This window comes from Duganella sp. GW822-FHT06D06 (genome assembly GCF_058799615.1).
In genome coordinates, this window is sequence record NZ_JBXALQ010000007.1 from 224,069 (window position 1) to 280,992 (window position 56,924).

Below are 56,924 nucleotides of genomic sequence, written 5' to 3' on the forward strand. Positions count from 1 at the left end.
TTGCTGTACCTCGCCAACGGCGGTGAGGTCCACCAGACAACGACGTCTACACTCATGAATCCGTTCATGTTGGGTAGACTTTTTTTTTGCCGTTTTGTCTTGCTGACTACATGAGGGATTTGCGATGGAATACGAAGAGCCAAAAGCGGGCAACGACCTGCCGTCCGAAACTGTGAACACCAAGCGTCGGCAAATCATTCATGGCGCAGGCCTGGTAGCGGGGGGAAGCATGTTGGGATTGGCAACGGGTGGGGTGTGGGCGGCGGGATCGGACAAGCCGGAGAAGGAAGAAGTCAAGATCGGCTTCATTCCGCTGACCGACTGCGCGTCGGTGGTGATGGCCTCGGTGCTGGGCTTCGACAAGAAATACGGCGTCAAATTCGTGTTGAGCAAAGAGGCCTCCTGGGCCGGCGTGCGCGACAAGCTGGCCAACGGCGATCTCGACGCGGCCCATGTGCTGTATGGCCTGCTTTACGGCGTGCAGATGGGCATAGGCGGCCAGAAGAAGGACATGGCGGTGCTCATGGGTCTCAACAACAACGGCCAGGCCATCACGCTGTCGAAGAAGCTGGCCGACAAGGGCGCCGTCGACGGCCCGTCGCTGGCCAAGCTGATGCAGACGGATCGGCGCGAATACACCTTCGCCCAGACCTTCCCGACCGGCACCCACGCGATGTGGCTGTACTACTGGCTGGCCGCCAACGGCATCAACCCGATGAAGGACGCCAAGGTCATCACCGTGCCGCCGCCGCAGATGGTGGCCAATATGCGGGTCGGGAATATGGACGGCTTCTGCGTGGGCGAACCGTGGGGCCACCGCGCCATCATGGACGGCGTCGGCATCACCGCCACCACCACCCAGGACATCTGGAGGGACCACCCGGAAAAGGTGCTCGGCTCGACGCTGGAATTCGCCAAGAAGTATCCGAACACCTGCCGCGCGATGATGGCCGCCATCCTCGACGCCGGCAAATGGATCGACGCCTCGCTGGCCAACAAGAACAAGATGGCCGAGGTCATCGCCGACAAATCCTACGTCAACACCAGCAAGGACGCGATCGACCAGCGCATCATGGGCCGCTACCAGAATGGCCTGGGCAAGACCTGGGACGACCAGAACTACATGAAGTTCTACAACGACGGCGCGGTCAACTTCCCTTACCTGTCGGACGGCATGTGGTTCATGACGCAGCACCGCCGCTGGGGCCTGCTGAAGGAAGACCCGGATTATCTGGCCGTGGCCACCTCGGTCAACCAGATCGACTTGTACAAGGACGCCGCGGCGATGACCAAGACGCCGGTGCCGAAAAGCCCGCTGCGTACCTCGAAGATGATGGATGGTTCCGTATGGGACGGCAAGAACCCGAAAGCGTTCGCCGCCTCGTTCAAAATCAAAGCCTGATAGGGGAATGCCATGAACGCCATGCTTAAACCCGAAAGCGCCGCGCCGGTAGCGGCAGCGGCACCGGTCTCGGTTCGCCGCCCACGTCGTCCGCTGGCAGCCAATTCGACCACGCGCGCGCGCCAGCAGGTGTCGGCCACCGCGATGAAGATCGTCGCGCCGTTGCTGGGCGCCGCGCTGCTGGTGCTGGTCTGGCAGATCATCACCATCAAGAACGCCAGCTTCCCGACGCCGCTGGCGACCTTGCAGGAGGCGATCAAGCTGTTTTCCGATCCGTTCTACAGCAACAGCCCGAACGACCAGGGCATAGGCTGGAATATCCTGGCGTCCTTGCAGCGGGTGGCGGTGGGCTTCGGCCTGGCGGCGCTGGTGGGGATTCCGCTGGGCTTCCTGATCGGCCGCGTGCAGTTCATCGGCAGCATGTTCGGGCCGATTATCAGCCTGCTCAAGCCGGTGTCGCCGCTGGCCTGGCTGCCCATCGGGCTGCTGGTGTTCAAGTCCGCCAACCCCGCCGCCATCTGGTCGATCTTCATCTGCTCGATCTGGCCGATGATCATCAACACCGCCGTCGGCGTGCAGCGTGTGCCGCAGGATTACATGAACGTGGCCAAGGTGCTGAACCTGTCGGAGTGGAAGGTGCTGACCAAGATCCTGCTGCCGTCCGCGCTGCCCTACATTCTGACCGGTGTGCGGCTGTCGATCGGCACCGCGTGGCTGGTGATCGTCGCGGCGGAGATGCTGACCGGCGGCGTGGGCATCGGCTTCTGGGTGTGGGATGAGTGGAACAACCTGAATGTCCCGCACATCATCATCGCCATCGTCGCCATCGGCGTGGTCGGCCTGATGCTGGAGCAGGCGCTGATGGCGCTGGCCCGCGCCTTCACCTACGAACAAGTATCCAACTAAAGGACCACGATCATGGACGAGCCAAAATTCATCGATATCGAAGGCGTGGAGATGGTGTTCCATACCCGGAAGGGCGTGTTCCACGCGCTGCGCGAAATCGACCTGACGGTGCGCAAGGGAGAGTTCATCACGCTGATCGGCCACTCGGGTTGCGGCAAATCGACGCTGCTCAATCTGATCGCCGGCCTGCTGAAGCCCACCGACGGCGTGCTGTTGTGCGCCAACCGCGAGATCGCCGGGCCGTCGCCGGAGCGCTCGGTGGTGTTCCAGAACCATTCGCTGCTACCCTGGCTGACCTGCTACGAAAACATCCACCTCGGCGTGGAGCGGGTGTTCGGCAAGACCGAAGCGCGCAACCAGCTGCGCGAGCGCACCATGCAGGCGCTGGCGCTGGTCGGCCTGACGGCGGCGGAATCCAAGCGTCCGCATGAAATCTCGGGCGGCATGAAGCAGCGCGTCGGCATCGCCCGCGCGTTGGCGATGGAGCCGAAGGTTCTGCTGATGGATGAACCCTTCGGCGCGCTCGATGCGCTGACCCGCGCCCACTTGCAGGACGAGCTGCTGAAGATCGTCGCCGCCACCAAGTCGACGGTGGTGATGGTCACGCACGATGTGGACGAGGCGGTGCTGCTGTCGGACCGCATCGTCATGATGACCAACGGCCCGGCCGCCACCATCGGCGAGATCGTCGACGTGAAGCTGGATCGTCCGCGCGACCGTGTGGCGCTGGCGCAGGATGCGCGCTACACCGGGTACCGCACCGCAGTGCTGGAGTTCTTGTATCGCAAACAAGCCCACCCCGCGAAGGAAGCCGCCTGATGGACATGACCACACCCCCCATGGCGCTGGAAGGCGCCGCCAAGAAAGCGCTGACCGGTGAAATGTTCGGCGCCTTGATCAACCTGTCGGGCCGGCGCCGCTTCACGTCACAGCGCATCGTGCTGTATGCGCTGCTGGCGTCGCAAGGGCAGGCGGAGGGTGTGGCCGTCGCGCGGGAGGCGCTGGCGCTGTTCCGTGGCGCCCACAAGTCCCTGCTGGCCGAAAAGGATGGCTTGCCGGGCGTGTTCTGTCCCGAGCTGCAAGAGGCCTACTTCGGCAAGCCGGAAGGCGACCGCCAGATCGTCGCCTTCGCCGACCTGGGCGAGCGCGCCCTGCAGGCGATCGAACAGGGTTCGTCGCGTGGCGCGGAGCTGCTGGCGGAGCTGGTGCGCATCACCACGCCGACGCTGGCGATCCTCAACACGATCACCAGCATCTACGAAGAGCAGGCCAAGCTGAACGCGCGCCTGGTGCGCAAGCAGCTGCGCGACGTGATCACCGACATCGACACGATCAACCGCCAGGCGCGCATGGTGGCCTTCAATGCGCGCATCGTCGCGGCGCGGGCGGGGCACGCAGGCAAGGAATTCTCGGTGGTGGCGGGCGTGCTGTCCAACATCACCGGCGAGATTGATGAAATGGTCAGCGCAGCGCTGGCCGCCGCAGGTTAAGGAGAACATGATGAGCAACGTAACCCTGGTAGGCGCCGGCCCCGGCGATCCGGAACTGTTGACGTTAAAGGCCGTGCGCGCCATCGAGCGCGCCGATGTGGTGTTGATCGATGACCTGGTCAACCCGGAGATACTCAGCTTCGCGCCGTCCATCGCGCGGGTGATCCAGGTCGGCAAGCGCGGCGGCTGCGCATCCACGCCGCAGGAATTCATCGAGCGGCTGATGATCGCCGAAGCGCGCGCGGGGCATCGCGTGGTGCGGCTCAAGGGCGGCGATCCGTATATGTTCGGCCGTGGCGGCGAAGAGCGCGCATCGTTGCGCGCGCACGGCATCGAAGTGGATGTGGTGCCGGGCATCAGCAGCGGCCTGGCCGCGCCGAGCAGCATCGGCATCCCGCTGACGCACCGCTCATGGAGCCAGGGCGTGACCTTCGTCACCGGCCATGGCAAGGATGCGGAGTCGGAGCCTGAATGGAAAGCGCTGGCGCAGAGCGGCCTGACGCTGGTGATCTACATGGGCGTGGCCCGCGTGGACGCGATCCAGGCCGGCCTGCTGGCCGGCGGCGCGGCGGCCGATACGCCGGTGGCGGTGGTGCAATCGGCCACGCGCGACAACCAGCGCCAGTTGCTGACCACACTGGGCCAACTGCCGCAAGCACTGCGCGACAGCGGCCTTGGCAGCCCAAGCATCATCGTCGTCGGCGACGTGGTGCGCTGCGCGGATGACTGGTGCTCACTTGTAGAACCTGTGCGCGCTAGCGCTTGACGCCTGACCGGAACCACGCCGCCAGTCCGGCGACGAAGTCCTGCAGGTTGGCCTTGTCCGGTGCTTGCAGCGAGTGGCTGGCGTTCGGGTACTCGATGAAGGTGAACTGCTTCTCCGGGTGAGCCGCGAAGTAGTCCCGCAGTGCTCGTCCGGATTCGATGGCTTCGCTGTCGTCCTTTTCTCCCATCGCGGCGATCATCGGGATATCCAGCTGCGCATAGGTGGCCAGCGGATCCTGGAAAAGGTGCGAACTCCAGTAGCGATAAGGATGGCCGAAGAATGTCTTGTCCAGGCTTTGCGGGTCCGCGTTGATCGCGGCAAAGGTCTTCAGGAAGATCTCGCGTGAGAACGGCGATGCGTAGGGCTGCACGCCACGGTCGGCGAAAATCAGGAAACTCTGGCTTTGCGGCAGGCCGCCGCTGCCTCCCGTGGCGAGCCAGCCTATCTTCGGGCTGCGCAACGCCACGATGGGCGCCACCGCCCCGCCTTCGGAGAAGCCCAGCAGCGCCAGGCTGCGCGTGCCCATGGCCTTCAACTTCGGCTCCTGTTCAATGAACGCCAAGGTGTCGCTTACCCTGCGCTCCAGTGTATCGGCCTGGTTGTAGGTTTCGGAGCATGCCCTTCCGTCCGCCCCTTTCTGGATGCCGATCTTTTCAAGGAAGTAGACATCCGCTGGCGCTGGATAGTACTCGAAGAAAAACGGCACCCGGCTGCCGAAGTCTCTGCAGCCCGATCCGCTGAGCAGCACGACTGGCGTCGCGGGCCCATTGTTTGCCGGATCGTGCAAATGGTAGTAGCGGCGCGGCTGTCCATCGATCTGGATCGTCGCCTCATCCAGCACGCGCGCGGCGAAAGCCGATGTGGTCAAAAGGGCGGAGGTGGTCGCCAGCATGGCGACGTGGAGAATTTGGCGTATGGTCATGGCCGCCAGCATAAGTCAGCCTTGTAATATCGTCAACAAACCGACGGCGCTACGGGGCGCAGTGCGCGTACGAGGTGTCGAACCAACCTGCGGGCTTGCACCTCCCGTCCACCAGCGCCTGTATGCGCGCCGCGCGTTGCGCATGCGCGGCTGGATTGCCGACGGGGTGAAACTGGTTCGGCGCCTTGATCATCGCCACCAATCCGATGAACTCCGGTTCCGTGGCCTGCTCCAGCGGTTTGCCGAGATAGCTCTGCGCCGCCGACGCCAGCCCCTTCACTTGGCCCCCACGATTGCTGCCCATGTAGACCTCGGACACGTACAGGGCCAGCTGCTTGTCCTTGGACAGCCAGGCGTTCAAGACCAGGGCCATGACGTCGCGCCCGAAGTCTACGTGTTTGCAGCAATTGAATACGCCACGGTACAGCGTCTGAAACGCGCCTTTGACGCCGCCAAGGTTGCGCCCCGAGAGGAATACCTGGTTCGCCACGGCCGAAGAAATCGTGGCGTAGCCCTGGCCGTCGGCGAGACTCAGGCCGGGATGCTGGTAGAACGTCGGGTCTTCGACTTTGAGCAGGATATCTACCTGCCGCGCCGACAAACCGATCGGGGCGGCCGGCACGTCCGGCATGGTGTCACTGAGCGAAACCGCCGCCCAGCTGGCGGCGATGATGAGATATGCGAGCATTCCCTTGCCGATCATCTTGAGAGGCATGGCTTTCCTTTTCCGTGTGGGGATGCCGATTCTGGACCTGCCGCACCAGCACTTAGGAGCCGGTGTGACGAAATCCCGCTACGGCGTGACAGCTTCCGCCGGCATCGCCGTTGGCCGCATATCCGCCTGCTATACTCGCTGCCGATGAACATCGCGCCCTCCCTAGTTGTCCCGCATGCGCCCTGGCCGGCTGCCGCGAAAACCGTCTTGCTTAATGTGCTGGCCTGGGCGGCGATCAGTGGCTTTGGCGCGTTCGGGAGCTACAACGACCAAGCCACGCAAGGGTTCCTGAGTCTTTGGATAAAATGGTGCTGCGAGTACGCGCCCATGGCGGTGCTGAGTTCCGGCCTGTGCCTGGCGCTGGAGCGCTGGCCCGCATTGTTTGAGCGCCGCCGAAACGTGGTGGGGCTGTTCATCGCGATGGTGCTGGTGTTCCAGCCGCTCCAATGGTTCTACATCGACTGGGTGCGCGGCGGCAGCCTGGAGGACGCGCGCCAGGTGCTGTTGAAGATGCGCCGCTACGGCTGGTTCATGAGCAGCGCCACTTTCGCCATCATCGTCGCCATCGGCAACTGGCGCCTGGCCAAGGCACGCGAGCGCGCCTGGCGGCAGGCGCACACCGAGAATCTGCAATTGTCCCTGGCGTTGGAGCAGCAACGCATGCTGGCCCTGCGCGCGCAGCTCGAACCGCATTTCATTTTCAACGCGCTCAACGCGATCAGCGCCCTGGTCCGCAGCGGCGACAAGGCTGTCTCGCTGAACGGTATCAACCGTCTCAGCGACCTGCTGCGCTACGCCTTGTCGGCCAGCCTGCGCGACCACGTCAGCCTCGGGGAAGAACTACAGTTCGTCCAGGACTACACCGACTTGCAGCGCCTGCGTTACGGCGACCGCCTGCATGTCAGCATCGATTGCGACGATGAGCTGCTGCATGCCGCCGAATGCCCGCCGCTGTTGTTGCAGCCATTGATAGAAAACGCCCTGCGCCATGACCTGGATTGCCACGATGGCGCTGGCGATATCCGCGTCCGCTTCGAACGGCAAGCAGCGGATCTGCTGATTACGGTCTCGAATCCGGTCAACGTCCACGCGCCGCCCAATCCCGGCACCGGACTGGGGCTGGCCAACACGCGGGCGCGGCTGGTGATGTCAAATCCGCTTGCCTCGCTGCGTGCCGAGCGGCGCGGCGACCGCTTCTTTGCGGAGATCCGCTTGCCGCTGGCGGTGCAGGACTAGATGCCAGTCACTTATATCATCGTCGACGACGAACCGCCGGGACGCGCGAATCTGCGTTTGGCCATGGAGTCCCACCCGGACTGGCAGCTGGCGGCCGAATGCGACAGCGCCGTCGCCGCACGCAACGTGCTGGCGACAAGCAGCATCGACGCGATATTCCTGGATATCCAGATGCCGCGCGAATCCGGGCTGGCGATGGCGCGCGAATTGAGCAGCCTCCCCGAGCCGCCGCTGATCATCTTCGTGACGGCCTTTAACACCTATGCCGTGGATGCGTTCGAAGTCCATGCGCTTGACTATCTGCTTAAACCGATCGACGACAGGCGGCTGGCGCAAACCGTTGAACGGGCCACGCACATGCTGCGATACCGCCAGGCCGAAGGTTATGGCAACGCCTTGCGCGGCTACGTCGACTTCACGCCAGAGCGGTATCTCGACGCGTTCAGCGTGCGTTCGATCGGCTACATCGAGCAAGTCCGGGTGGACGACGTGCTGTGGCTCCAGTCGGCCGGCAATTACGTCGAGCTGCACCTGGCGTCCCGCAAAGTGCTGCACCGCATACCGCTCAGCCGCCTCGAACCGCTGTTGAAGCCCGATGACTTCCTGCGAGTGCATCGGGCGGCGATCGTCCGCCGCGACCAGATCAAGCGATTATCAAGAGTCGGCGACGGGCGCTACCTGCTCACATTACGCTGCGATGCGCAGGTTCAGGTGAGCGAGCGTTATGTCGACGCCCTGAAAGCTTGCATGTAATGCACCGCCGGCGCGCACCGCCAGTGCGCACCGATAGCGTGCATCGTGCACCGCAACATAGCACGGCGCCCGTGCAAACCAGGCCCGCTGCGGCCTTCTCCCCCGGTAAACAGGCCTTTCGCGGTCTGGCACGGCTCTTGCAATACAGAGGATAAGGGATCAACGGCGATCCCCCCGAATACAACCGCCGACCCAAAGACGGGGCGGCAGGACAACGGCGTCCGCCCAACCTGGTCTTAGGTGATCTTGGTTGCGCGGGCGCCTTTTTGTTTTCTGAACGGGATAATAAATGGCCACCAAAGCTACCAGCATCAAGCTCTTTTCGATTTCAACGCCTCAGATGCGGGCGTTCCACTTGACCTGGATGGCGTTCTTCGTCTGCTTCTTCGCCTGGTTTGCCTGCGCACCGCTGATGCCGGTGATCAAAGGTGAATTCGGCCTGAGCGTCGCGCAGATCGCCAACATCAACATCGCCGCCGTGGCCATCACCATCCTCGTGCGGCTGGTGGTCGGTCCTCTGTGCGACCATTTCGGTCCACGCAAAACCTATACGGGCTTGCTGCTGCTGGGTTCCATCCCGGTGATCGGCGTCGCCTTCGCGCAGAGCTACGAGAGCTTCCTGCTGTTCCGCCTTGGTATCGGCGCGGCCGGCGCCAGCTTCGTCATCACGCAGTACCATACCTCGGTGATGTTCGGACCCAAGGTGGTGGGCACCGCCAACGCCGCAGCCGCAGGTTGGGGCAATGCCGGCGGCGGCGTGGCGCAAGCCGTGATGCCGCTGCTGATGACCGCCATGGTCATGCTGGGCGTGAGCGAAACCTACGGCTGGCGCGCCGCGCTGCTGGTGCCGGGCGTGCTGATGATCGTCATGGCCGGCGTCTACTACCGCTTTACCCAGGACTGCCCGCAAGGGAACTTCAGCGAACTGCGCGCAGCCGGCGTCGCCATCGACGGCGGCGCCAAGAAGGGCGGCTGGGAGAGCTTCAAGCTGGCCTCCACCAACTACCGCGTATGGATGCTGTTCATCACCTACGGCGCCTGCTTCGGCATCGAGATCTTCATCCACAACATCGCCGCGGTCTACTACGTCGATCACTTCAAACTGACGCTGGCCCAAGCCGGCATGGCGGCGGGCAGCTTCGGCCTGCTGGCATTGTTCGCCCGTGCCCTGGGCGGCTGGGTGTCGGACAAGTTCGCCGCCGCCGGCAACCTGAATAACCGCGTCACGCTGCTGTTCGTGCTGATGCTGGGCGAAGGCGCCGGCCTGCTGTTGTTCGCCAACGCCGGCACCGCCGCGCTGGCAGTCGGCGCCATGCTGGTATTCGGCCTGTTCACCCACATGGCCTGCGGCGCGACCTACGCCATCGTGCCCTTCGTCGACAAGCGCGCCCTGGGCGGCGTGGCCGGCATCATCGGCGCGGGCGGCAACGTCGGCGCCGTGGCTGCGGGCTTCCTGATGAAAGGCCTGGGCAACGTGCAGCAGACCTTGAGCATACTCGGCATCGTCGTCGCCGCATCCGCGCTGTGCGCATTGGCGGCCCGCTTCAACAGCAGCGCCGTTGAAGAAACCGCAACCGCCACCAAGCTGGCAGCCTAAGAGGACATCATGAAGATTATCGTTATCGGCCACGGCATGGTTGGCCACAAATTCCTGGAGAGCCTGGCCAACAGCGGCGCCACGCATCTGCAAGTGACGGTGCTGTGCGAAGAGCCGCGTCCCGCGTACGATCGCGTGCACCTGTCCGAGTTCTTCTCCGGTAAAGCGGCGGAAGACCTGTCGCTAGTGAAGCCAGGTTTCTTCGATCGCGGCGACATGGTGCTGCGCCTGAACACCCGCGCCACCCAGATCGACACCGCCGGCAAGACCGTTACCACCGCCGACGGCGACGTGCTGGACTACGACAAGCTGGTGATCGCCACCGGCTCGTTCCCGTTTGTGCCGCCGCTTCCTGGCAAGGAGCGCAAGGACTGCTTCGTCTACCGCACCATCGAAGACCTGGAAGCGATGCTTGAATGCGGCAAGCGCTCCAAGACCGGCGTCGTCATTGGCGGCGGCCTGCTGGGCCTCGAATGCGCCAAGGCGTTGCGCGACATGAAGCTCGATACCCACGTGGTCGAATTCTCGCCGCGCCTGATGGCGGTGCAGGTGGACGACGGCGGCGCGCGCGTGCTGCGCCGGAAAATCGAAGAGCTGGGCGTGACCGTCCACACCGGCAAGAACACCACCGCCATCGTCGACGGCGTCGATGGCACGCACCGCATGGAGTTCGCCGACGGCGGCCACCTGGACGCCGACATGATCGTGTTCTCGGCCGGTATCCGTCCGCGCGACATGCTGGCGCGCGAGAGCGGCCTGACCATCGGCCCGCGCGGCGGCATCGAGATCAACAACAACTGCGTCACCTCCGACCCGGACGTCTACGCCATCGGCGAATGCGCGCTGTGGGGCGGGTTGATCTTCGGCCTGGTGGCGCCGGGCTATGAGATGGCGCGCGTCGCCGCCAAGCACATGCTGGGCGAAGCGGCGGAATTCGCCGGCGCCGACATGAGCACCAAGCTGAAACTGATGGGCGTGGACGTGGCCAGCATCGGCGACCCGCACGGCAAGGTCGAAGGCAGCCGCTCCTACCAGTTCACCGACGAGCGCAAACAGATCTACAAGAAGATCGTCGTCTCCGACTGCGGCAAGTACCTGCTGGGCGGCGTGATGGTGGGCGACGCCAGCGAATACGGCACGCTGCTGCAAATGATGTTGAACAAAATCGAACTGCCGGAATCGCCGGAGTTCCTGATCCTGCCGCAATCGGACGGCGCAGCCAAGCCTGGCCTGGGCGTGGACGCGCTGCCGGAAGGCGCGCAGATCTGCTCCTGCAACGACGTCTCGAAAGGCGCGCTGTGCGCGGCGGTGGCCGGCGGCGCCACCACCGTCGGCGAATTGAAGAGCTGCACCAACGCCGGCACCTCCTGCGGCGGTTGCGTGCCGCTGGTCACGCAGGTAATGAAGGCCGAGATGAAAAAGCTCGGCATGGCGGTCAACAACCACGTGTGCGAACACTTCGCGTATTCGCGCCAGGAGCTGTTCCACCTGATCAAAGTCGGCCAGATCAAGAGCTTCGGCGACCTGCTGGCCAAGCACGGCAAGGGCCTCGGTTGCGACGTCTGCAAACCGCTGGCGGCCAGCATCCTGGCGTCGGTGTGGAACGACTTCGTGCTGAAAAAGGAGCACGCCAGCCTGCAGGACACCAACGACTACTTCCTCGGCAATATCCAGAAGGACGGCACCTACTCGGTGGTGCCGCGCATGCCGGGCGGCGAAGTCACTGCCGATGGCCTGATCGCGGTCGGCATGGTGGCCAAGAAGTACCAGCTGTACACCAAGATCACCGGCGGCGCCCGCGTCGACCTGTTCGGCGCGCGCGTCGAACAGCTGCCGCTGATCTGGGAAGAGCTGATCGCCGCCGGCTTCGAATCCGGCCACGCCTACGGCAAGTCGCTGCGCACGGTGAAATCCTGCGTCGGTTCGACCTGGTGCCGCTACGGCGTCGACGACTCGATCGGCCTGGCGATCGAACTGGAAAACCGCTACAAAGGCCTGCGCACGCCGCACAAGATCAAGTTCGGCGTATCCGGCTGCACCCGCGAGTGCGCCGAAGCACAGGGCAAGGACGTCGGCGTGATCGCCACCGAGAAAGGCTGGAACATGTACGTGTGCGGCAACGGCGGCATGAAGCCGCGCCACGCCGAACTGCTGGCGACGGACCTGGACAAGGCCACGCTGATCAAGTACATCGACCGCTTCCTGATGTTCTACACCCGCACCGGCGACCGCCTGCAGCGCACCAGCGTATGGCGCGAGAACCTGGAGGGCGGCCTGGATTACCTGAAGCAGGTCGTCGTCAACGACAAGCTGGGCATCGGCGCCGAACTGGAAGCCGACATGCAGCACGTGGTCGACACCTACGCGTGCGAGTGGAAGGAAGCCGTCGAGAATCCGGAAACCCGCAAGCGTTTCCGCCACTTCGTCAACAGCGAAAAGGGCGACGAGAACGTGTTGTTCATGGAAGAACGCGGACAGATTCGTCCGGCCACCGTGGAAGAGCGCAAGCGCGTGATTCCGATCGCAGTCAAGGCAGCTTGAGGAGAACACTATGCATCGCGATATTCAAACCGACAACTGGATCGCCGTCTGCAACCTGGACGAGATCGTGCCCAACACCGGCGTGTGCGCTTTGTTGAACCAGCAGCAGGTCGCAGTGTTCCATGTGGACGACGGCAGCGCGCGCGTGTTCGCCATCGATAACTACGATCCGAATTCCGAAGCCTCCGTGCTGTCGCGCGGCCTGGTGGGTAACCTGGGCGAACGCATCGTGGTCGCCTCGCCGATCTACAAGCAGCACTTCGACCTGCAAACGGGCGAGTGCCTGGAAGCGCCTGAGCATTCGGTCGGTATCTATCCCGCCCGTATCGACGGCGGCAAAGTATGGGTAGGCCTGTGAAACCCTCGCTGGTCGTGATCGGCAACGGCATGGCCGGCATGCGTACGGTCGAGGAGCTGTACAAGCTGGCGCCGGACATGTACGACATCACCGTGTTCGGCGCTGAGCCGCACGGTAACTACAACCGCATCCTGCTGTCGCCTGTACTGGCGGGCGAAAAGAGCATGGAAGACATCATGCTCAACACGCGCGAATGGTACGTCCAGCATGGCATCACGCTGCACGCCGGCGATCCGGTCGAGCATATCGACCGCCGCAAGCGCGTCGTGCGCGCGCGCTCCGGGCTGGAAGTGCACTACGACCGCCTGTTGATCGCCACCGGCTCCAAGCCCTTCATCATTCCCGTACCCGGACACCAGCTGCCCGGCGTGCTGGCCTTCCGCGATATCCAGGACGTGGAGACCATGCTGGCGATGGCGCGCAATCACCGTCATGCGGTGGTGATCGGCGGCGGCCTGCTGGGTCTTGAAGCGGCCAACGGCCTGCAACGCCAGGGCATGTCCGTCACCGTGGTCCATGTGACCGACGCTTTGATGAACCAGCAGCTCGACAAGCCCGCTGCGCAGCTGCTGCAAAAGGCGCTGGAAGCCAAGGGCCTGAAGTTCATGATGAATGCGCAGACCGCCGAAATCGTCGGCCCGGACCGCGTGCGCGCGGTGCGCTTCAAGGACGACAGCGAGATCCCGGCCGACCTGGTGGTGATGACCGCCGGCGTGCGTCCGAATATCGACCTGGCCAAGTCGGCCGGCCTGCACTGCGAACGCGCCATCGTGGTTGACGACACGCTGCAAACCTACGATCCGCGCGTGTACGCGGTGGGCGAGTGCGTGCAGCACCGCAGCGCGACCTTCGGCCTGGTGGCGCCGATCTGGGACCAGGCGCGCGTCTGCGGCGCCCACCTGGCCGGCGCCGGCGTGCGTCGCTACGTGCAGCAGACCTCGCCGACCCGTCTGAAAGTGACCGGCGTGGACCTGTATTCGGTCGGCGACTTCGTCGGCGGCGAAGGCAGCGAGGACCTGGTGCTGCGCGACGCGCGGCGCGGCGTCTACAAACGGCTGGTGTTGAAGGACGGGCGCGTGACCGGCGCCGTGCTGTATGGCGATGTCAAGGATGGCCCGTGGTACTTCAACCTGATTCAAAACCGCACCGACATTACGCCGATCCGGCAAAACCTGTTGTTTGGCGAAGCGCTTTCCGCGCGCGCCGCATGATTTGAGCGAGAAGCATCTTGAACCTGTCCACTGACCATCTTGCAGTACGCACCACCTGCGCCTATTGCGGCGTCGGTTGCGGCGTGCAGGCCACGCCCAAGGCCGACGGCACGATCGCCATCGCCGGCGACAAGCTGCATCCTGCAAACAAGGGCCGCCTGTGCGTCAAGGGCTCGGCATTGGGCGAGACTATCGGCCTGGAAGGCCGCCTGCTGTATCCGCAACTGCGCGACGCGGACGGCTTGCGCCGCGTGACCTGGGACGCGGCGCTGGATAAAGTCGCCGACGGCTGGCGCGCCATCATCGCCGAGCATGGCCCGGATGCGGTGGCGCTGTACGTCTCCGGCCAGCTGCTGACCGAGGACTACTATGTCGCCAACAAGCTGATGAAAGGTTACATCGGCAGCGCCAATATCGACACCAACTCGCGCCTGTGCATGTCGTCGGCGGTGGCCGGCTACAAGCGCGCCTTCGGCGAAGACCTGGTGCCGCTGTGCTACGACGACCTGGAACTGGCCGACATGGTGGTGCTGGTCGGCTCCAACACCGCGTGGTGCCATCCGATCCTATTCCAGCGCATCCTCAAGGCCAAGGAAAGCCGGCCGGAGATGAAGATCGTGGTCATCGATCCGCGCCGCACCGCCACCTGCGAGCTGGCCGACCTGCACCTGCCGGTCAAGGCGGGCACCGACGTGTGGCTGTTCAACGGCTTGCTGAGCTACCTGGCGCGCATCGGCGCGGTCGACCCGGCGTTTGTCGGTCACCACACCAACGGACTGGATGCGGCGCTGGAAACGGCCAACGTCGATTGCAGCGATCCCGCCGCCGTGGCGAAGATCTGCCGCATCGAACTGCCGGTGCTGATGGAGTTCTACGAATCGTTCGCCTCCACGCGCAAGACCATCACCGCCTTCTCGATGGGCGTCAATCAGTCGTCGGCCGGTACCGACAAGGTCAACGCGATCATCAACTGCCATCTGATCGGCGGCCGTATCGGCAAGCCGGGCATGGGCCCGTTCTCGATCACCGGCCAACCGAACGCGATGGGCGGCCGCGAAGTGGGCGGCCTGGCCAACATGCTGGCCGCGCACATGGACCTGGACCGTGCCGATCACCGCGAAGTGGTGCAAACCTTCTGGGACTCGCCTGCCATGGCCGCCAAGCCGGGCCTGAAAGCGGTCGACCTGTTCCAGGCGATTGAAGCGGGCAAGGTCAAGGCGGTGTGGGTGATCGCCACCAATCCGATGGTCAGCATGCCGGACGCGGACCAGGTGAGGCGCGCGCTGGAGAAGTGCGAGCTGGTGGTAGCCACCGACATCATGCAGAACACCGACACCAACGCCTATGCCGACGTGCTGCTGCCGGCGCTGGGCTGGGGTGAAAAGGACGGCACCGTCACCAATTCCGAGCGCCGTGTTTCGCGCCAGCGCGCCTTCCTGCCGGCGCCGGGCGAAGCGCTGCCGGACTGGAAGATCCTGTCGCTGTTCGCGCAGCGCATGGGTTTTGGCGGCTTCGATTTCCGCGGCGCCCAGGACGTGTTCGACGAGCATGCGCGCCTGAGCGGCTTCCGCAACGCCGTCGGCGGCGTGCCGCGTGCCTTCGACATGTCCGGCCTGTCCGGCCTCAATCAGCGCGAATACGACGACCTGGAGCCGACCCAGTGGCCGGTGCGTCGCACCGCATCGGGCGAGCTGCAAGTCGAGGCGCGTCTGTTCAAGGACAATGTCTTTGCCCACGCCGACGGCAAGGCGCGCTTCATCGCCACCGCCACGCGCGCGCCGGCCAACGCCATTTGCGAAGATTTCCCGCTGACGCTCAACACCGGCCGCGTGCGCGACCAGTGGCACACCATGACGCGCACCGGCAAATCCGCCACGCTGGCCGACCACATCGCCGAATCCTTCGTCGACATCCACCCGCAGGACGCGCTGCTGCACGGCGTGCGCGAGGGCGAACTGGCGCGCGTCAGCTCCGCATGGGGCGCGATGGTGGCGCGCGTGCAGCACGGCGGCGGCATCCCGCGCGGCAGCGTGTTCATTCCCATCCACTGGTCGGGCCAGACCTCGTCCGATGCGCGCGTTGGCGCCCTGGTCAATCCGGTGGTCGATCCGGTGTCCGGCGAGCCGGAATTCAAGCACACGCCGGTGCGCATCGAGCAGTTCCGCGTGAACTGGCATGGCTTCATCCTGAGCCGCACCGAAATGAGCCTCGACAGCGTGGCCCACTGGACGCGCATCCAGGGCCGCGAATTCGCCCGCTACGAACTGGCCGGCCGCAATACGATCAAAGACTTCGGCGGCTGGGCGCGCGAGCTGCTGGGCGTGGCCGACCTGGATGCCGACTGGCTCGAATACGAAGACCGCACCGCCGGCGTGTATCGCGCCGTGCACGTGGTGAACGACCGCATCGAACAATGCATCTTCCTGTCGCCGCGCCAGGACATGCCGTCGCGCGCCTGGCTGGCCAGCCTGTTCGTCAAGGACGAACTTAGTGAGATCGACCGTGTCGGCCTGCTGGTCGGCATGCCGGTCGAAAAGGGCGCCGATACCGGTCCTACCGTGTGTTCCTGCTTCGGCGTGGGCCGCAACACGATCTGCAGCGCCATCGTCGAAAAGGACCTGAAAACGGTGCCGGAAGTGACGGCCTGCCTGAAAGCGGGCGGCAATTGCGGCTCCTGCGTGCCGGAGATCAAAAAGATTCTTGTGCAAACCCGCGTGGAGGCGGAGGAAGAAAGGTTGTAAACATGGTAAATTAGACCATCGATCGCTTGATCATGACTATCGAGAGCGAACATGTCTATCCGTGAAAATTTCTCCGATGCCGATATGGACCAGTGGCTCAACGAGAACCGAGTCACTGAAATCGAATGCCTGGTGCCCGACTTGACGGGCGTGGCGCGCGGGAAGATCCTGCCGCGCGCCAAATTCACCCAGGAGCGCGGCATGCGCATCCCCGAGGCGGTGCTGGGCATGACCGTCACCGGCAACTACCCGACCGAGAACGCGGCCTACGACCGCGCCATCTCATCCACCGACCGCGACATGATCCTGCGCGCGGACCCCGGCAGCATCACCACCGTCCCCTGGGCCATCGACCCCACCGCGCAGGTGATCCATGACTGCTACTTCGCCGATGGCACGCTGGTCGACTTTGCCCCACGTTCGGTGCTGCGGCGGGTGCTCAAACTGTATGCGGACAAAGGCTGGACCCCGGTGGTGGGGCCGGAGCTGGAGTTCTACCTGACCGAGAAGAACATCGATCCCGACCTGCCGCTGAAGGCGCCGGTGGGCCGTAGCGGCCGCGCCGAAACCAGCCGCCAGGTCTACAGCATCGACGCCGTCAACGAATTCGATCCGCTGTTCGAGGACATCTACGATTACTGCGCGCTGATGAACCTCGACGTCGACACGCTGATCCACGAAACCGGCGCCGGCCAGATGGGCCTCAACTTCCAGCACGGCGACGCGCTGGCGCTGGCCGACAACGTCTTCTACTTCAAACGCACCTTGCGCGAAGCGGCGCTCAAACACGATATGTACGCCACCTTCATGGCCAAGCCGATGGCGGGCGAGCCCGGATCGGCGATGCATGTGCACCAGAGCGTGAGCGACGCCGCCACCGGTCGCAATATCTTCAGCGCGGCGGACGGTTCGCCGTCGGCCCAGTTCCGTCACTACATTGGCGGCTTGCAGCGCTACACGCCATCGGTGATGGCGATCATGGCGCCGTATGTGAACTCCTATCGCCGCATCGTGCGCCACACGGCCGCGCCGATCAACATCCAATGGGGTATCGACAACCGCACCGTGGGCTTCCGCATTCCGATCTCCGGTGTCGAGGAGCGCCGGGTGGAGAACCGCATCATCGGCGCGGACGCCAATCCCTACCTGGCGATGGCGGTGACGCTGGCCTGCGGCTACCTCGGTATGGTGGACCAGCTGGAGCCGACGCCGATGACCACCACCAGCGCGTATGACCGTTTGTTCGAGCTGCCGCAAGGGCTGCCGCAGGCGCTGGAGCTGCTGCGGCGCGAGGACCGGTTGCGAGATGTGCTGGGCGAGCGCTTCATCGACGTCTACACGGCGATCAAGGAACTGGAACACCAGGAGTTCATGACCGTCATCAGCCCGTGGGAGCGGGAGCACCTGCTGTTGCATGTGTGATTTCGTCATTTATAATCACGGGTTCGACAAAGCGCGCGGCCTGCGGTCGGCCTGCTATTCACGGGTTTCCCCGTATATTATTAATATCATTTATATTTTAATAACATGACCCAAGAGCGAGAACCCTTCCTGCTGATCCGCAACCTGGTTAAGGAATTCGACGGCGTCCGCGCCGTCAACGATGTGTCGGTGGCGATCAACAAGGGCGAGATCTTTGCGCTGTTGGGGAGTTCCGGCTGCGGCAAGTCCACGCTGCTGCGCATGCTGGCCGGTTTCGAGACGCCGACCCAGGGCCAGATCACGCTGGCCGGCAAGGACATCGTCAGCGTGCCGCCGTACGACCGCCCGATCAACATGATGTTCCAGTCCTACGCGCTGTTCCCGCACCTGACGGTATGGGACAACATCGCCTTCGGCCTGCGCCGCGACGGCCTGCCGAAGGACGAAATCGCCGCCCGCGTGGAGCAGATGCTGGCGCTGGTGCAGCTGGGCGCCTACGGCAAACGCAAGCCGCACCAGCTGTCCGGCGGCCAGCAGCAGCGCGTGGCGCTGGCGCGCAGCCTGGCCAAGCGTCCGCAGTTGCTGCTGCTGGACGAGCCGCTGGGCGCCCTGGACAAGAAGCTGCGCGAACGCACGCAGATGGAACTGGTCGGCATCATCGAGGAGGTCGGCGTGACCTGCGTGATGGTCACCCACGACCAGGACGAGGCCATGAGCATGGCGACCCGCATCGCCGTGATGAGCGAAGGCCGCATCCTGCAAGTGGGCGCGCCGGGCGAAATCTACGAAACGCCTAACTGCCGCTTCGTCGCGGACTTCATCGGCAGCGTCAATATGTTCAACGGCAGCGTGACGGTCGATGAGCCGGACCACGTCATCGTCGACACGACGGAATGCCGCCACTACATCACCCACGGTATTACCGGCACGGTGGGCATGCCGGTGTCGGTGGCGGTGCGTCCCGAGAAAATCGCCGTGCAGGCCGAGGCGCCGACCGCGGCGCAGCGCGCCAACGCCAGCGAGGATGGCTACAACTGCGTGCAGGGCGTGATCACGGCGATGGCCTACTTCGGCAACGAGACGCTGTACCATGTGCGCCTCGACAGCGGCATGGCGCTGAAGGTCTCGCGCACCAACGCGGCCCGCCATGACGACTCGGCGCTCAAGCGCGACCAGCGCGTCTACGCCTGGTGGGACGGCGCCGACGTCGTCGTGCTGACCAGCTAAGGCGGAGCGGCCATGAAATTTCTCAAGAACCTGCTGAGCGGGCGCTGGCTCACCGGCCGCAACGTGGTGATCGCCGTGCCGTTCCTGTGGCTGACGGTGGCCTTCCTGGTGCCGTTCCTGATCGTGATGCGCATCAGCTTCACCGAGGCGGACACCGGCGGCAATCCCTTCGGCACCCTGATGACGGTTGCCGACGGCGTCATCACGCTCAAGGTCAAGGTCTCCAACTACCTGTTCATCGCGCAGGACGAGCTGTATGCGCTGACCTATCTGAACTCGATCAAATTCGCCGCCATCACGGCCTCGCTGTGCCTCATCATCGGCTACCCGTTCGCCTACTTCATGGCGCGCGCCAAGCCGACGGTTCGGCCGGTGCTGCTGATGCTGGTGATGATGCCGTTCTGGACCTCCTTCCTGCTGCGCATCTACGCATGGAAGGGCATCCTGGCCAACAACGGCATCCTGAACCACTTCCTGATCAGCGTGGGCGCGATCAGCGAGCCGCTGCACCTGATGAACACGCAGTTCTCGCTGATTGTCGGCATGGTCTACGCCTACCTGCCGTTCATGATCCTGCCGCTGTACGCCAACCTGGTGAAGATGGACCTGCGCTTCCTGGAGGCCGCGGCCGACCTGGGCGCGACGCCGCTGCAGGCGTTCTGGCGCATCACGGTGCCGCTGTCGAAGTCCGGCATCATCGCCGGCACCATGCTGGTGTTCATCCCGGCGGTGGGCGAGTACGTGATCCCGGAACTGCTGGGCGGTCCGGAAACGCTGATGATCGGCCGCCAGCTGTGGGACGAATTCTTCACCAATAACGACTGGCCGCTGGCGTCCTCGGTGACGGTGGTGGTGATCTTGCTGATCCTGGTGCCGATGGCGATCTTCAATAAATACAAGGCAGAGGAGGACCGCCCATGAAGGGACATTCCAATTTCGTGCAGCGCTGGTTCGGGCGCGGCTGGCTGTCGCTGGGATATCTGTTCCTCTATCTGCCGATCATCGTGCTGGTGGTGTTCTCGTTTAACAGCTCGCGCCAGGACATGGTGTGGAGCGGCTTCTCGACCCAGTGGTATGCGGCGCTGATGGAGGATACGGAGATCATCAGCGGTTTCGGCCTGTCGCTGCGCATCGCGCTGCTGACGGCGTGCAGCTCGGTGGTGCTGGGGACGTTCGCGGCGTTTGTGCTGAACCGCTACCAGCGCTTCGCCGGCCGCACGCTGTTCTCGGGCATGGTCAGCGCGCCGCTGGTGATGCCGGAGGTGATCATCGGCCTGTCGCTGCTGCTGATGCTGGTGTCGGTGCAGAAGGCGTTCGGCTTCCCGGAGCGCGGCCTGGTGACGATCTGGCTGGGCCACACCCTGCTGGGCATGGCCTACGCGGCGGTGGTGGTGCAGTCGCGCCTCCAGGAGATGAACAAGTCGCTGGAGGAAGCGGCGATGGATCTGGGCTGCCGTCCGTTCCAGGTGTTCTTCCTGGTGACGCTGCCGAACATCACGCAGGCGCTGGGTTCCGCGTGGCTGCTGACGTTCACGCTGTCGTTGGACGACGTGGTGCTGTCGGCCTTCCTGTCCGGCCCCGGCTCGTCGACCATGCCTATCGTGATCTTCTCGCGCGCCCGCCTGGGCCTGGACCCGCGCGTGAACGCGGTGGCGGCGCTGACCATCCTCGTGGTGTCGATCGGCGTGATCGCATCGAGCCTGTACATGGCGCGCAGCGAACGCCTGCGCCAGAAGCAGGTGGCCGCAGCGGCCAAGGGCTAATCGACGTAGCCCTGCTTATATTCCCACCAGGCGCAGGCGACGAAAATCGCCGCGCCGCACCACAGCACCGCCGGTAGCGCATTGATGCCGGCGGTCTGCATCAACAGACCTGTCACCAGCGGCCCGCCGCTGCTGGTGATACCCCAGCTGGCATTGACCACCGCGCTGGCCGCGACCAGCGATTGTCCCTGGAAGCGCGCGCCGCACGCCACCAGCGAAAGCATGTAGATCGCCCCCGCCACAGCGCCCAGCATCAGCAGCAGCATCCACCACAGCCACGGCGTACCCGCCGCGAACGGCAGCAACGGCAGCAGCACGCACACCGCGATGCCACAGCCGGTGTGCACGCGCCGGCGCCCCACGTGGTCGGCCAGCCAGCCGAAGGCGAATTGCAGCGCGGTGTCGCCGACCAGCACCACGGTGGCCGACAGCAGCGCCAGTTCGGTGAGCATGCCCTGGCGAATCGCGTACAGCGGCAGCAGGCTCAATGCCAGCGTGTCGAACAGCGCGAAGAAGGCCGCGCCGACGGCGATCATCGGCATGCGCGGCAGCACCGCGCGCCAGGATACGTGCGGTTCGTCTTCCTCGGCCTGGCCGTCGTTGGAGATCAGCGCCATGCCGGGCAGGGCGAGCAGGAACAGCGCGCCGCAGGCGGCGAACGGCCACGCGACCTTGCCTTCCAGTCCGGCCACCAGCGCAGGGCCTATCAGCTGGAACAGCGTGAAAGCGGTGGTGTACATGGCCACCACGCGGCCGCGTGAATTGACCGGCGCCAGATGGTTGACCCACGCCTCGCCGATGGTGAACAGCACGCCCATGCAGGCGCCGAACACGAATCGCAGCACGCCCCACAGCAGCACGTTGTCGGTCGCTTCCATCAAGCCGGTGGACAGCGCGCCGATAGCGATGGCCCCTGTCATGCAGCCGCGCGGTCCGTGGCGGGCCACCCAGCGCGAGACGAAGGGTGTCGCCGCCAGGATGCCGAAGGCGCTGGCGGCGGTGATGATGCCGATGATGTCGGTGCCGATGCCGCGCTGGTCCAGCCGCAGCGCCGTCAGCGGAATGGTGGCGCCCAGTCCCAATCCGACCACGCCGATGCTGCTGACCAGCGCGCAGAAGTCTCGCCAGGGCATGTGCTTCATGCTGGCACTCCCGTCTCGATCAGGTCCGCCAGGATGCGGCCGTAGTGGCTGATCTTCTCCGGCGTGCAGTAGGCGTAACCGACCAGCAGCCCGCGCCTGGTCGGCCGCGCCAGGTAGTAGGTGGAGAGGGCCTTGACGCGGATCTCCACTGCGGCGGCCGCCGCTTCCAGCGCCACGTCGTCGGCGTCGTCGGGCAGCTGCACCACCAGATGCAGGCCGGATTCCTCGCTGGAGATGGTCACCTTGCCGCGCAGCCGGGGCGCGAGCTGCTGCACCAGCGTGCGGCGCAGCAGCTCGCGGCGGGCGCCATAGGTCTGGCGTATCTTGCGGATGTGGGTGGTGAAGTGGCCCAGCGCGATAAAGTCCGCCAGCACCGCCTGCACCGTCAGCTGGCCGGGGCGCTGAAGATCGTACAGCGCGCTCTTGAAACCATCGACCAGCGCCGGCGGCACCACCAGGTAGCCGACCTTGATGCCGGGGTAGAGCACCTTGGAGAAGGTGCCCATGTAGAGCACGCGGTCGTCGATGTCCAGTCCCTGCAGAGCCGCCAGCGGGCGGCCGGTGTAGCGGAATTCGCTGTCGTAGTCGTCCTCCAGTATCCATGCGTCCTTGCGCACGGCGATGTCGAGCAGTTCGCGCCGGCGGGCCAGGCTCATGACGGAGCCGGTTGGGTACTGGTGCGAGGGCGTGGCGTAGATCAGGCGCGGCTTGGTGGCCAGGTCCGACTCCGTCAGCACCATGCCGTCGTCGTCGACCGCGATCGGATGCAGCTTCAGTTCGCGCGACTGGAACACGCGGCGCGCGCCCCAGTAGCCGGGATCCTCGACCCAGGCGGTGTCGCCGGCGTCGGCCAGCAACTGCGCGCACAGGTCCAGCGATTGCTGGGTGCCGGCCGTGATCATCACCTGGTCCACCGTCACCTTCACGGAGCGCGACAAGCGCAGGTACTCGGTGATGGCCTGGCGCAGCGGCAAGTGGCCGCCGGACTGGCCGTAATCCAGCAGCTCGGTGCGCGCCTCGCGCCAGATGCGGTTTTGCAGCCGTTGCCAAAGTTTGAATGGGAAGGACGAGAAATCGTCCTCGCCCGGCGCGAAAGGCTGGATCTCGAAGCGCGGGCCGGCGGCAAAGCTGGTCAATTCGCGTCCCCGTCGTGACAACCGCGCCGGGCGGCCTTGCGGCGATCCGCGCGGCGCCGGGCCGGAACCACGCATGCTGGCGCGCTGCGCCTGCAGGTCCGCCACGTAGGTGCCGCTTCCCAGCTGGCTGGCGACATAGCCCTCCGCCGCCAGCTGCTCGAAGGCGGCGATCACCGTATTGCGCGAGATGCCCAGGTCGCGCGCCAGGTCGCGGCTGGACGGCAGCTTGCTGCCCGCGCCCAGCAACTGGCGGTGGATCGCGCTCTTGGCCGCTTCGTACAAACGGCGCTGCTGCGGCAGGCGCGGATGGAAGCCGGATTGCGCCAATGTCTGGGCTAGCAGATCGGAAGTGGGAGAGGGCGGATGCGGCATGGGGCTCAAAGTGGTTCCATCAATTTTAAACAAGTGGCACTCACAATGATACCAAAATAGGCATATGATGAAGCCATGCATAGCCCAATTGTCATCGTTCCCGCTTGTGTGAACCAGATCGGCGCCCATGCCAATCACACAGCCCAATTCAAATATGTCGCCGCAGTGGCCGATGGGGCGGGCTGCACGCCGCTCATCATGCCGGCCCTGGGCGCGGCCACCGATTTTGAAACGCTGCTGGCGCTGGCCGACGGCGTCATGCTGACCGGATCGCCATCCAACGTGCATGCCAGCCTGTATGGGCATGACGTGCTGGACCCCTCGCTGCCGCAGGACGCGGCGCGCGACGCCACCACGCTGCCCTTCATCCGGGCGGCGCTCAAGCGCGGCATACCGCTGCTGGCGATCTGCCGCGGCTTCCAGGAAGTGAACGTGGCGCTGGGCGGCACGCTGCACCAGGCGGTGCACAGCGTGGCCGGCATGGCCGACCACCGCGAACGCAAGGACCAGCCGCTGGAGCAGCAATACGCTGCCTCGCACCGCGTGCGATTGGAGCCTGGCGGGCACCTGGCGCGCATCCTGGGCGGCGCATCCGACATCATGGTCAATTCGCTGCACGGCCAGGGCATCGCCCAACTGGCGCCATCGCTGGTCGCGGAAGCACGCGCCGACGACGGCCTGGTGGAAGCCTACCGCGTAGCAAACGCCAGTAGTTTCGCGCTCGCGGTACAGTGGCACCCAGAGTGGCGCCTGGCGGAGAATCCCGATTCCGTCAGACTATTCAAGGCTTTCGGCGAGGCCTGCCACAACTATAAAAACCAACGCTAGAAAACAAAGAGAGAAAACCATGGCAATCCGCGAGAATTTTACCTATACCGACATGGACCTGTGGCTCAACGAGAAGCACGTCACCGAAATCGAATGCCTGGTCCCCGACTTGACCGGCGTAGCACGCGGGAAGATCCTCCCGCGCGGTAAGTTCACCCAGGAGCGCGGCATGCGCATCCCCGAAGCGGTGCTGGGCATGACCGTGACCGGCAACTGCCCGGTGGAAGACGCAGGCTACGACCGCGCCATCTCCGCCACCGACCGCGACATGGTACTGAAGGCCGATCCGACCACCATCACGATGGTGCCATGGGCCACCGATCCAACCGCGCAGGTCATCCACGACTGCTACTTCTCCGACGGCCGCCTGGTCGATTTCGCGCCGCGCTCCGTACTGCGCCGCGTACTGAAGCTGTACGCCGACAAAGGCTGGAAGCCGGTGGTGGCGCCGGAACTGGAGTTCTACCTGACCGCCAAGAACAGCGATCCCGATCTGCCTTTGAAACCACCTATCGGCCGCAGCGGCCGCGCGGAAACCAGCCGCCAGGTCTACAGCATCGACGCTGTGAATGAATTCGATCCGCTGTTCGAAGACATCTACGACTACTGCGACCTGATGAACCTCGACGTCGACACGCTGATTCACGAAATCGGCGCCGGCCAAATGGAGATCAACTTCCTGCACGGCGATCCGCTAGGCTTGGCCGACAAGGTGTTCTTCTTCAAGCGCACCTTGCGCGAAGCGGCGCTCAAGCACGATATGTACGCGACCTTCATGGCCAAGCCGATGGCGGGCGAGCCGGGTTCCGCGATGCACGTGCACCAGAGCGTGGTCGATGCCAAGACCGGCAAGAACATCTTCAGCGCCGAAGATGGTTCGGCCGCGCCGATCTTCAAGCACTACATCGGCGGCCTGCAACGCTATATGCCGTCGGCGATGGCGATCGTCGCGCCCTACGTCAATTCGTATCGTCGCATCGTGCGCCACACGGCGGCGCCGATCAACATCCAGTGGGGCATGGACAACCGCACCGTCGGTTTCCGCGTGCCGGAATCAGGTGTGCAGGATCGCCGCGTGGAGAACCGCATCATCGGCGCGGACGCCAATCCCTACCTGGCGTTGGCGGTCACGCTGGCCTGCGGCTACCTCGGCATGACCGAACAGCTGGAGCCGACGCCTATGACCGTCGGCAGTGCCTACGACCTGATGGTCGAACTGCCGCAAGGCCTGCCGGAAGCGCTGCAACTGCTGCGCGGCGAGGACAAGCTGCGCAGCGTGCTGGGCGACCGCTTCATCGACGTCTACTCGGCGATCAAGGATCTGGAACACCAGGAATTCATGACCGTCATCAGCCCGTGGGAGCGCGAGCACCTGCTGCTGCACGTCTGATCATTTAGATATAGGAGCCATCATGTCGAACAACTCATTGGCGCCAAGCGCCGCATTGGTCGCGTCGGTAAAGGCCGCCGCGCGTCCGGAAGTGTATGACACCGCCGCCATCCAGAAGCTGGACACGGCCCACTATATGCACCCCTTCACCGACCACAAGGCGCTCGGCGAAAAGGGCGCGCGCGTGATGGTGCGCGGCGAGGGCATCTATCTGTGGGACTCGCAGGGCAAGAAGGTATTGGACGGCATGTCCGGCCTGTGGTGCGTCAATGTCGGCTACGGCCGCACCAGCATTTCCGAGGCGGTGTACAAGCAGATGGAGACGCTGCCTTTCTATAACAGCTTCTTCAACACCACCAATATTCCGGCGGTGGAGCTGGCTGCCAAGCTGGTGAAGATATCGCCGCCGCAGTTCAACCACGTCTACTTCACCGGCTCCGGCTCGGAAGGCAACGACACCAATCTGCGCATGGTGCGCCGCTATTGGGACGTGTTGGGCTACAAGGAGCGCCACACCATCATCAGCCGCCACAACGCCTACCACGGCAGCACGGTGGCCGGCGCGTCGCTGGGCGGCATGGACGGCATGCACGCGCAGGGCGGCTTGCCGATCCCCGGCATCGTGCACATCGGCCAGCCTAACTATCTGGAATCCGGGCGCGGCATGACGGAAGACGAATTCGGCATCGAAGCCGCGTCGTGGCTGGAGAAGAAAATCCTGGAGGTCGGCCCGGACAAGGTCGCGGCCTTTATCGGCGAGCCGATACAGGGCGCGGGCGGCGTGATTATTCCGCCGGTCACCTACTGGCCCGAGATCCAGCGCATCTGCGACAAGTACGGCATCCTGCTGATCGCCGATGAGGTGATCTGCGGCTTCGGCCGGCTGGGCAAGTGGTTCGCGTCCGAGCTGTTCGGCATCAAGCCGGACCTGATCACTTTCGCCAAGGGCGTCACCTCCGGCTATGTGCCGTTGGGCGGCGTGCTGGTTGGCGACCGCGTGGCCGATGTGCTGATCGAGAAGGGCGGCGAGTTTAATCACGGCTTCACCTACTCAGGCCATCCGGTCGCTTGCGCGGCTGCGCTGGAGAATATCCGCATCATCGAAGACGAGAAGCTGGTCGAGCGCGTCGGTAACGAGACCGGGCCGTATCTGAAAAAGCGATTTGCCGAGCTGGCGGATCACCCGCTGGTTGGCTATGCTGACAGCTGCGGCTTCGTCGCGGGTCTGAACCTGGTGCGCGTCAAAGGCGCGACCGTGCACGAGAACGTGCCGTTCGACGAAGAGAAAGCCGTGGGCATGGTCTGCCGTGGCTACATGTTCAACAATGGCATGATCATGCGCGCCGTCGGCGACCGCATGATCATCGCGCCGCCGCTGGTGATGACCTGCGCGCAGATCGACGAGATGGTGGCGCTGATCCGCCATTGCCTCGACCTGACCTACGCCGACCTCCAGCAGCGCGGCTGGCTGTAAATCCTGAAGTGGAGACGAATATGACGACAACATCGTGGCACGAGCGGGCGAGCAGCCTGCAAATCGACGGCCGCGCCTTCATCGGCGGCGAGCGCGTTTGGGCCAAATCCGAACAGCAGTTTGAAAACCTGTCGCCGATCGACGGCCGCAAGCTGGGTATGGTGGCGCGCTGCGACGGCGCCGATGCCGATCTGGCGGTGGCTGCGGCACGTGCCGCATTCGAAGACCGCCGCTGGGCTGGAAAATCGCCGGCGCAACGCAAGCGCACGCTGATCAAGTTTGCGGACCTGGTGCAGAAATATGGCCCGGAACTGGCGCTGCTTGAAACGCTGGACATGGGCAAACCAATCAAATACAGCCAGAGCGTGGACGTGGGCGCTACCGCCAACTGCCTGCGCTGGTACGGCGAGGCGATCGACAAGATCTACGACGAGATCGCGCCGACGGCGGCCAACAGCTTGGCGCTGATCACGCGCGAGCCGGTCGGCGTGGTGGCGGCCATCGTGCCGTGGAACTATCCGATGATCATGGCCGCGTGGAAGATCGCGCCTGCGCTGGCCGCCGGGAACAGCGTGGTGCTCAAGCCCTCCGAGAAGTCGCCGCTGACGGCGTTGCGGCTGGCGGAGATCGCGCTGGAGGCGGGCATTCCGCCGGGCGTGTTCAATGTGCTGCCTGGCTACGGCCACGAAGCCGGCGCCGCGCTGGGCCTGCACATGGACGTGGACTGCATCGGCTTCACCGGTTCCACTCGTATCGGCAAGCAGATTTTGCAGATGGCCGGGCAGTCCAACCTGAAACGGGCCTGGACTGAGTTGGGCGGCAAGTCGGCCAATATCGTTTGCGCTGATTGTCCGGACCTGGACAAGGCGGTGGAAGCGGCCATCGGCTCCATCTACTTCAACCAGGGCGAGAGCTGCAACGCGCCTTCGCGGCTGTTTGTGGAAGCGTCGATCAAGGAGCAGTTCCTCGAAAAAGCGATGGCGATGATGCCGGCCTTCCAGCCCGGCGATCCGCTCGACGAGAACACCGTCATGGGCGCCATCGTCGATGCGACGCAGTTGAAGACGGTGTTGGGCTACATCGAAGCCGGCCAATCGGGCGGCGCCAAGCTGCTGTCCGGTGGACGCCAGGCGCGCACCGACACCGGCGGCTACTACGTCGAGCCGACGCTGTTCGACCAGGTCGACAGCAGCATGACCATCGCGCGCGAAGAGATCTTCGGGCCGGTGCTGTCGGTGCTGAGCTTTACCGACGTGAAGGATGCGGTCAAGCAAGCCAACGCCACGCCCTACGGCTTGCAGGCCGCCGTGTGGACGGCCGATATCAGCAAGGCGATCCAGACCGCACGTGCGCTGCGTGCCGGCACCGTGCACGTCAATCAGTATGACGGTGACGACATCACCGTGCCGTTCGGCGGCTACAAACAGTCCGGCAATGGCCGCGACAAGTCGCTGCACGCTTTCGACAAATACACCGAGCTGAAAACCACATGGATACAAATCGGCTAGACAGTACGAAGACGCGTTATCTCGACCGCTTCCAGGAGCAAGCAATGAGCCAGGCCATGAAGGATTTTCTACGTGACCGCAATATTCACGAAGTGGAGTGCGTGATCGCCGACATGACCGGCATCGCCCGCGGCAAGATCCTGCCCAAGGACCTGTTCCTCAGCGAAGGCGAGATGCGCCTGCCCAAGAGCGTGTTGCTCAACACCGTCAACGGCGAGCAGCCCAACAATCTTCCCTATACCGGCGCCACCGATCCCGACATGATCTGCGTGCCCGACCTGGCCACGCTGCGGCAGGTGCCGTGGGCGGCGGAGAACGTCGCGCTGGTGATCCACGATTGCCAGAACTTCGACGGTTCGCCGGTCGGCCTGTCGCCGCGCGCCGTGCTGCGCAAGGTGCTCAAGCTGTATGCGGAACGCGGCTGGCAGCCGGTGGTGGCGCCGGAGATGGAGTTCTACCTGGTCGCGCGCAGCAGCAATCCGCATGAGCCATTGACGCCACCGCTGGGGCGCAGCGGCAAGACGGAATCCGGCCGCCAGTCGTATTCGATCGACGCCGTCAACGATTTCGATCCCTTCTTCCTGGAGCTATCCACCTTCTGCAAGCAGCACGAACTGGGTGTGGAGACGCTGATCCACGAAGCGGGCGCCGGTCAGATGGAGATCAACTTCACGCACGGCGAGGCGCTGGAACTGGCCGACCGCGTGTTCCTGTTCAAGCGCGCGGTGCGGGAGACGGCGCTGCGGCACGGGATCTTCGCCACCTTCATGGCCAAGCCGATGGAGACCGAGCCCGGCAGCGCGATGCATATCCACCAGAGCATATTGGACGCCGCGACCGGCGCCAACATCTTCAGCCGCACCGACGGTGAGGCCAGCGATTTGTTCTTCAACTATATCGCGGGGCTGGAGCAGTACGCGGCGGCGGCCACGCTGCTGTTTGCGCCGCACGTGAATTCGTATCGGCGGCTGTCGCGCTTCATGTCGGCGCCGACCAATGTGCATTGGGGTTACGACAACCGCACTTGCGGCATTCGCATTCCGAACTCCGCACCGCTCAACCGGCGGGTGGAGAACCGTGTGCCGGGCGTGGACGTCAATCCCTATCTGGCGATGGCCGCCACGCTGGCCTGCGGCTATCTCGGCATGACGCAAGGCTTGACGCCATCGCCGCCGACCGCCGACAGCGCCGAGCATGTGCACGACCAGCTGCCGCGCAACCTGGAGGACGCCATTCTGCGCCTGCGCGAATGCCAGCCGCTGAGCGAGATCCTGGGCGAGTTGTTCGTGCAGGCCTTCTGCGAAGTGAAGGAGCTGGAATTCGCCACCTACAGCCGCGTGATCAGCTCATGGGAGCGCGAGCACTTGATGCTGCTGGTGTAAACATGGCCGGCACCCGCGACGGCTTGAACTGGCCCCGCGCGCAAGCGCTGGCCGCCGCCGAACGCGCCAGCTACATCGCGCGCAATCCCGAATCGGCGCTATTGGCGGGGCAGGCCGCGCAGCACTTGCTGTTCGGCGTGCCGATGCACTGGATGAACGACTGGTCCACGCCGTTCGCGCTGACGGTGCGTGAAGCATCGGGCGCGCGCTTCCGCGACGCCGACGGCCACGAATATATCGACTTCTGCCTCGGCGACACCGGCGCCATGTTCGGCCACGCGCCGCAGCCGGTGGCGCAGGCGATAGCGCGCCAGGCCGCGCGCGGCTACACCGCCATGCTGCCGTCGGAGGATGCGGCGCCGGTGGCGGCGGAACTGGCGCGGCGTTTCGGCCTGCCGTACTGGCAGTTCGCCCTGTCCGCGTCGGACGCCAACCGCTTCGTGCTGCGATGGCTGCGCGCCGCGACTGGCCGCAGCAAGGTGCTGGTCTTCAACGGCTGCTATCACGGTACGGTGGACGACGTGTTCGTCGATCTGGTGGACGGCGTGCCGACGCAGCGCGACAGCCTGCTCGGCCAGGTGCACAGGCTGACGGATCACACGGTGGTGGTTGAGTTCAATGACTTGCCGGCGCTGGAGGCGGCGCTAAAGCAGGGCGACATCGCCTGCGTGCTGGCCGAGCCGGTGATGACCAACATCGGCATGGTGTTGCCGCAGCCGGGCTATTGGGAGGCCGCGCAGCAGCTCATCAAGCGCCACGGCAGCCTGCTGGTGATCGACGAGACGCACACCATCAGCAGCGGCCCCGGAGGCTACGCGCAAGCGCACGGCATGCAGCCGGACGCGCTGGTGGTCGGCAAGCCAATCGGCGGAGGTATTCCTTGCGCGGTCTATGGATTCCCGGAGGAGTTGGCGCGACGGGTGGAGCAGGCCAAGCACGATGCGCCGCCTGGCCACTCCGGCGTCGGCACCACGCTGAGCGCCAACATGTTCGCGATGGCCGCGATGCGCGCCAACCTTGAGCAAGTGATGACTGAGCAGGCCTACCAGCACATGTTCGCGCTGGCGGGCCAATTGGCGGAAGGCCTGCGCGACGTGATCGCTCGCCACAAACTGCCGTGGTGCGTCACCCAAATCGGCGCCCGCACCGAATTCCAGTTCGCGCCCACCGCGCCGCAAAACGGGACGCAGGCGCAAGCGATACTGGACAGCGACCTTGAACAGATCATCCACCTCTACCTGCTCAACCGCGGCCTGCTGATCACGCCGTTCCACAACATGCTGCTGGTGTGCCCCTGCACCAGCGAGAACGACATCAGTCAGCTGCTGTCCGCGTTTGAGGACTGCGTCAAGCAACTCGTTTAGAAACAGTGCTCCAGCGCCGGGAAGCTGCCGTCCTTGACGGCGGTGACGTAGGCGGTGACGGCGGCGTCGATGCTGGTCTGGCCTTCCATGAAGTTCTTCACGAAACGCGCCTTGCGGCCCGGGAACACGCCCAGCAGATCGTGCATCACCAGCACCTGGCCCGAGCAGTCGGGACCCGCGCCGATGCCGATGGTCGGCACCGACAGCAGCTCGGTGACTTCCTTGCCCAGCTGCGCAGGGATGGCTTCCAGCAGCACCATCGCGGCGCCGGCGGCCTGCATCTTCAATGCGTCCGCCTTCAGCAGCTCGGCGCTTTCGATGGTCTTGCCTTGTACCTTGTAGCCACCCAGCTGGTGCACCGATTGCGGCGTCAGGCCGAGGTGGGCGCAGACCGGTACCGCGCGGTCGGTCAGGAAGCGTACGGTGTCGGCCAGCCAGGCGCCGCCTTCCAGTTTGACGATATGCGCGCCCGCCTGCATCAGCTGCACGGAGTTGGCGTACGCGGTTTCCGGCGTGCCATAGGCGCCGAACGGCAAATCGGCCATGATCATCGCCGATTTGCTGCCGCGCGCGACGGCGGCGGTGTGATATGCCACTTCGGCCACCGTCACCGGCAGCGTCGACTGGTGGCCGTTGCAGACCATGCCCAGCGAATCGCCGATCAGCAGGATTTCGACGCCGCAGCGGTCCATCAGCGAGGCGAAGCTGGCGTCGTAGCAGGTCAGCATGGAGATTTTTTCACCGGCCGCGCGCAGGGTTGCCAGCGTGGAGATGGTGACTGCCTTGTTGGCGACCGCTTTGGCCGGTGCAGGTGCGGTGGTGGCGGCAGGCTTCTGGCTCGCGGCCATTTCGTTTCCTTGCAAATAACCAGACATGGGAAATCCTTTAAAGATGTGATGACACGGCGATAGTGTAGTCCTGAATGCTATCGCGTGCAGGGGAGTCAAATAATGGGGCTGATGCCCTGATCGGCTACCGCGGCGGCATAGTCCTGCGCCGCGCCGCGACCGGGAATATGGATGGCCGGGGCCAGTTCCAGCAGCGGCACCAGCACGAAGGCGCGTTCCGTCATGCGCGGATGCGGCACCGTCAGCGTGGCGCTGGCGATCTGCTGGTCGCCGTACAGCAGCAGGTCCAGGTCCAGTGTGCGCGGGGCGTTGCGGTAGGGCCGTTCGCGGCCGTGCGCCTGCTCGATGCCGTGCAGCGCCTGCAGCAGCGCTTCGGCGTCCAGCGTGGTGGCGATGCGGGCCACGGCGTTGATGTAGTCGTCGCCGCTCGAATCGATCGGCGCGGTGCGGTACAGGCCCGACGCCGCCATCAGCGTGCAGCCGGGCAGGCCTTGCAGGCGCTCCAGCGCGTCGGCCACGTTGCCGCGCGCGTCGCCCAGGTTGGCGCCGATGCCGATGTAGGCGATGGTGAAGGCGAAGCCATCTTCACCTGCTTTGCCGATGATGCTCATGATGCGTGGCGGTGCAGCTTATTCCGCGCCGCCGCCGTCGCCGCCGGCATTGCCGCCAGCGTTGCCGCCTTCGCCGCCCTTGCTGCGGCCACCGCGACGCGGTGCGCGCTTGCGCTTGGCGCCGGCGGCGCCCGCCGGCTGGTTGGCCGTGGCGATCAGGTCTTCGCGGGTGGCTTCGTCGCCTTCATAGAACGCGGTCCACCATTCGCCCAACTCGGCGTCGATCTCGCCCGAGGCGCAGCGCAGCAGCAGGAAGTCGTAGCCGGCGCGGAAGCGCAGGTGCTCCAGCAGCTTGTGCGGCGACTTGCCGCTGCGGCGCTCGAAGCGCGGCTGCATCGACCAGATGTCGCGCATGTCGGAGCCGATCTTGCGCTGCAAGGCCAGCTTCTCGGTTTGCGAATCGAGCACGTCGTCGGCCGCCAGGTGCAGCGCAGGGATGGTCTGCTCGCCGGCGGCGCGGTAGGCGGTCCACTTCTCCAGCACCTGGTGCCACAGCAGCGACGCAAACAGGAAGCCCGGCGACACCGTCTTGCCGGCGTGGATGCGGGAGTCGGTCGAGTCGAGCGCCAGCGTCACGAACTTGAAGCCCAGCGGCTGCTCCAGCACCACGTCCAGCAGCGGCAGCAGGCCGTGATGCAGGCCTTCCTTGCGCAGCTGCTGCAGGCAGGCCAGCGCCTGGCCGCTCATCAACAGCTTGAGCATCTCGTCGAACACGCGCGCCGCAGGCACGTTGTCGATCAGCGAAGCCATGACCGGGATCGGCGCGCCGGTATTCGGTTCGATGGTGAATTTGAGCTTGGCGGCGAAGCGCACCACGCGCAGCATGCGCACCGGGTCTTCGCGGTAGCGCGCTTCCGGCTGGCCGATGATGCGCAGCGTCTTGGCGCGGATGTCTTCCACCCCGCCGTGGTAGTCCAGCACCTGCTGGTTGGCCGGGTTGTAGTACATGGCGTTGATGGTGAAGTCGCGGCGCACCGCGTCTTCCGCCTGCGAGCCGAAGGTGTTGTCGCGCAGGACGCGGCCATGTTCGTCCTTGGGCGCGTTGTCCAGCGTGGTGCCGCGGAAGGTGGTCACCTCCAGCAAATCCTGGCCGAACATCACGTGCACGATCTGGAACCGTTTGCCGATGATGAAGGCGCGGCGGAACAGGCGCTTGACCTGCTCCGGCGTGGCGTTGGTGGCGATGTCGAAGTCTTTCGGCTTCACACCCAGCAGCAGGTCGCGCACGGCGCCGCCGACCACGAAGGCTTCGTAGCCCGCTTCCTGCAGGGTGCTGGTGACGCGCACCGCGTTCGACGACAGCAGGCGCGGATCGATGCCGTGGGCTTCAGGGCCCAGTATCACCGGCGTGCTGGTGTCGCGTGCCTTGCTCTTGGTGCCGAGGATTTTGCGGATCAGTTTCTTAATCATTGAATAGGTCAATTAATGGCCAGCCTTGGGCTGTGGCGTGCGTTTTCAGTGCGGCGTTGGGGTTGGTCGCCACCGGATGGCTGACGATGGACATCAGCGGCAGGTCGTTGTGCGAATCGCTGTAGAAGTGGACGGTGCCGAAGTCTTCCAGCTTCTTGTCCATCTTCGCCAGCCAGGCCTTGGTGTGCGTGACCTTGCCCGCGCCCTGGGTCGGCGTGCCGAGCAGCCTGCCGGTCAGCTTGCCGTCGGCGTCGGTTTCCGGCATGGCCGCGATCAGGTGCTCCACGCCCAGCGCCCGGGCGATCGGCGCGGTGACGAAGTGGTTGGTGGCGGTGACGATGGCCACCAGGTCGCCGGCGTCGACGTGCTTTTGCAGCAGCGCGCGCGCCGAAGGGCGGATCGCCGGCAGCACCACTTCGGCCATGTACTGCTCCTGCATCGCCTGCAGGCGCTCGCGCGGGAACGAGGCCAGGGTGCCGAGCGAAAACTCCAGGTACTCCACCGGGTCCAGCGTGCCGGCCTGGTACTGGGCGAAGAATTCATCGTTGCGGCGGGCGAATTCGGCGGCGTCCACGGCGCCGATGCGTACCAGGAACTGACCCCACTCGTAGTCGGAGTCGATCGGCAGCAGCGTGTGGTCGAGGTCAAATAAGGCTAAGTTCATGCAGGATTCGTCATTCTTTAGCTTCCGCCTGCAACCACTCGCGCAACAGCGGCAAGGTGATCGGGCGTTGGGTTTCGAGGGAATATTGGTCCAGCGAGTCCAGCATCGTCGACAACGACCGCATGTCGCGCTGAAAATGGGACAGCAAGTAGGGTATCACGCCGGGCGACAGCGTCAAGCCGCGGGCGGTGGCGGCGGCCGTCAGCGCGGCCACCTTTTCGTCGTCGGTCAGGCCGTGGACCTGGTAGATCAGGCCCCAGCCCATGCGGGTGCGCAGGTCCTCGCGCACCGGCAGCACCGCCGGCGCCACCGCGCCGCTGCACACCATGAAGGCGTTGTTGGCGCGGATTTCATTGAACAGCGCGAAGGCGTCGATCTGCGCCAGCGGCGACAGCTTTTCGCAGTCGTCCAGCAGGTACAGGTCCACCTCCGGCGAGTAGACGAATTCGGACTCGATGGAAAACGGCGAGATATAGCGCGCGCGCAGCTGCTCGGCTTCGCCGCCGGCGCTGGCCAAGGCCTTGAGCAGATGGGTCTTGCCGACGCCGCCCGCGCCCCACAGATAGGCGAAGTGCTCGCGCGACGTGCGGTCGGCGAACTGCGCCATCAGCGCTGCCGCTTCGGCATTCTGTCCCACCTCGAACGATGCGAGGCTGTGCGCCTGGTCCGCGCCTAAATCGAGCACCAGCTGTTTCATGGCGTACGCCTGTTTATGATCTTTTGCATAACGTTTTTCTGTTCCACGTCACGCATTATAGAAGCTGCTGCTCAGGTAGTGGCGGCGCAGATGCTTAAATGCCACCATCAGCACCGCCGAAGCGGGCAGTGCCAGCAGCACGCCGACGAAGCCGAACAGCTGGCCGAACGCCAATAAAGCGAAAATCACCGCCAGCGGATTGAGGCCGATGCGCTCGCCCACCAGGCGCGGCGTGAGGAAAAAGCCTTCGATCACCTGGCCGGCGCCATAGATGATCGCCACCGCGATCACGCCGCTCCAGTCGGAAAACTGCAGCACCGCCGAAATCAGCGCCAGCACCAGGCCCAGGCCGAAGCCCAGGTAGGGGATGAACACCAGCAGGCCGGTGATGATGCCGACCGGCAGCGCGACGTCGAAGCCGGCGATCGCCAGCGCCACCGAGTAGTACACCGCCAGCACGAACATCACCAGCAGCTGGCCGCGCAGGTACTGGGCCAGCAGGGTGTCGACTTCCTCGGCCATGTCCATGGTGGCGACTATCCAGCGCCGCGGCACGCAGCCGGCGATACGGGCCAGCATCGGGTGCCAGTCCAGCAGCAGGTAGAACAGCACCACCGGGATCAGCACCAAGGTGGCGATCCAGCCCAGCACCGCGGTGCCGCCCACGCGCGCCGAATTGAGCACCGCGCTCCAGATCTCCTCGCCGCTGGTGGACATCTGCTGCGACACCAGCTTCTTGATGCCGGCGCTGTCGAGCCGCACCTTGACGCCCATTTCCTGCAATTTGGGACCCAGCAGGTCGTTGGCCTTGGCCAGGAAGGCGGGGATCTGCGCCTGCAGCAGCGGAATTTCCTTTTGCAGCACCGGCACCACGATCAGCACCAGGGCGGAGATGGCGGCGAAGAACAGCACCACCACCAGCAGCACGGCCAGCGCGCGCGGCACCCGCATCGTCAGGCGACCGCGCCGAACCTGCAGACGGTCGAGGAAATCGACGCCCGGATTGAGCGCGTAAGCGAGGATGGCGGCAGCCAGGAAGGGCGTCAGCACCGGTCCCAAAGTGACCAGCAACAGGAAGAATGCTGCCCAAACCGCTACCCAGAATGCCGTTTGCTTTTGCTCTACCGAGAGGGGAAATGGCATGGAAAGTGATTTAGATGGTTAAAAACGGCTGTTGGACGGGGCATTTTGATAAAATAGCGGATTGACCGGGTTGTTGTGCAGCTTTTTGCGCATTTTCGTAACTTTTTGCTACGAAACAGGTCTCCGCCTTCTATTTTACCGCCTCCGCTGCGAAATACACCATGAGCCAAACTTCTAATGTTTCCCTGTCCTACCGTGACGCCGGCGTCGATATCGACGCAGGCGACGCTTTAGTCGAAGCGATCAAGCCTTTTGCCAAGCGCACCATGCGCGAAGGCGTGATGGGCGGCTTGGGCGGTTTCGGCGCCATGTTCGAGATCAGCAAGAAGTACAAGGAGCCGGTCCTGGTCTCCGGTACCGACGGCGTGGGTACCAAGCTGAAACTGGCGTTCGAGCTGAACCGCCACGACACGGTCGGCATCGACCTGGTCGCGATGAGCGTCAACGACATCCTGGTGCAGGGCGCCGAGCCGCTGTTCTTCCTCGACTACTTCGCCTGCGGCAAGCTGGACGTGGCCATCGCGACCGACGTCATCAAGGGCATCGCCCAGGGTTGCGAACAAGCCGGTTGCGCGCTGATCGGCGGCGAAACGGCGGAAATGCCATCGATGTACCCGGCCGGTGAATACGACCTGGCCGGTTTCGCGGTCGGCGCGGTGGAAAAATCGGCCATCATCGACGGCACCAAGATCGCTCCGGGCGACGTCATCCTGGGCCTGGCCTCGTCGGGCGTGCACTCCAACGGTTACTCGCTGGTGCGCAAGATCATCGAAGTGGCCAAGCCGGACCTGGACGGCGACTTCCACGGTCGCAAGCTGGCCGACGTGCTGATGCAGCCTACCCGCATCTACGTCAAGCCGCTGCTGGCGCTGATGGCCTCGATGGAAGTCAAGGGCATGGTGCACATCACCGGCGGCGGCCTGGTCGAGAACATCCCGCGCGTGCTGCAGCCTGGCCTGGTGGCCGAGCTGAACGGCAAATCGTGGACCATGCCTCCGCTGTTCGCCTGGCTGCAGCAGCACGGCGGCGTCGCCGACGCTGAAATGCACCGCGTGTTCAACTGCGGCATCGGCATGACCGTCATCGTGTCGAAAGAAAACGCTGCCGCCGCCATCGCCCAGCTGGAAGCGGCCGGCGAAACCGTCTACACCATCGGCGCGATCCGCGCCCGTGTCGGCGACGAACACCAGACCATCGTTGTTTAAGCGATAGTTAATTCCCAAAAGCGGACCACGCCCCGGCGTCGTCCGCTTTTTTTACGCCTGGACCCCTGAACCATGAAACCGACCTTGAAAAAACTGCTGTTGCTGCTGGCCGTGAGCTGCTGCGCGACGGCGCACGCCGCACCGTTGACGATCCTGGTGTCGATCGACGGCATGCGGCCCGAATACCTGGAGCGCGGCGTCACGCCCGAGCTGAACCGGCTGGCCGCCGGCGGCGCGCGGGCGGTGGCGATGCGGCCGTCGTTTCCCTCGATCACCTTCCCGAACCACTACACGCTGGTGACCGGGCTGCGGCCCGACCATCACGGCGTGGTCGACAATAATATGGAAGACGCGGCCATTCCCGGCGTGCGTTTCAGCCTGGATAATCCAGCCGCCGTCACCGACCGCCGCTGGTGGGACCAGGCCGAGCCGGTGTGGGTGACGGCCGAGCTGCACGGCATCCGTTCCGGCACCATGTTCTGGCCCGGATCGGAAGCGGCGATCCGCGGCGTGCGGCCGACGGTGGCGCCGCAGTTCGACGGCAAGCTGCCGGCGACCAAGCGTACCGAGCGGCTGCTGTCGTGGCTGGGCCGGGCGGACGTGGAACCGCTGGGCTTCGCCACCTTGTACTTTGACGATGTCGACCACGCCGGCCACACTTACGGTCCCGCCGCCGAGCAGACCACGGCGGCGGTGGCGCTGGTGGACCGTGCCATCGGCCAGCTGCTGGACGGCCTGGCCAAGCGCCAGCTGGACGCCAACATCGTCATCGTCTCCGATCACGGCATGGCGCCGGTGAGCCTCGAACGCGTGGTGCGCATGGACCGGCTGCTGCCGGAGGGCAGCTACCGCAAGGTGGTCAGCGGTCCATATGCCGGCATGGAAGCGATGCCCGGCCGCGAGGAGCAACTGGCCGCGGCGCTGCTCAAGCCGCAGCAGCACATGCAGTGCTGGCGCAAGGGCGAGCTGCCGGCGCGGCTGGCGTATGGACGCAATGCGCGCGTGCCGGCCTTTCTCTGCCTGGCCGAGACCGGCTGGATGTTGACCTTCAGCGACAAGGCGCTCGGCAAGGCTGGCGCGCACGGCTACGACAACATCGCGCCGGAGATGGGCGCCATCTTCATCGCCGCCGGCCCGGCCTTCAAGCCGGGCGTGGTGCTGCCGGCGTTCGACAACGTCGACGTCTATCCGTTGCTGATGCGTTTGCTGAAGCTGGCGCCGCTGCCGTCCGACGGCGACATCACGCCACTGCTGCCGGCGCTGGCGCCTTAGTGTCGCTTTGGCGGACCGGCAGGTTTTTTCCGCAGGCTATCTGCAAGAAAAAATAAACAACCGGTCCGCTTGGCTTGAGGTCGCCGTGCAGCGTTTCACCGCTGGCGCCTCCATTCTCAAAAAACGCTCGGTTCCGCTGAACAGGCAATCAAACTTGTAGGCGTATTTTGGTGCATCGGCGTTCATGCGCCATGTTTGCAGGAGCTTGCCATCGCGTTCCTGTTCCTCGTCAGGCGCCATGATAGGCAAAGGGCCGGCGTCGTCAATCTTTTCACCGGCTGGATGGGACAGTACTCGCACCGATTCAAGCTTGGCATTTCCCAAGCCCCATGAACTGGGGGCGAAAGCAGGGCAGGCCAACGGCTTGGCAAGTACAGGTGCCGTCATGAAAAGCGCTGCTGCCGTAAAAAGACGGAGTGCGGTATTCATTCGACGACCGAATAGAGTTCTGGCCGCTGTGCCGCACCGATTTTGCTTGACCTGCCAAAGCGGATGATGCGTTCCACCGGCTTATGCGTGCGCCATTGGTCGAAGACGACGATGCCGCCTGGGACTGCCTTGACGAATATAGCTGCGTGATTGCCGTGTGAGTGGTTTTGGTATCTGCCTTTGACAAACGTGGCGATAACAGTGCCGGAGGCTATTCGGTTGGACTTCACTAACTCAGCCACCTTTTCGCCTTCAGACCATAACGATGCCGCCGGCGCGCTGGAAAATGCCTTCACCAAGGTCACGCATTGGCCATTGCCAACCAGCTCTTTTTGATCTGCATAATTGCGGGCGATGTAGGGCATGATGAGCTCCTCTGACTTGGAACTCAAATCCTAGCGTGGCAGTGTAATTTGGTCTTGAGCTAAGTTAATCTAAGCCGTGCCTGCTTGCGTTGGTCCGGCGGAGCCGATGGCGACATCACACCGCTGCTGCCGACCCTCGCCGTGGTGTAAGCTGGAGTCAAAAGACTGAACTGGATACCGCCCGCGCCGGCCTGCTGGAAGACATTGAACGTGAGGGGCGTGTCTATGGCCGATGATGTAGTCTATGCCGCATCGGGAATTAGTGGCGTTTCGCGCCACTGCGCCGGTGAAGATCTTCCAAGTCGATATTAGTCAGCTCACCGAACGCAGCAAACCTTTATGTCGGATTTCTTTGGCCTGAAAACTCATGACAGTATCCTCGGCGCGGTTGACGGCGTGCGGCTTTGCTCCTACCATGAAAAATCAGGATCCGACTGGTACTGGAGGCGAACATGATCACTATGCACCCCGGCGAATATCTTTTTCTGTCCTATGTCGAACCGCACAAAATTAGCCATGAAGAGTTGGCTGACCGCTTGGGGCTGCCATTGCAGGGAGTGGAAGGTTTGCTTGCCCAAGAAATCGCCTTGACGGCGGAAATGGCGGTACGGCTCGAACTGGTGTTCGATCGATCTGCCATGTCATGGATGGATATGCAGGCTGCGCATGACGTGATGCAGGCAAGAAAAAAGGTCGATACCGCTACGGTTCGACCTTTCGTTTTTCCTGCCAGGGCAGACGCGGCATGAGCGTCTGAGCCAAGTTAATTCCTGCGGCAACTACTTGCGCGGTTCCGGCGGTGGCGGCATGCCGCCTTCGGGCACGGCGACGACGCCTTCACGCATCTTCTTGCAGACGCCTTTGACGTCCTCGCCGCGCCGGCCCTTGAACGTGACCTTGACGCCTTCGGCCTTGCCCTTGCAGGCGTCGATCGCTTCCTGCGGCGGGCCGCGCTTGCCGTCGGGCGGCGGTGGCTGGTTGGCGTTCTGCGCCGAGGCGCCCAGCGCCGCACTGGCCAGCACGGCCAGCAGCATGCTGCGTTTGAATAGTCCCATCGTCGTCTCCTATTTCTTCAGAATTTTTTCCACCGGCGACGGCCGCAGGCGGAACGCGTCCGGCATGCCGGAACCCAGCAGCGGCCGCAGGTACATGCGGAAGGCGTCGGTCACGTCGGTGCCGCTGGCGCTGATGAACTCGTCCTCCATCACGCGCGTCTTGCCGGCCACGTCGGACAGCGCCATCAGCTCGTAATCGACCGAGTAGAAACCGGTGCGCTTGATCGCCACCGAGCCGTCGCGCCCGCCCCACATGGCGAACTGCACCGCCTTCTCGCCGACCTCGCGCGCTTCGCGCTGGTCCACGTCCGACACGCAGCCGATGAACGAGCGTTGCAGATAGCCGAAGGTGTCGCCGCGCACGCGTTTGATGCCCAGCTTGGCCTTGATCTCGTCGCACAGCAGATCGGCCAGCGCGCCGGTGCCGGACAGCTGCACGTTGCCGTGCGCGTCGCGTTCGACTTCCTTGGCCAGCAGGCTGGCGATCGGTTCGCCGGACGCGTCGTGGATGCCCTCGGACACGGCGATCACGCAGCGGCCATAGCGTGCATACGTGGCTTTGACGTCGGCCAGGAACTGCTCCAGCGAGAACACCCGCTCCGGCAGGTAGATCAGGTGCGGGCCGTCGTCTGGGAACTTCTTGCCCAGCGCCGAGGCGGCCGTCAGGAAGCCGGCATGGCGGCCCATCACCACGCCCACGTACACGCCCGGCAGCGCGGCGTTGTCCAGGTTGGCGCCGGCGAAGGCCTGGGCGACAAAGCGCGCCGCCGACGGGAAGCCCGGCGTGTGGTCGCTGCCGACCAGGTCGTTGTCGATGGTCTTGGGGATGTGGATGCTGCGCAGCGGATAGCCGGCCTGCTGCGCCTGCTCACTGACGATGCGCACCGTGTCCGACGAATCGTTGCCGCCGATGTAGTAGAACTGCTCGATCTGATGCGCGCGCAAGACCTTGAAGATTTCCTCGCAATAGGCCAGGTCCGGCTTGTCGCGGGTCGAGCCCAGCGCCGACGACGGCGTGGCCGCCACCAGCTCCAGGTTGTGGCTGGTCTCACGGGTCAGGTCGACCAGGTCTTCGTTGATGATGCCGCGCACGCCATGCAGCGCGCCGTAGACGCGGGTGACGTCGCGGAAGCGGCGCGCCTCCAGCACCACCCCCGCCAGCGACTGGTTGATGACGGCGGTCGGCCCGCCTCCCTGTGCGACCAAGATTTTTCCCGACGACATGCGCGCTCCTCCGTAGACGTTGAACAGGTTTGCTGCAACGAGACTATAGCGCGACTTTCAGTGCGCGCCGATATTCTTGTCGAGGAATTTCTCGACCCGGTTCCAGAAGTCGAAGCGGGTTTTCGGCAGCGCCCAGCCGTGGCCTTCGTCCGGGTACTCGACCCATTCGACGTTCGGGTTGGTCTGCTTGACCGCCTTGTAGAACTTGGTGCCGTGCGGCAGCGGCACGCGCATGTCGGCGCCGCCGTAGGCCAACAGCAGCGGCTGCTTGATGCGCGCCGCCTGCAACAGCGGCGAGGTGGCCTTCAACTGCTCGGCATCCTTGACCGGGTCGCCGACCAGTTCCACCATGCCGTACTGCCGCCAGCCGTCCGAAAAGTCCGACACATAGGCCCAGTGGCCGTCGTGCATCAGGTTGATGTCGGTGACGCCCAGCCAGTCGATACCGCATTTAAACAGGTCGGGATCGTTGATCAGGCCCATCAGTGTGGCGTAGCCGCCGTAGCTGGCGCCGGCGATGCAGATGCGCTTGGGATCGACGGTGCCCTGGGCGATCGCCCAGCGCGCGCCGTCGGCGATATCGTCCTGCATCTTCAAGCCCCATTGCTTCCAGCCGGCGCGATAGTGGCGCACGCCGAAGCCGCGGCTGCCGCGGTATTCCGGCTCCAGCACCGCATAGCCGCGCGAGGCCAGGAATTGCGAGTCCGGCTCCCACGCCAGGTCGCCGCCGCGCACATACGGACCGCCGTGCACCAGCACCACCAGCGGCAGGTTCTTGCCGCTGCCTTGCGGCACGGTCAGCCAGGCCGGGATCTCGAGGCCGTCGCGCGCCTTGTAGTGCACCATGATCTTGTGCGCCATCTGGGTCGGCTGGATGGTCGGGTAGCTGGCGCCGATGGCGGTCAGCTGCTTGCTGTCGCGGTTGTACAGGAAGCTGCGCGACGGCCACACGTCGCTGAAGGCGCGCACCTGCAGCCACGGCGCCTGCGGCCGCGACGGCGGCGTCAGCAGGTTGATGGTGTTGGGCAGCATGGTGTCGATTTTTTCCTGCATCTCCTTCATGGCCGGGTCGAACCACACGGTGCCGGCGGCATCGGTCTGGTAGCGCACGCCCAGCATCTTGTGCTGGTCCATGATCAGTTCGCCGCGGAAGTCGTAGCCGTCCAGCTTGACGATGGGCTGCTCGGAGACCGTGTTGGTGGCGAGGTCGTAGCTGTGCACCGACGCCAGGTCGGTGTTCTTGTTGAGGATCACGTACAGCGTGCCGTCCGGCCCGAACGCCAGCGGCGTGAAGGCGCCCTTGCCGCCGGTGTAGCTGTCGAAGCCGGTCAGCTTGCGCCAGGCGTTGGTGGCCGGATCGCGGTACCAGATTTCGCTGGTGCGGTCTTTCGAGGTGACCGTCAGGCGCGGTTCGCCCTTGTTGTCCAGCAGCCAGCTCATGCTGTTGCCGGGACGGGCGACGGTGCTGGCCACGCGGCCGGTCAGGGTGTTGATGCGTTGCAGGTCGACGTAGTCCAGCTGGCCGGGGCCGCTGATGCTCTTGTTGAGCACGTACATATACTCGGAGTCCTGCGGGCCGTCCTGGTCCAGCATGAAGGTATGCCAGGGCAGCAGCTCGCGCGCCTGTGAACTGACGGGGCCGCTGCTGATGAAGGGCAGGCCGCTGCGCATCGCCAGCTGGCGGAAGGCGGTGCCGTCGCGGTTGATCGCGTACAGGCCGGGCGCGTAGCGCTGGTCGCCCTGGGCCAGCTGGTGGTCGGCGGCGGTGAAGGCCAGGCGGTCGTCGTTAATCCACTGGAACTTGCCGATGTCGGCGTCGCTGAAGCTGCCCACCACCTTGACCGTGTTCGCGCCCAGTTCCACCACGGCCAGGCGGTCGCGCTTGTCCTTGGAGCCGACCTTCACGGCCAGGTATTTGCCGCTGGGCGAAAGCAGCGCGCCGCTGAACTCGGGATTGCCGAAAAAATCCTCGACCGATGGGCGGGCCGGTGGCGCGTCGGCGGCCTGGGCGGCATGGAAGGACAGGCCGATGGCGCAGGCCAGCAGCAGGATGGTGCGAAGTTTCATAGGCGGTCTCGAAATAAGCTGTGCCGGAACAATAGCATCAAGTTATCAAATCCGCCACGTGGGCCATGTATCTTAAAGTTCCGGCGCCCGGATGTAGTCGACCAGAGCGCCGGTCTGGCGCTCCGGCGCCGGCGTCAACAGGCTGACCGCGAGCATCGTCAGCAGGCCGGCCGGCACGCCGAAGATGCCGGCCGAGATGGGCGCGATGTGGAACCACTGGCCGGCCGCGCTGCCGCCCAGGATGGGATTGGCGTGCAACATGTAGTACAGGCAGACCGCGAAGCCGGTCGCCATGCCGGCCACCGCGCCCTGGTAGTTGGCGCGCTTCCAGAACACGCCCAGCACCAGCGCCGGGAACAACGCCGAGGCCGCCAGCGAGAAGGCCGCGCCCACCAGCGACAGAATGTCGCCCGGCTTTTGCGAGGCGCCGTAGGCGGCGATGAAGGCCACGCCCAGCAGCAGCAGCTTGGAGATGGTGACCCGCTTCTGGGTCGAGGCGCTGCGGTCGACCAGCTTGTAGTAGATGTCGTGCGACAGCGCGTTGGAGATCGCCAGCAGCAGGCCGTCGGCGGTCGACAGCGCGGCGGCCAGCCCGCCCGCCGCCACCAGGCCGGACACCACGTAGGGCAGGCCGGCGATTTCCGGCGTGGCCAGCACCAGCACGTCGGCGTCGATGGTGATCTCGGCCAGCTGCACGATGCCGTCGTGGTTGATGTCGCTGATGCTGAACAGCGGATTGGCCTTGTCCACATTGGCCCAGTACGACACCCAGTTGGGCAGGTGCGCAAAGTCGGTGCCGACCAGCGCGCTGTAGATGTCGTACTTGACCAGCACCGCCAGCGCCGGGATGGTCAGGTAGATCAGCAGGATGAAGAACAGCGTCCAGAACACCGAGACGCGGGTCTCGTGCACCGACGGCGTGGTGTAGGAGCGCATCAGGATGTGCGGCAGCGCGGCCGTGCCCAGCATCAGGCAGAACACCAGCGCCAGGAAGTTGTTGCGCTTGATGTCGGAGGTCTCGGCGTCGCCGGGGTAGGGCGTGGCGTGCGGCGTGATCGGTTCGGCGCGGGCCAGGTTCTGCGCGCGCGACTCGGCCCAGCTGCGCGCGGCTTCGTCGGCGCTTTTCGGATAGGCGATCAGGGTCCGCTCGGCGTTGCGGATCTCCAGCAGCGACGCGTTGCGCAGCTTGACGCGGTCGAGCGTGCGCTGGACGTCGGCGCGGCCGGTCTCCCACGACGCCGGCAGGGCGCGGATGCGGGCGTCGAATTCGTCGGCGCGCTGGCGGAAGATGGCGCGCACCTCGGCTTCCTTGGGATCGTTCTGCAGCACGTTTTCGAGCGCGCCCAGCTTGGGCAGCAGCTTGCCGTAGGCCACCTGCGGTATCGGATTGTCGGTGTGCTTGCCGGACAACCAGACCGCCGGCATCAAAAAGGCCACCAGGATGATGATGTACTGCGCCACCTGGGTCCAGGTGATGGCGCGCATGCCGCCGAGGAAGGAACACACCAGGATGCTGGCCAGGCCGAGGAAGATGCCGACCGAGAAATCGACGCCGGTGAAGCGCGAGGCGATCAGTCCGACCGCGTAGATCTGCGCCACCACGTAGGTGAAGGAGACGATGATGGTGGCCGCCACCGCCAGGATGCGCACCGCGCGTCCGCCGCGGCCGTCGCCGTCGCCGCCGCCGTAGCGGGCCGCCAGGAAATCGGGGATGGTGTACTGGCTGAACTTGCGCAGATACGGCGCGATCAGCAGCGCCACCAGGCAGTAGCCGCCGGTCCAGCCCATGATGTAGGCCAGGCCGTCGAAGCCGTGCAGGTACAGGCCGCCGGCCAGGCTGATGAAGCTGGCGGCGGAGATCCAGTCGGCGGCGGTGGCCATGCCGTTGAACATGGCCGGCACGCGCCGCCCGGCCACATAGTATTCGAGCACGTTGGAGGTGCGGCTGAGCACGCCGATCGACGCGTACAGCACGATGGTGGCGAACATGAACAGGTAGCCGATCCAGTTGCGCGACATGCCTTCCTGCTCCAGCACCGAGAGCGCGACCAGGAAGCAGGCGAAGCCGGCCGTGAAGAGCAGGTAGTAGTTGCGCAGGCGCTGGAAGAGGGTGCGGGTCGCCTTCACGCGCGGCGCCCCTGCATGGCTGCGCGGTCGAGCTTGCGCATGCGCCAGGCGTACACGGCCAGGATGGCCAGGTAGACCAGCGACGCGCCCTGCGCCGCCAGGTAGAACGACAGCGGCCAGCCGAACACGCTCAGGCCGGCCAGTTCGCGCGCGAAGTAGGCGGCGCAGAAACCGGTGGCCAGCCAGACCAGCAGCAGGATGGCGGACAGGCGGCGCGTCTTGCGCCAGTGCTGTTCGCGGCTGAGCGGGGCTGCGGGTTTATTCATGGTTATCCATAATACGGTTGCTCGTCGTCTTGTTCCGGCGGGCGCGGCGGCAGCGGGAAGGTCAGCCGGAACAGCGCGCCCGGCAGCTTGGACTGCTGCGCGCGCGGGTTGTTGTAGATGTCGACTTCGGCGCCGTGCTGCTGGGCGATCTCGCGCACGATGGCAAGGCCCAGGCCGCTGCCCTCGGCCTTGTTGCCGAGGATGCGGTAGAAACGCTCGAACACCCGCGCGCGTTCGGCCTGGGCGATGCCCGGCCCGGTGTCCTCGACTTCCAGGTAGCCGTGCTCCTCGTCGCCGCGCACCCGCACGGTGACGCTGCCGCCGGCCGGCGTGTAGCGCAGCGCGTTGTCGATGAGGTTGGACAGCAGCTCGCGCAGCATGGTCGGGTTGCCGACGATCTGCACCGGCGCGGCCGGCGCCTCGTAGCCGAGGTCGATGCGCTGCGCGAACGAGGCCGGCACCCAGTCCTGCACCGCGCTGCGCGCCAGCTCCGACAATTCCAGCGGCAGCAGGGCGGCGCCGGCCTGCGGCTGGTTCTCGGCGCGGGCCAGGGCCAGCAATTGATTGACCAGGCGGGTGGCCGCCTCCGAGCTCTTGGCCAGTTGCTCCAGCGAGCGGTGGATTTCGCCGCTGTCGGTCTGGCGCAGCGCCAGCTCGGACTGCATGCGCATGCCCGCCAGCGGCGTGCGCATCTGGTGCGCGGCGTCGGCGATGAAGCGTTTCTGCATCTCGATCGACAACGACAGCCGCGCCAGCATGTCGTTGAGCGAATTGACCAGCGGCGAGATTTCCTCCGGCACCTGGTTGGAGGCGATCGGACTGAGATCGTCCGAGCTGCGCGCGCGTATCCGCTCCTGCAACTGCGCCAGCGGCGACAGCCCGCGCGACAGCGCAAACCACACCAGGGCCAGCACGATCGGCAGGATGATGAACTGCGGCAGGATCACGCCCTTGATGATGGCGTTGGCCAGCTGGCCGCGTTTTTCCAGCGTCTCGGCCACCTGCACCAGCGCCAGCTGCGGTTCGTCGCCGATATTGTGTTCCAGCCGCACGTAGGCGTAGGCCACGCGCACCGACGTGCCGTGCATATTGTCGTTGCGGAAGCGCACGCTGCCGCGCGGCTTGTCGTCTTCGTCGATGACCGGCTGCGGCAGGTCGCGGTCGCCGTCCACGTGCTCGCCGCGCGGGCCCTGGATCTGGAAGTAGACGTTGTCGACATCGTCGGCGCGCAGGATGTCGCGGGCCGGGCCGGACAGGCCCTTGATGACCTTGCCGTCCACCGCGCGCACCTGCTGCGCCAGCACGGTGACGCTGTCTTCCAGCGCATGGTCGAACGGCTGGTTGGCGATGGACTTGGCCACCAGGTAGGTGATCGCGATGCTCATCGGCCACAGCAGCAGCAGCGGCGCCAGCATCCAGTCCAGGATTTCGCCGAACAGCGAGTGCTGGATGCCTTCGTCCGCTTCGGGCGCCGGCGGCTGGTATTCCAGATCCTTGGCCAGGTCCGGCGGCACATGCGGTGCGGCCGGCGGCGTCACTTGGAAGCGTCCGGATATTTTTCGAGGCAGTAGCCGAGGCCGCGCACGGTGGCGATGCGGATGCCGCCGATCTCGATCTTCTTGCGCAGCCGGTGCACATAGACTTCGATGGCGTTGTTGCTCACTTCCTCGCCCCACTCGCACAGGTGGTCGACCAGCTGTTCCTTGGACACCAGCCGGCCGCTGCGGGCCAGCAGGATTTCCAGCAGGCCCAGCTCGCGCGCCGACAGGTCCAGCATCTGCTCGTTGATGTAGGCGCTGCGGCCGACCTGGTCGTAGCTCAGCGGCCCGTGCCTGACCACGGTGGCGCCGCCGCCGGCGCCGCGCCGGGTCAGCGCCCGCACCCGCGCCTCCAGCTCGGACAGCGCGAAGGGCTTGGCCATGTAGTCGTCGGCGCCCAGGTCGAGGCCGTTGACGCGCTGCTCGATCGAGTCGGCCGCCGTCAAAATCAGCACCGGCAGCAGCGAGGAGCGCGCGCGCAGCCGGCGCAACACTTCCAGTCCGGACAGCTTGGGCAGGCCCAGGTCGAGGATCAGCAGGTCGAATTCCTGGGTCGAGAGGGCGGTGTCGGCTTCCTGGCCGTTGCTGACGCAATCGATGGCGTAGCCGGACTGGCGCAGCGAGCGGGTCAGGCCGTCGGCCAGCACGCTGTCGTCCTCGGCAAGTAAAATTCGCATAATGTAGACACTCCAACACTCCGGCTGCAGAAGCTCCTATTGTGTTTCATTTCGCGCAAGGTGGCGAGTTTTTGTGCAATCTCAAAATTGTTTAAAAATCGTGCTTGCATTAAGCACTGTTTTTTTATACAGTGCTGCCTGTACCGACGAATTTGCACCCACCTACTGGTTGAAAGAACATTATGGACGATAAAAAAGCTGTTGTACCTGCATCAGAAAAGGCCAAGGCGCTGGCTGCCGCGCTGGCCCAAATCGAGAAGCAATTCGGCAAAGGCTCCGTAATGCGCATGGACGCCAACACGCCGATCGAGGACGTACAGGTCGTGTCGACCGGTTCGCTCGGCCTGGATATCGCGCTGGGCGTCGGCGGCTTGCCGCGCGGCCGCGTGGTGGAAATCTACGGTCCGGAATCGTCGGGCAAAACCACGCTGACGCTGCAAACTATTGCTGAGATGCAAAAACTGGGCGGCACCTGCGCCTTCATCGACGCCGAACACGCGCTGGACGTCGGCTACGCACAGAAACTGGGCGTCAACCTGCACGAGCTGCTGATTTCGCAGCCGGACACCGGCGAACAAGCGCTGGAAATCTGCGACGCGCTGGTGCGCTCCGGTTCGGTCGACCTGGTGGTCATCGACTCGGTCGCCGCGCTGACGCCACGCGCCGAGATCGAAGGCGACATGGGCGATTCGCTGCCGGGCCTGCAAGCCCGCCTGATGTCCCAGGCGCTGCGCAAGCTGACCGGTTCGATCAACCGCACCAACACCCTGGTCATCTTCATCAACCAGATCCGCATGAAGATCGGCGTCATGTTCGGCAGCCCGGAAACCACCACCGGCGGCAACGCGTTGAAGTTCTACGCCTCCGTGCGCCTGGACATCCGCCGCACCGGCTCGATCAAATCGGGCGACGAGGTGATCGGCAACGAAACCAAGGTCAAGGTCGTCAAGAACAAGATCGCGCCGCCGTTCAAGGAAGCGCACTTCGACATCCTGTATGGCGCCGGCACCTCGCGTGAAGGTGAGATTCTTGACCTGGGCGTGGAAGCGAAGATCGTCGAGAAGTCCGGTTCCTGGTACAGCTACAACGGCGAGCGCGTCGGCCAGGGCAAGGACAACGCCCGTATCTTCCTGCAAGAGCGTCCTGAGCTGGCGTGGGAAATCGAGAACAAGGTCCGCGAATCGCTGGGCGTGCGCGTACTGCCGCCGCTGGCCGCCGACAAGGGCGACACCGTGGTCAAGCTGAAATCGGTCGACAAGGCCGACAAGGCCGATAAAGCGGACAAAGGCGACAAGGCCGACGCCGCGTAATCAGCGTCCGCTTGATCCCGAACCACCGCGCTGTTGATTCAGCCGGTGGTTTTCTCATTGTGCAAAGGGTTTTTATGGCAGCACCGCAACTTAGAAGTCGTTTCAAAAAGACCTCAGCTTCGTTGTGGCGCCTCGCCGTGCATTCGCACTGTCTTCGTCACCACGCCTCGCTGAGCTCATTTTGAAACAACTTCTTAGCCTGAAGGGCCGCGCCCTGCGCTACCTGTCGATGCGCGAACACAGCCGCATGGAGCTGGCCCGCAAGCTGGCGCGCTACGCGGAGGAGGGCGACGACGTCGAAGCCCTGCTCGACCTGCTGGAAAAGAACAATTGGCTGTCGCAGGAGCGTTTCTCCGAAGCGCTGATCCACCGGCGTTCGGCCCGCTTTGGCAACAGCCGCATCGTCGCCGAGCTGCAAAGCCACGGCATCAAGGGCGAGGAACTGCAGGAACTGAAAGCCGGCCTGGCCGCAGGCGAGACCGAGCGCTGCGTCGACGTCTGGAATCGCAAGTTCGGCACCGTGGCGGCCGATCCGCAGGAACGCAACAAACAGATGCGCTTTTTGCTGCAACGGGGATTTTCCCAGCGCGCCGTGCAAACCGCCCTGAAAGGCGCGCCGGAAGACGACTGACGGATCAAGTGGACCTTGCCGCGCTGCACCATGCAATGTTTCCATGACTGAAATAAGCACGGTGAATTTCTTGTAAAAACGATCTCGAAACGCCCATTTTTCCCTCCAAAAGATATGTTCTGACGCAACTGGAGGTCTTGATGTGCTACACTTTTGGGGTTTTTGCAGCGCCGCAGGTGCGGTAGTTGTCCGTAGAAGCTGCGGACACGTGCGATCAGCACATGGCTGCTTACTAAATTTCTGTCGCGAGAGCGGCATCGGTCTTATGTCCCTGTCAACCCCAGTTAACCGACGTGCGCTCCGGCACACGCGCGCAATTGCCGTCCAAGCGTACGCACGCGATGACGGACTGTGGGATCTCGACGCCCATATCACCGACATCAAAGTGATCGACACCGTGCTGGCCTCCGGGCTACGTGCTGCCGGCACCCCTCTGCATGACCTGCACCTGCGTTTGACCGTCGATCTGCAACTGAACATCGTCGATGCCGAAGCCGCATCCGATGCCGTTCCGTATCCCGGCCACTGCGACACCATCGCCCCCGATTATAAAAAACAGCTCGTCGGCCTGAACCTGATGAAGGGTTTCCGCCACGAGCTCAAGCAACGCCTGGCCGGCATCGCCGGCTGCACCCATTTGACCGAACTGGCGCTGATCCTGCCCACGGCCGCGGTGCAGGCGTTCGCCAACGATGTCTGGTCGACCAACGACGCGGCGACCGAGAACGACGGCGTGCCGCGCCAGAAGCCGTTTCAACTCGACAAATGCCATGCCCTGCGCACCGACGGCGGAGCAGTGGCGCAGTTTTACCCGCGCTGGGTGGCCAAAGCAGCACCAGGTGGCGCGTAGCAATCTCTGCTTACTAGATCCACACATTTCGCAGTATCAACCGATTTTTACACATCAGCATCAGAAGGGAAGCCAGCATGAAAATCCATGAGTATCAAGGCAAAGAAATCCTCCGAAAATACGGAGTGACGGTTCCGCGCGGTATTCCGTGCATGTCCGTTGAAGAAGCAGTCAAAGCTGCTGAAACCTTGGGCGGCCCGGTCTGGGTTGTAAAAGCACAAATCCACGCCGGTGGCCGTGGTAAAGGCGGCGGCGTTAAAGTCGCGAAATCGCTGGAACAAGTCAAAGAATTCTCCGAGCAGATCCTGGGCATGCAGCTGGTCACGCACCAGACCGGCCCTGAAGGCCAGAAAGTACGCCGCCTGTTGATCGAAGAAGGCGCGGACATCAAGAAAGAACTGTACGTATCGCTGGTCACCGACCGCGTATCGCAGCGCGTGGTGCTGATGGCTTCCTCCGAAGGCGGCATGGACATCGAAGAAGTTGCCGAGTCCCACCCGGAACTGCTGCACTCGATCGCCATCGACCCATCGATCGGCCTGACCGACGCTGAAGCCGCTGGCATCGCCGCCAAGATCGGTGTGCCGGAAGCGTCGATCGCCGACGCCGTCACCAACCTGCAAGGCCTGTACAAAGCCTACTGGGAAACCGACTCGTCGCTGGCCGAAATCAACCCGCTGATCCTGACCGGTTCGGGCAAGGTCATCGCTCTGGACGCCAAGTTCAACTTCGACGCCAACTCGCTGTTCCGTCAACCAGAAATCGTCGCTTACCGCGATCTGGACGAAGAAGATCCAGCTGAAGTTGAGGCATCGAAATTCGACCTGGCCTACATCTCCCTGGACGGCAACATCGGCTGCCTGGTGAACGGCGCCGGCCTGGCCATGGCCACCATGGACACCATCAAGCTGTTCGGCGGCGAGCCAGCCAACTTCCTGGACGTAGGCGGTGGCGCCACGGCTGAGAAAGTGACCGAAGCCTTCAAGATCATGTTGAAAAACCCAGGCCTGAAAGCCATCCTGGTCAACATCTTCGGCGGCATCATGCGTTGCGACGTGATCGCCGAAGGCGTGATCACCGCAGTCAAAGCCGTGTCGCTGAACGTGCCGCTGGTAGTCCGCATGAAGGGCACCAACGAAGACCTGGGCAAGAAGATGCTGGCCGATTCCGGTCTGCCTATCATCGCAGCCGACACCATGGAAGATGCAGCGAAGAGCGTAGTCGCCGCCGCTGCCGGTCAAGCTTAATTAAGGAATCAACATGTCCATTCTGATCAATAAAGATACCAAAGTAGTTACCCAAGGTATTACCGGCAAAACCGGTCAATTCCACACCCGCGGTTGCCGCGACTACGCGAACGGCAAAAATGCTTTCGTGGCAGGCGTGAACCCGAAGAAAGCCGGCGAAGATTTCGAAGGCATTCCTATTTTCGCTAGCGTTGCAGAAGCGAAAAAAGAAACCGGCGCCAATGTTTCCGTGATCTACGTACCGCCAGCAGGCGCTGCCGCTGCGATCTGGGAAGCTGTCGAAGCCGAACTGGACCTGGCCATTTGCATCACCGAAGGCATTCCTGTCCGCGACATGATGGCCCTGAAGGATCGCATGGCCAAAGCAGGTTCCAAGACCCTGCTGCTGGGCCCTAACTGCCCAGGCCTGATCACCCCTGACGAAATCAAGATCGGCATCATGCCAGGTCACATCCACCGCAAGGGCCGCATCGGCGTGGTTTCGCGTTCGGGCACCCTGACCTATGAAGCAGTCGGTCAGCTGACCGCACTGGGCCTGGGCCAATCGTCGGCAGTCGGCATCGGCGGCGACCCTATCAACGGTCTGAAGCACATCGACGTCATGAAGATGTTCAACGACGATCCTGATACCGACGCGGTCATCATGATCGGCGAAATCGGTGGTCCAGACGAAGCCAACGCGGCTTACTGGATCAAAGACAACATGAAAAAACCGGTCGTCGGCTTCATCGCCGGTGTAACCGCTCCTCCGGGCAAGCGCATGGGCCACGCCGGCGCGCTGATCTCCGGCGGCGCTGACACCGCACAAGCCAAACTGGAAATCATGGAAGCTTGCGGCATCACCGTTACCAAGAACCCGTCCGAAATGGCGCGTCTGCTGAAAGCAATGCTGTAATAACAGTGCGCTTTAGTGTGAAATAATGAAGGGGAGCCCAGCGCTCCCCTTTTTTTGTTTTGGAGACCAGATTGGCGAAGATCCTCATCTCACGGGATGGACAGATAGAACAGCAAGTACAACTGAGCAAAGAGCGGATGACCATCGGCCGTCACCCGCGCAACGACATCGTGCTGACGCATCCGGCCGTCAGCGGCGACCATGCCGTCATCGTCACCATCCTGGACGACTCCTTCCTGGAGGACCTGCACAGCACCAACGGCACCTTCGTCAACGGCCACCGCATCGGCAAGCACTTCCTGCAACACCAGGATGTGATCAAAATGGCCAAGTTCCAGATCGAGTTCGTCGCCGACGGCGTGCGCCCCATGATGGCGGCGGAGCCCGTGCTGGCGCAAATCGAAGTATTAAATGGCAACAATGCCGGCAAGCAGATGGCGCTGACCAAGCCGCAGACCACGCTCGGCCGCGCCGGCGTGCAGGTGGTGGTGATCCATCGCCAGCCCGACGCCTACACCATCACCCACCAGGAAGGCGCGCAGCCGCCGCTGGTGAACGGCATCGCCTTGGGCAAGCAGGCCCAGCGGCTGAATCACGGCGACGTGATCGACCTCGGCGGAACCCAGATGGCCTTCCGCATCGCCTGACAATATTTGTCAACGGCGACCCTGGCTGACAAATTGCGGCCTCGGACTGACAAAAAACGGCAGTCCGGGCGACCCAAAGCGACAGTTTTTGGCATCTTTTGTGGTTTTTGAGTTGAAAAACGAGCTGGCACACCAATTGCTCATAGCTAAGTGTCCCACCAAATTTTGATGTTCAACACACCCCAGGAGTCGAAAATGAAATCCATGAAAATGATGAAGAAACAAGCCCAGGCTGGTTTCACCCTGATCGAACTGATGATCGTCGTTGCCATCATCGGTATTCTGGCCGCAGTCGCGATTCCAGCCTACAGCGACTACACCGTGAAAGCCAAGATGGCCAACGCCCAGGGCGCGATCGACTCGATCAAGACTGCGGTGGCACTGTGCGCCCAGGAAGGTGGAGGGGATCTGACCGGTTGCAACGCCGGCGCCAAAGGCGTACCGACCTTCACCACGACCAAGGAAGTCACCAGTGCCACGGTTACCGACGGCGTGATCGTTGAAACCTTCGCCACCGGCGTCGGCAAGAACATCGACGGCTTGACCGCTACCTTCACCCCGACCATCGCCCCCGGTGCCGCCAACGTCACCTGGAACGTGACCACCACCGTCACCAACGTGGCAGCGGCAGCAGCGCTGACCAAGAACAACGTAGTTCCTTAATGTTCTCGGTTTGAACGTAAAAAAACCGGCTTCGGCCGGTTTTTTTACGTTCCTGCATTGAGCGAATCAGACGATCTTCTGGCGATCGGCGATCAATGCTTCGTAGGTCAGGTTTTGCAACATGGTGTAGTGGACCGGGTCCAGGTCGATGAACTGCACGCCGTAGGTGAACACCTCGGGCTTGTCGCCGGCGGCCGGCTTGACCACGTTGATGTTGCGGATGGTGGCATTCGGATTGATGCGCACCTGGCGGTTGCCGGGCTGGGCGATCAGGTAGAACGACAGGCCAACCTGCGCCTCGTCATCCGACAGCTTCTTGGCCGACTCGATCAGCGCGCCAGAGACGCTCAGGTTCACCAGGAACACGGAATTGGTGCCGGCCGGGGAACTCACCTGGGCCGGGATATCGACCTTGACCCGCATTGCCGCGCGCAGGCTGGTGCCCTGGATGGACTGCGGGAACGATAGGTGGACGTAGAACAGCGGACGCGGAAACACCCGTTGCACCACGCAGGAGAACGAGCACACGTTGACGCCGGAGAAGACGCGGATGGTCAGCTTGTCGCCGTCGTTGAGGGCGATCGGTGCGCCATTCTCGAACGGAACCTTGACGATCATGTACTCATCCTTGGCCCAGCCGATCAGCGTGGAGAAGTGCTGGATCGGCTTGATCGTGCGATGAGTAATGAACTGAATCCTGCCGCCCACCTGCAGATTCATTTGCTCGAATTCGTATTCCTGAGTCTTGGCTTCGCTCGGAGGAGGGTTGCTGCTCATTCAAATTCTTTCTCGTATGCGCGAGGCGGGTACGGTGAGGCCTACGTCAAAAGATTACTTCAGTGACATTTATTATATACCCACCAATCTAAGGTAACAATCAGACAATACAAGAGGTTGCTGATTGGTCGCAGACTAGCCCGCCGGCGACGGCGCAATGCTGAAAACCGTTGCATTTCGGAGTGGAGGGCAGGGGCTGCGGAGTTGAATTTTGCGGCACGCAGGGCGTTGATCAGGATATTGCCGGGCTAATCGTGTTCAGCCCTGACCTCTAGCTGATAGTCCAATCCGTCCTCAGGGAACACACCTTTGCCTTTCAAGATTCCGAAGGCCGCAGCGATGGCGTTTTTGCGCGCATCAAGCTTTACCGCGATTTCAGCCGATGCCGCTTGTGCGTTGGGTACTCCACCTAAGTGAACTACTACGAAGTCACATCTTGTAAGTTCTGAGCCATAAGGAAAACCACTGCTCATGTCGGATCAAAAGATAGTAGACAGTAATTATGAGCTAGGTAGCAATGGGCCTACTATCTTATGATCCAAAAATAAGCCAAATATGAGCCACATCGCGTATTACAGAGCCAGTACGAATTCCCAGTCCATTGATGCACATAGGCAGCACTGACCAATGCCAAGCTGATCGAACGTGAGTTCATGGACG

Annotated in this window: 54 protein-coding genes (1 of these 54 cut by a window edge); 33 read left to right on the forward strand and 21 right to left on the reverse strand. The window is 63.9% G+C overall.

The annotated features are described in order from the left end of the window. The first annotated feature begins 124 nt into the window (after positions 1-124). Genes AC1RMD_RS15520 through cobA form a run of 5 tightly spaced genes read left to right on the forward strand, consistent with a single transcriptional unit; the run spans position 125 to position 4,564 of the window. The gene (locus tag AC1RMD_RS15520) at positions 125-1,402 is read left to right on the forward strand and encodes a CmpA/NrtA family ABC transporter substrate-binding protein (protein WP_492927571.1); all 1,278 of its coding nucleotides are present in this window, start codon (positions 125-127) and stop codon (positions 1,400-1,402) included. Between the two features lie 12 nt (positions 1,403-1,414). After that, positions 1,415-2,308: a nitrate ABC transporter permease gene (ntrB, locus tag AC1RMD_RS15525; RefSeq protein ID WP_492927572.1), complete on the forward strand. Its 894-nt coding sequence runs from the start codon at positions 1,415-1,417 to the stop codon at positions 2,306-2,308. Positions 2,309-2,320: 12 nt separating this feature from the next. Then, entirely contained in the window at positions 2,321-3,127 is an 807-nt protein-coding gene (locus tag AC1RMD_RS15530) for an ABC transporter ATP-binding protein (RefSeq protein WP_492927573.1), read from the forward strand. Beyond that, entirely contained in the window at positions 3,127-3,798 is a 672-nt protein-coding gene (locus AC1RMD_RS15535) for a methyl-accepting chemotaxis protein (protein WP_492927574.1), read from the forward strand. Before AC1RMD_RS15530 ends, AC1RMD_RS15535 begins: the two co-directional genes overlap by 1 nt. Before the next feature lie 10 nt (positions 3,799-3,808). Further along, entirely contained in the window at positions 3,809-4,564 is a 756-nt protein-coding gene (cobA, locus tag AC1RMD_RS15540) for a uroporphyrinogen-III C-methyltransferase (RefSeq protein ID WP_492927575.1), read from the forward strand. Here cobA and AC1RMD_RS15545 read toward each other — a convergent pair. Together AC1RMD_RS15545 and AC1RMD_RS15550 are read right to left on the reverse strand one after the other, a co-directional pair. Then, on the reverse strand, positions 4,554-5,498 hold the full coding sequence (locus AC1RMD_RS15545; RefSeq protein WP_492927576.1) for an alpha/beta fold hydrolase: 945 nt from the start codon (positions 5,496-5,498) through the stop codon (positions 4,554-4,556). The genes cobA and AC1RMD_RS15545 overlap by 11 nt on opposite strands. A gap of 37 nt (positions 5,499-5,535) precedes the next feature. Then, entirely contained in the window at positions 5,536-6,201 is a 666-nt protein-coding gene (locus tag AC1RMD_RS15550; RefSeq protein WP_492927577.1) for a transglycosylase domain-containing protein, read from the reverse strand. 327 nt (positions 6,202-6,528) lie between these two features. On the opposite strand from AC1RMD_RS15550, the gene AC1RMD_RS15555 reads away from it, so the two are divergent. From AC1RMD_RS15555 to AC1RMD_RS15605, 11 genes are all read left to right on the forward strand, one after another. Continuing rightward, positions 6,529-7,437, forward strand: a complete 909-nt coding sequence (locus AC1RMD_RS15555) for a sensor histidine kinase (protein WP_492927578.1) — start codon at positions 6,529-6,531, stop codon at positions 7,435-7,437. Continuing rightward, positions 7,438-8,190 carry a LytR/AlgR family response regulator transcription factor gene (locus AC1RMD_RS15560; protein ID WP_492927579.1) on the forward strand — a complete coding sequence of 251 codons (753 nt, stop codon included), beginning with the start codon at positions 7,438-7,440 and terminating at the stop codon, positions 8,188-8,190. It begins immediately after the preceding gene. Positions 8,191-8,479: 289 nt separating this feature from the next. Then, complete coding sequence (locus AC1RMD_RS15565; RefSeq protein ID WP_492927580.1) at positions 8,480-9,787, forward strand: MFS transporter; 1,308 nt, start codon at positions 8,480-8,482, stop codon at positions 9,785-9,787. Positions 9,788-9,796: 9 nt separating this feature from the next. After that, positions 9,797-12,328 (forward strand): nitrite reductase large subunit NirB, encoded by a 2,532-nt coding sequence (gene nirB / locus AC1RMD_RS15570; protein ID WP_492927581.1) that lies wholly within the window; start codon positions 9,797-9,799, stop codon positions 12,326-12,328. 10 nt (positions 12,329-12,338) lie between these two features. Next, the gene (gene nirD / locus AC1RMD_RS15575) at positions 12,339-12,686 is read left to right on the forward strand and encodes a nitrite reductase small subunit NirD (protein ID WP_492927582.1); all 348 of its coding nucleotides are present in this window, start codon (positions 12,339-12,341) and stop codon (positions 12,684-12,686) included. Beyond that, positions 12,671-13,897: an NAD(P)/FAD-dependent oxidoreductase gene (locus AC1RMD_RS15580; protein ID WP_492927583.1), complete on the forward strand. Its 1,227-nt coding sequence runs from the start codon at positions 12,671-12,673 to the stop codon at positions 13,895-13,897. Before nirD ends, AC1RMD_RS15580 begins: the two co-directional genes overlap by 16 nt. 17 nt (positions 13,898-13,914) lie before the next feature. Beyond that, positions 13,915-16,638 carry a molybdopterin-dependent oxidoreductase gene (locus AC1RMD_RS15585; RefSeq protein WP_492927584.1) on the forward strand — a complete coding sequence of 908 codons (2,724 nt, stop codon included), beginning with the start codon at positions 13,915-13,917 and terminating at the stop codon, positions 16,636-16,638. Between the two features lie 51 nt (positions 16,639-16,689). After that, entirely contained in the window at positions 16,690-18,060 is a 1,371-nt protein-coding gene (locus AC1RMD_RS15590; RefSeq protein WP_492927585.1) for a glutamine synthetase family protein, read from the forward strand. A 105-nt stretch (positions 18,061-18,165) separates the two neighbouring features. Further along, the gene (locus AC1RMD_RS15595) at positions 18,166-19,287 is read left to right on the forward strand and encodes an ABC transporter ATP-binding protein (RefSeq protein ID WP_492927586.1); all 1,122 of its coding nucleotides are present in this window, start codon (positions 18,166-18,168) and stop codon (positions 19,285-19,287) included. Positions 19,288-19,299: 12 nt separating this feature from the next. Next, positions 19,300-20,208, forward strand: a complete 909-nt coding sequence (locus tag AC1RMD_RS15600) for an ABC transporter permease subunit (RefSeq protein WP_492927587.1) — start codon at positions 19,300-19,302, stop codon at positions 20,206-20,208. Beyond that, a complete protein-coding gene (locus tag AC1RMD_RS15605) occupies positions 20,205-21,050 on the forward strand; it encodes an ABC transporter permease (protein WP_492927588.1) in 846 nt (281 codons plus the stop codon). Before AC1RMD_RS15600 ends, AC1RMD_RS15605 begins: the two co-directional genes overlap by 4 nt. Here AC1RMD_RS15605 and AC1RMD_RS15610 read toward each other — a convergent pair. Together AC1RMD_RS15610 and pdxR are read right to left on the reverse strand one after the other, a co-directional pair. Next, positions 21,047-22,192 carry an MFS transporter gene (locus tag AC1RMD_RS15610; protein ID WP_492927589.1) on the reverse strand — a complete coding sequence of 382 codons (1,146 nt, stop codon included), beginning with the start codon at positions 22,190-22,192 and terminating at the stop codon, positions 21,047-21,049. The genes AC1RMD_RS15605 and AC1RMD_RS15610 overlap by 4 nt on opposite strands. Then, positions 22,189-23,700: a MocR-like pyridoxine biosynthesis transcription factor PdxR gene (gene pdxR, locus AC1RMD_RS15615; protein WP_492927590.1), complete on the reverse strand. Its 1,512-nt coding sequence runs from the start codon at positions 23,698-23,700 to the stop codon at positions 22,189-22,191. The genes AC1RMD_RS15610 and pdxR overlap by 4 nt, the downstream gene beginning before the upstream one ends. A gap of 75 nt (positions 23,701-23,775) precedes the next feature. Here pdxR and AC1RMD_RS15620 point away from each other — a divergent pair, with 75 nt between their 5' ends. The 6 genes from AC1RMD_RS15620 to AC1RMD_RS15645 are packed head-to-tail and all read left to right on the forward strand — an operon-like array spanning position 23,776 to position 31,646. Then, positions 23,776-24,528 carry a gamma-glutamyl-gamma-aminobutyrate hydrolase family protein gene (locus AC1RMD_RS15620; protein ID WP_492927591.1) on the forward strand — a complete coding sequence of 251 codons (753 nt, stop codon included), beginning with the start codon at positions 23,776-23,778 and terminating at the stop codon, positions 24,526-24,528. 19 nt (positions 24,529-24,547) lie between these two features. Beyond that, on the forward strand, positions 24,548-25,918 hold the full coding sequence (locus tag AC1RMD_RS15625; protein ID WP_492927592.1) for a glutamine synthetase family protein: 1,371 nt from the start codon (positions 24,548-24,550) through the stop codon (positions 25,916-25,918). Positions 25,919-25,940: 22 nt separating this feature from the next. Next, positions 25,941-27,392, forward strand: a complete 1,452-nt coding sequence (locus tag AC1RMD_RS15630) for an aspartate aminotransferase family protein (RefSeq protein WP_492927593.1) — start codon at positions 25,941-25,943, stop codon at positions 27,390-27,392. A 20-nt stretch (positions 27,393-27,412) separates the two neighbouring features. Next, positions 27,413-28,900, forward strand: coding sequence for an aldehyde dehydrogenase (locus AC1RMD_RS15635; protein ID WP_492927594.1), 1,488 nt, complete (start codon positions 27,413-27,415; stop codon positions 28,898-28,900). A gap of 44 nt (positions 28,901-28,944) precedes the next feature. Continuing rightward, positions 28,945-30,282: a glutamine synthetase family protein gene (locus AC1RMD_RS15640; protein ID WP_492927595.1), complete on the forward strand. Its 1,338-nt coding sequence runs from the start codon at positions 28,945-28,947 to the stop codon at positions 30,280-30,282. A 2-nt stretch (positions 30,283-30,284) separates the two neighbouring features. Beyond that, complete coding sequence (locus AC1RMD_RS15645; RefSeq protein ID WP_492927596.1) at positions 30,285-31,646, forward strand: aspartate aminotransferase family protein; 1,362 nt, start codon at positions 30,285-30,287, stop codon at positions 31,644-31,646. Here the strand turns inward: AC1RMD_RS15645 and panB are convergent. From panB to AC1RMD_RS15675, 6 genes are all read right to left on the reverse strand, one after another. Continuing rightward, a complete protein-coding gene (panB, locus tag AC1RMD_RS15650) occupies positions 31,643-32,494 on the reverse strand; it encodes a 3-methyl-2-oxobutanoate hydroxymethyltransferase (RefSeq protein ID WP_492927597.1) in 852 nt (283 codons plus the stop codon). The two genes, AC1RMD_RS15645 and panB, sit on opposite strands and share 4 nt — an antisense overlap. A 95-nt stretch (positions 32,495-32,589) precedes the next feature. Then, the gene (folK, locus tag AC1RMD_RS15655; RefSeq protein ID WP_492927598.1) at positions 32,590-33,105 is read right to left on the reverse strand and encodes a 2-amino-4-hydroxy-6-hydroxymethyldihydropteridine diphosphokinase; all 516 of its coding nucleotides are present in this window, start codon (positions 33,103-33,105) and stop codon (positions 32,590-32,592) included. 18 nt (positions 33,106-33,123) lie between these two features. Further along, positions 33,124-34,515, reverse strand: a complete 1,392-nt coding sequence (pcnB, locus tag AC1RMD_RS15660; protein WP_492927599.1) for a polynucleotide adenylyltransferase PcnB — start codon at positions 34,513-34,515, stop codon at positions 33,124-33,126. Next, positions 34,508-35,179, reverse strand: coding sequence for a histidinol-phosphatase (locus tag AC1RMD_RS15665; RefSeq protein WP_492927600.1), 672 nt, complete (start codon positions 35,177-35,179; stop codon positions 34,508-34,510). Before AC1RMD_RS15665 ends, pcnB begins: the two co-directional genes overlap by 8 nt. A gap of 10 nt (positions 35,180-35,189) precedes the next feature. Further along, on the reverse strand, positions 35,190-35,876 hold the full coding sequence (gene hda, locus AC1RMD_RS15670) for a DnaA regulatory inactivator Hda (protein ID WP_492927601.1): 687 nt from the start codon (positions 35,874-35,876) through the stop codon (positions 35,190-35,192). 48 nt (positions 35,877-35,924) lie between these two features. Then, positions 35,925-37,019, reverse strand: coding sequence for an AI-2E family transporter (locus AC1RMD_RS15675; protein ID WP_492927602.1), 1,095 nt, complete (start codon positions 37,017-37,019; stop codon positions 35,925-35,927). Between the two features lie 161 nt (positions 37,020-37,180). Between AC1RMD_RS15675 and purM the strand changes: the two genes are divergently transcribed. Continuing rightward, the gene (gene purM / locus AC1RMD_RS15680; RefSeq protein ID WP_492927603.1) at positions 37,181-38,224 is read left to right on the forward strand and encodes a phosphoribosylformylglycinamidine cyclo-ligase; all 1,044 of its coding nucleotides are present in this window, start codon (positions 37,181-37,183) and stop codon (positions 38,222-38,224) included. 72 nt (positions 38,225-38,296) lie between these two features. Beyond that, the gene (locus AC1RMD_RS15685) at positions 38,297-39,496 is read left to right on the forward strand and encodes an alkaline phosphatase family protein (protein WP_492927604.1); all 1,200 of its coding nucleotides are present in this window, start codon (positions 38,297-38,299) and stop codon (positions 39,494-39,496) included. 36 nt (positions 39,497-39,532) lie between these two features. On the opposite strand, the gene AC1RMD_RS15690 is transcribed toward AC1RMD_RS15685, so the two are convergent. Next, positions 39,533-39,925 (reverse strand): STY0301 family protein, encoded by a 393-nt coding sequence (locus AC1RMD_RS15690; protein WP_492927605.1) that lies wholly within the window; start codon positions 39,923-39,925, stop codon positions 39,533-39,535. Beyond that, complete coding sequence (locus AC1RMD_RS15695) at positions 39,922-40,290, reverse strand: BPSL0067 family protein (RefSeq protein ID WP_492927606.1); 369 nt, start codon at positions 40,288-40,290, stop codon at positions 39,922-39,924. Before AC1RMD_RS15695 ends, AC1RMD_RS15690 begins: the two co-directional genes overlap by 4 nt. Positions 40,291-40,742: 452 nt before the next feature. On the opposite strand from AC1RMD_RS15695, the gene AC1RMD_RS15700 reads away from it, so the two are divergent. Then, on the forward strand, positions 40,743-41,039 hold the full coding sequence (locus tag AC1RMD_RS15700) for a HigA family addiction module antitoxin (protein WP_492927607.1): 297 nt from the start codon (positions 40,743-40,745) through the stop codon (positions 41,037-41,039). A 30-nt stretch (positions 41,040-41,069) separates the two neighbouring features. Here the strand turns inward: AC1RMD_RS15700 and AC1RMD_RS15705 are convergent, their stop codons facing one another. The 7 genes from AC1RMD_RS15705 to AC1RMD_RS15735 form a co-directional block, all read right to left on the reverse strand. After that, positions 41,070-41,345 carry a hypothetical protein gene (locus AC1RMD_RS15705; RefSeq protein ID WP_492927608.1) on the reverse strand — a complete coding sequence of 92 codons (276 nt, stop codon included), beginning with the start codon at positions 41,343-41,345 and terminating at the stop codon, positions 41,070-41,072. A 9-nt stretch (positions 41,346-41,354) separates the two neighbouring features. Next, positions 41,355-42,569, reverse strand: a complete 1,215-nt coding sequence (locus tag AC1RMD_RS15710; RefSeq protein WP_492927609.1) for a 6-phosphofructokinase — start codon at positions 42,567-42,569, stop codon at positions 41,355-41,357. 57 nt (positions 42,570-42,626) lie between these two features. Further along, positions 42,627-44,636, reverse strand: a complete 2,010-nt coding sequence (locus tag AC1RMD_RS15715; RefSeq protein ID WP_492927610.1) for an alpha/beta hydrolase family protein — start codon at positions 44,634-44,636, stop codon at positions 42,627-42,629. A gap of 72 nt (positions 44,637-44,708) precedes the next feature. Continuing rightward, positions 44,709-46,763, reverse strand: coding sequence for a sodium:solute symporter family protein (locus AC1RMD_RS15720; protein ID WP_492927611.1), 2,055 nt, complete (start codon positions 46,761-46,763; stop codon positions 44,709-44,711). Then, the gene (locus AC1RMD_RS15725) at positions 46,760-47,029 is read right to left on the reverse strand and encodes a DUF4212 domain-containing protein (RefSeq protein ID WP_492927612.1); all 270 of its coding nucleotides are present in this window, start codon (positions 47,027-47,029) and stop codon (positions 46,760-46,762) included. Before AC1RMD_RS15725 ends, AC1RMD_RS15720 begins: the two co-directional genes overlap by 4 nt. 2 nt (positions 47,030-47,031) lie before the next feature. Further along, the gene (locus tag AC1RMD_RS15730) at positions 47,032-48,567 is read right to left on the reverse strand and encodes a sensor histidine kinase (RefSeq protein ID WP_492927613.1); all 1,536 of its coding nucleotides are present in this window, start codon (positions 48,565-48,567) and stop codon (positions 47,032-47,034) included. Beyond that, positions 48,564-49,244 carry a response regulator gene (locus AC1RMD_RS15735; RefSeq protein WP_492927614.1) on the reverse strand — a complete coding sequence of 227 codons (681 nt, stop codon included), beginning with the start codon at positions 49,242-49,244 and terminating at the stop codon, positions 48,564-48,566. The genes AC1RMD_RS15730 and AC1RMD_RS15735 overlap by 4 nt, the downstream gene beginning before the upstream one ends. A 182-nt stretch (positions 49,245-49,426) precedes the next feature. Here AC1RMD_RS15735 and recA point away from each other — a divergent pair, with 182 nt between their 5' ends. The 7 genes from recA to AC1RMD_RS15770 all read left to right on the forward strand — a co-directional run bounded on the left by recA (position 49,427) and on the right by AC1RMD_RS15770 (position 55,487). Next, on the forward strand, positions 49,427-50,554 hold the full coding sequence (gene recA, locus AC1RMD_RS15740; protein WP_217944996.1) for a recombinase RecA: 1,128 nt from the start codon (positions 49,427-49,429) through the stop codon (positions 50,552-50,554). Between the two features lie 178 nt (positions 50,555-50,732). Continuing rightward, the gene (gene recX / locus AC1RMD_RS15745) at positions 50,733-51,185 is read left to right on the forward strand and encodes a recombination regulator RecX (RefSeq protein ID WP_492927673.1); all 453 of its coding nucleotides are present in this window, start codon (positions 50,733-50,735) and stop codon (positions 51,183-51,185) included. A 265-nt stretch (positions 51,186-51,450) separates the two neighbouring features. Continuing rightward, a complete protein-coding gene (locus tag AC1RMD_RS15750) occupies positions 51,451-52,035 on the forward strand; it encodes a DUF2889 domain-containing protein (RefSeq protein WP_492927615.1) in 585 nt (194 codons plus the stop codon). Positions 52,036-52,112: 77 nt separating this feature from the next. Then, a complete protein-coding gene (gene sucC, locus AC1RMD_RS15755; protein ID WP_445231717.1) occupies positions 52,113-53,282 on the forward strand; it encodes an ADP-forming succinate--CoA ligase subunit beta in 1,170 nt (389 codons plus the stop codon). A gap of 13 nt (positions 53,283-53,295) precedes the next feature. Continuing rightward, on the forward strand, positions 53,296-54,177 hold the full coding sequence (sucD, locus tag AC1RMD_RS15760; RefSeq protein ID WP_492927616.1) for a succinate--CoA ligase subunit alpha: 882 nt from the start codon (positions 53,296-53,298) through the stop codon (positions 54,175-54,177). Positions 54,178-54,248: 71 nt separating this feature from the next. Beyond that, complete coding sequence (locus AC1RMD_RS15765; protein WP_492927617.1) at positions 54,249-54,824, forward strand: FHA domain-containing protein; 576 nt, start codon at positions 54,249-54,251, stop codon at positions 54,822-54,824. Between the two features lie 195 nt (positions 54,825-55,019). Continuing rightward, positions 55,020-55,487, forward strand: coding sequence for a pilin (locus AC1RMD_RS15770; protein WP_492927618.1), 468 nt, complete (start codon positions 55,020-55,022; stop codon positions 55,485-55,487). Positions 55,488-55,553: 66 nt separating this feature from the next. Here AC1RMD_RS15770 and AC1RMD_RS15775 read toward each other — a convergent pair whose 3' ends face one another. Together AC1RMD_RS15775 and AC1RMD_RS15780 are read right to left on the reverse strand one after the other, a co-directional pair. Beyond that, on the reverse strand, positions 55,554-56,264 hold the full coding sequence (locus tag AC1RMD_RS15775) for a flagellar brake protein (protein WP_492927619.1): 711 nt from the start codon (positions 56,262-56,264) through the stop codon (positions 55,554-55,556). Between the two features lie 248 nt (positions 56,265-56,512). Further along, positions 56,513-56,737 (reverse strand): hypothetical protein, encoded by a 225-nt coding sequence (locus tag AC1RMD_RS15780; RefSeq protein WP_492927620.1) that lies wholly within the window; start codon positions 56,735-56,737, stop codon positions 56,513-56,515. A 180-nt stretch (positions 56,738-56,917) separates the two neighbouring features. Here AC1RMD_RS15780 and AC1RMD_RS15785 point away from each other — a divergent pair, with 180 nt between their 5' ends. After that, on the forward strand, positions 56,918-56,924 hold the beginning of the coding sequence (locus tag AC1RMD_RS15785) for a recombinase family protein (protein WP_492927621.1). Its footprint extends 479 nt past the window's final position; the window shows 7 of its 486 coding nt (coding positions 1-7); it begins with the start codon at positions 56,918-56,920; its stop codon lies beyond the right edge, outside the window.

Coding starts and splice junctions, on each gene's coding strand:
- ntrB (WP_492927572.1), top strand. CDS start 1,415: ATGAACGCCATGCTTAAACCCGAAAGCGCCGCGCCGGTAGCGGCAGCG.
- AC1RMD_RS15665 (WP_492927600.1), bottom strand. CDS start 35,179: ATGAACTTAGCCTTATTTGACCTCGACCACACGCTGCTGCCGATCGAC.
- AC1RMD_RS15520 (WP_492927571.1), top strand. CDS start 125: ATGGAATACGAAGAGCCAAAAGCGGGCAACGACCTGCCGTCCGAAACT.
- AC1RMD_RS15675 (WP_492927602.1), bottom strand. CDS start 37,019: ATGCCATTTCCCCTCTCGGTAGAGCAAAAGCAAACGGCATTCTGGGTA.
- AC1RMD_RS15780 (WP_492927620.1), bottom strand. CDS start 56,737: ATGAGCAGTGGTTTTCCTTATGGCTCAGAACTTACAAGATGTGACTTC.
- nirB (WP_492927581.1), top strand. CDS start 9,797: ATGAAGATTATCGTTATCGGCCACGGCATGGTTGGCCACAAATTCCTG.
- AC1RMD_RS15635 (WP_492927594.1), top strand. CDS start 27,413: ATGACGACAACATCGTGGCACGAGCGGGCGAGCAGCCTGCAAATCGAC.
- AC1RMD_RS15705 (WP_492927608.1), bottom strand. CDS start 41,345: ATGGGACTATTCAAACGCAGCATGCTGCTGGCCGTGCTGGCCAGTGCG.
- AC1RMD_RS15710 (WP_492927609.1), bottom strand. CDS start 42,569: ATGTCGTCGGGAAAAATCTTGGTCGCACAGGGAGGCGGGCCGACCGCC.
- AC1RMD_RS15645 (WP_492927596.1), top strand. CDS start 30,285: ATGGCCGGCACCCGCGACGGCTTGAACTGGCCCCGCGCGCAAGCGCTG.
- AC1RMD_RS15625 (WP_492927592.1), top strand. CDS start 24,548: ATGGCAATCCGCGAGAATTTTACCTATACCGACATGGACCTGTGGCTC.
- AC1RMD_RS15770 (WP_492927618.1), top strand. CDS start 55,020: ATGAAATCCATGAAAATGATGAAGAAACAAGCCCAGGCTGGTTTCACC.
- AC1RMD_RS15695 (WP_492927606.1), bottom strand. CDS start 40,290: ATGCCCTACATCGCCCGCAATTATGCAGATCAAAAAGAGCTGGTTGGC.
- AC1RMD_RS15550 (WP_492927577.1), bottom strand. CDS start 6,201: ATGCCTCTCAAGATGATCGGCAAGGGAATGCTCGCATATCTCATCATC.
- AC1RMD_RS15595 (WP_492927586.1), top strand. CDS start 18,166: ATGACCCAAGAGCGAGAACCCTTCCTGCTGATCCGCAACCTGGTTAAG.
- folK (WP_492927598.1), bottom strand. CDS start 33,105: ATGAGCATCATCGGCAAAGCAGGTGAAGATGGCTTCGCCTTCACCATC.
- AC1RMD_RS15600 (WP_492927587.1), top strand. CDS start 19,300: ATGAAATTTCTCAAGAACCTGCTGAGCGGGCGCTGGCTCACCGGCCGC.
- AC1RMD_RS15700 (WP_492927607.1), top strand. CDS start 40,743: ATGATCACTATGCACCCCGGCGAATATCTTTTTCTGTCCTATGTCGAA.
- AC1RMD_RS15750 (WP_492927615.1), top strand. CDS start 51,451: ATGTCCCTGTCAACCCCAGTTAACCGACGTGCGCTCCGGCACACGCGC.
- purM (WP_492927603.1), top strand. CDS start 37,181: ATGAGCCAAACTTCTAATGTTTCCCTGTCCTACCGTGACGCCGGCGTC.
- AC1RMD_RS15545 (WP_492927576.1), bottom strand. CDS start 5,498: ATGCTGGCGGCCATGACCATACGCCAAATTCTCCACGTCGCCATGCTG.
- AC1RMD_RS15610 (WP_492927589.1), bottom strand. CDS start 22,192: ATGAAGCACATGCCCTGGCGAGACTTCTGCGCGCTGGTCAGCAGCATC.
- AC1RMD_RS15775 (WP_492927619.1), bottom strand. CDS start 56,264: ATGAGCAGCAACCCTCCTCCGAGCGAAGCCAAGACTCAGGAATACGAA.
- AC1RMD_RS15555 (WP_492927578.1), top strand. CDS start 6,529: ATGGCGGTGCTGAGTTCCGGCCTGTGCCTGGCGCTGGAGCGCTGGCCC.
- nirD (WP_492927582.1), top strand. CDS start 12,339: ATGCATCGCGATATTCAAACCGACAACTGGATCGCCGTCTGCAACCTG.
- panB (WP_492927597.1), bottom strand. CDS start 32,494: ATGGCCGCGAGCCAGAAGCCTGCCGCCACCACCGCACCTGCACCGGCC.
- pcnB (WP_492927599.1), bottom strand. CDS start 34,515: ATGATTAAGAAACTGATCCGCAAAATCCTCGGCACCAAGAGCAAGGCA.
- cobA (WP_492927575.1), top strand. CDS start 3,809: ATGAGCAACGTAACCCTGGTAGGCGCCGGCCCCGGCGATCCGGAACTG.
- AC1RMD_RS15715 (WP_492927610.1), bottom strand. CDS start 44,636: ATGAAACTTCGCACCATCCTGCTGCTGGCCTGCGCCATCGGCCTGTCC.
- AC1RMD_RS15725 (WP_492927612.1), bottom strand. CDS start 47,029: ATGAATAAACCCGCAGCCCCGCTCAGCCGCGAACAGCACTGGCGCAAG.
- AC1RMD_RS15560 (WP_492927579.1), top strand. CDS start 7,438: ATGCCAGTCACTTATATCATCGTCGACGACGAACCGCCGGGACGCGCG.
- AC1RMD_RS15640 (WP_492927595.1), top strand. CDS start 28,945: ATGAGCCAGGCCATGAAGGATTTTCTACGTGACCGCAATATTCACGAA.
- AC1RMD_RS15530 (WP_492927573.1), top strand. CDS start 2,321: ATGGACGAGCCAAAATTCATCGATATCGAAGGCGTGGAGATGGTGTTC.
- AC1RMD_RS15620 (WP_492927591.1), top strand. CDS start 23,776: ATGCATAGCCCAATTGTCATCGTTCCCGCTTGTGTGAACCAGATCGGC.
- pdxR (WP_492927590.1), bottom strand. CDS start 23,700: ATGCCGCATCCGCCCTCTCCCACTTCCGATCTGCTAGCCCAGACATTG.
- AC1RMD_RS15580 (WP_492927583.1), top strand. CDS start 12,671: ATGGGTAGGCCTGTGAAACCCTCGCTGGTCGTGATCGGCAACGGCATG.
- sucD (WP_492927616.1), top strand. CDS start 53,296: ATGTCCATTCTGATCAATAAAGATACCAAAGTAGTTACCCAAGGTATT.
- hda (WP_492927601.1), bottom strand. CDS start 35,876: ATGAAACAGCTGGTGCTCGATTTAGGCGCGGACCAGGCGCACAGCCTC.
- AC1RMD_RS15630 (WP_492927593.1), top strand. CDS start 25,941: ATGTCGAACAACTCATTGGCGCCAAGCGCCGCATTGGTCGCGTCGGTA.
- recA (WP_217944996.1), top strand. CDS start 49,427: ATGGACGATAAAAAAGCTGTTGTACCTGCATCAGAAAAGGCCAAGGCG.
- AC1RMD_RS15735 (WP_492927614.1), bottom strand. CDS start 49,244: ATGCGAATTTTACTTGCCGAGGACGACAGCGTGCTGGCCGACGGCCTG.
- sucC (WP_445231717.1), top strand. CDS start 52,113: ATGAAAATCCATGAGTATCAAGGCAAAGAAATCCTCCGAAAATACGGA.
- AC1RMD_RS15685 (WP_492927604.1), top strand. CDS start 38,297: ATGAAACCGACCTTGAAAAAACTGCTGTTGCTGCTGGCCGTGAGCTGC.
- AC1RMD_RS15590 (WP_492927585.1), top strand. CDS start 16,690: ATGTCTATCCGTGAAAATTTCTCCGATGCCGATATGGACCAGTGGCTC.
- AC1RMD_RS15690 (WP_492927605.1), bottom strand. CDS start 39,925: ATGAATACCGCACTCCGTCTTTTTACGGCAGCAGCGCTTTTCATGACG.
- AC1RMD_RS15565 (WP_492927580.1), top strand. CDS start 8,480: ATGGCCACCAAAGCTACCAGCATCAAGCTCTTTTCGATTTCAACGCCT.
- AC1RMD_RS15605 (WP_492927588.1), top strand. CDS start 20,205: ATGAAGGGACATTCCAATTTCGTGCAGCGCTGGTTCGGGCGCGGCTGG.
- AC1RMD_RS15535 (WP_492927574.1), top strand. CDS start 3,127: ATGGACATGACCACACCCCCCATGGCGCTGGAAGGCGCCGCCAAGAAA.